This window comes from Mesorhizobium sp. LSJC280B00, from assembly GCF_000502835.1.
GTDB lineage: Bacteria > Pseudomonadota > Alphaproteobacteria > Rhizobiales > Rhizobiaceae > Mesorhizobium.
The window spans coordinates 1-55,541 of the sequence record NZ_AYVL01000022.1 but is presented as its reverse complement, the minus strand read 5'-3'; the positions used below and the strand labels follow the sequence as shown (position 1 = coordinate 55,541).

The 55,541-nt window shown below is 62.9% G+C and carries 57 protein-coding genes and 1 tRNA gene; 29 read left to right on the top strand and 29 right to left on the bottom strand.

What is annotated here, in order from left to right; translation table 11 throughout:
• Nucleotides 1–103 precede the first annotated feature (103 nt).
• The 3 genes from ligD to X773_RS65070 form a co-directional block, all read right to left on the bottom strand.
• Complete coding sequence (gene ligD, locus X773_RS65080; RefSeq protein WP_023678997.1) at nt 104–2,608, bottom strand: DNA ligase D; 2,505 nt, start codon at nt 2,606–2,608, stop codon at nt 104–106.
• Nucleotides 2,609–2,617: 9 nt separating this feature from the next.
• Nucleotides 2,618–3,469 carry a Ku protein gene (locus tag X773_RS65075; protein WP_023678996.1) on the bottom strand — a complete coding sequence of 284 codons (852 nt, stop codon included), beginning with the start codon at nt 3,467–3,469 and terminating at the stop codon, nt 2,618–2,620.
• Nucleotides 3,470–3,588: 119 nt separating this feature from the next.
• Entirely contained in the window at nt 3,589–4,095 is a 507-nt protein-coding gene (locus tag X773_RS65070) for a ferritin-like domain-containing protein (protein WP_023678995.1), read from the bottom strand.
• 407 nt (nt 4,096–4,502) lie between these two features.
• On the opposite strand from X773_RS65070, the gene X773_RS74985 reads away from it, so the two are divergent.
• The 4 genes from X773_RS74985 to X773_RS74980 all read left to right on the top strand — a co-directional run bounded on the left by X773_RS74985 (nt 4,503) and on the right by X773_RS74980 (nt 7,064).
• Nucleotides 4,503–4,649, top strand: coding sequence for a hypothetical protein (locus X773_RS74985; RefSeq protein WP_023678994.1), 147 nt, complete (start codon nt 4,503–4,505; stop codon nt 4,647–4,649).
• Nucleotides 4,650–4,906: 257 nt separating this feature from the next.
• Nucleotides 4,907–5,287: a DCC1-like thiol-disulfide oxidoreductase family protein gene (locus X773_RS65065; RefSeq protein WP_245274773.1), complete on the top strand. Its 381-nt coding sequence runs from the start codon at nt 4,907–4,909 to the stop codon at nt 5,285–5,287.
• Nucleotides 5,288–5,336: 49 nt separating this feature from the next.
• Nucleotides 5,337–6,512 carry a saccharopine dehydrogenase NADP-binding domain-containing protein gene (locus tag X773_RS65060; protein WP_084641498.1) on the top strand — a complete coding sequence of 392 codons (1,176 nt, stop codon included), beginning with the start codon at nt 5,337–5,339 and terminating at the stop codon, nt 6,510–6,512.
• A gap of 27 nt (nt 6,513–6,539) precedes the next feature.
• Entirely contained in the window at nt 6,540–7,064 is a 525-nt protein-coding gene (locus tag X773_RS74980) for a DUF4166 domain-containing protein (protein ID WP_084641495.1), read from the top strand.
• Here X773_RS74980 and X773_RS65055 read toward each other — a convergent pair.
• From X773_RS65055 to X773_RS65045, 3 genes are all read right to left on the bottom strand, one after another.
• On the bottom strand, nt 6,977–7,360 hold the full coding sequence (locus tag X773_RS65055; protein WP_023678992.1) for a DUF1850 domain-containing protein: 384 nt from the start codon (nt 7,358–7,360) through the stop codon (nt 6,977–6,979). The genes X773_RS74980 and X773_RS65055 overlap by 88 nt on opposite strands.
• The gene (locus X773_RS65050; protein WP_023678991.1) at nt 7,357–9,453 is read right to left on the bottom strand and encodes a TRAP transporter permease; all 2,097 of its coding nucleotides are present in this window, start codon (nt 9,451–9,453) and stop codon (nt 7,357–7,359) included. Before X773_RS65050 ends, X773_RS65055 begins: the two co-directional genes overlap by 4 nt.
• Before the next feature lie 161 nt (nt 9,454–9,614).
• Nucleotides 9,615–10,574: a TAXI family TRAP transporter solute-binding subunit gene (locus X773_RS65045; protein WP_023678990.1), complete on the bottom strand. Its 960-nt coding sequence runs from the start codon at nt 10,572–10,574 to the stop codon at nt 9,615–9,617.
• Between the two features lie 257 nt (nt 10,575–10,831).
• Here X773_RS65045 and X773_RS65040 point away from each other — a divergent pair, with 257 nt between their 5' ends.
• Both X773_RS65040 and X773_RS65035 read left to right on the top strand, forming a co-directional pair.
• A complete protein-coding gene (locus X773_RS65040; protein ID WP_023678989.1) occupies nt 10,832–11,200 on the top strand; it encodes a YciI family protein in 369 nt (122 codons plus the stop codon).
• Between the two features lie 7 nt (nt 11,201–11,207).
• Entirely contained in the window at nt 11,208–12,464 is a 1,257-nt protein-coding gene (locus X773_RS65035; RefSeq protein WP_023678988.1) for an RNA polymerase sigma factor, read from the top strand.
• A gap of 15 nt (nt 12,465–12,479) precedes the next feature.
• Here X773_RS65035 and X773_RS65030 read toward each other — a convergent pair whose 3' ends face one another.
• The 6 genes from X773_RS65030 to hrcA all read right to left on the bottom strand — a co-directional run bounded on the left by X773_RS65030 (nt 12,480) and on the right by hrcA (nt 17,848).
• Nucleotides 12,480–13,103, bottom strand: a complete 624-nt coding sequence (locus X773_RS65030; RefSeq protein WP_023678987.1) for a glutathione S-transferase family protein — start codon at nt 13,101–13,103, stop codon at nt 12,480–12,482.
• A gap of 175 nt (nt 13,104–13,278) precedes the next feature.
• Nucleotides 13,279–14,259: a cysteine synthase A gene (cysK, locus tag X773_RS65025; protein WP_023678986.1), complete on the bottom strand. Its 981-nt coding sequence runs from the start codon at nt 14,257–14,259 to the stop codon at nt 13,279–13,281.
• A gap of 166 nt (nt 14,260–14,425) precedes the next feature.
• A complete protein-coding gene (locus X773_RS65020; RefSeq protein ID WP_023678985.1) occupies nt 14,426–15,043 on the bottom strand; it encodes a LysE family translocator in 618 nt (205 codons plus the stop codon).
• An 87-nt stretch (nt 15,044–15,130) separates the two neighbouring features.
• A complete protein-coding gene (locus tag X773_RS65015) occupies nt 15,131–16,486 on the bottom strand; it encodes a sorbosone dehydrogenase family protein (RefSeq protein ID WP_023678984.1) in 1,356 nt (451 codons plus the stop codon).
• Between the two features lie 99 nt (nt 16,487–16,585).
• Nucleotides 16,586–16,783 carry a hypothetical protein gene (locus X773_RS65010; RefSeq protein ID WP_023678983.1) on the bottom strand — a complete coding sequence of 66 codons (198 nt, stop codon included), beginning with the start codon at nt 16,781–16,783 and terminating at the stop codon, nt 16,586–16,588.
• Between the two features lie 36 nt (nt 16,784–16,819).
• Nucleotides 16,820–17,848: a heat-inducible transcriptional repressor HrcA gene (gene hrcA / locus X773_RS65005; RefSeq protein ID WP_245274772.1), complete on the bottom strand. Its 1,029-nt coding sequence runs from the start codon at nt 17,846–17,848 to the stop codon at nt 16,820–16,822.
• A gap of 230 nt (nt 17,849–18,078) precedes the next feature.
• Here hrcA and rph point away from each other — a divergent pair, with 230 nt between their 5' ends.
• The 5 genes from rph to X773_RS64980 all read left to right on the top strand — a co-directional run bounded on the left by rph (nt 18,079) and on the right by X773_RS64980 (nt 21,463).
• Nucleotides 18,079–18,795: a ribonuclease PH gene (gene rph / locus X773_RS65000; protein WP_023678981.1), complete on the top strand. Its 717-nt coding sequence runs from the start codon at nt 18,079–18,081 to the stop codon at nt 18,793–18,795.
• 32 nt (nt 18,796–18,827) lie between these two features.
• Nucleotides 18,828–19,238 carry a VOC family protein gene (locus tag X773_RS64995; RefSeq protein WP_023678980.1) on the top strand — a complete coding sequence of 137 codons (411 nt, stop codon included), beginning with the start codon at nt 18,828–18,830 and terminating at the stop codon, nt 19,236–19,238.
• A complete protein-coding gene (rdgB, locus tag X773_RS64990) occupies nt 19,238–19,900 on the top strand; it encodes an RdgB/HAM1 family non-canonical purine NTP pyrophosphatase (RefSeq protein ID WP_023678979.1) in 663 nt (220 codons plus the stop codon). The genes X773_RS64995 and rdgB overlap by 1 nt, the downstream gene beginning before the upstream one ends.
• Nucleotides 19,897–21,135, top strand: a complete 1,239-nt coding sequence (gene hemW / locus X773_RS64985; protein WP_023678978.1) for a radical SAM family heme chaperone HemW — start codon at nt 19,897–19,899, stop codon at nt 21,133–21,135. The genes rdgB and hemW overlap by 4 nt, the downstream gene beginning before the upstream one ends.
• A 4-nt stretch (nt 21,136–21,139) precedes the next feature.
• Entirely contained in the window at nt 21,140–21,463 is a 324-nt protein-coding gene (locus tag X773_RS64980; RefSeq protein WP_023678977.1) for a low molecular weight protein tyrosine phosphatase family protein, read from the top strand.
• A 70-nt stretch (nt 21,464–21,533) separates the two neighbouring features.
• On the opposite strand, the gene X773_RS64975 is transcribed toward X773_RS64980, so the two are convergent.
• Together X773_RS64975 and X773_RS64970 are read right to left on the bottom strand one after the other, a co-directional pair.
• On the bottom strand, nt 21,534–21,719 hold the full coding sequence (locus tag X773_RS64975) for a hypothetical protein (protein WP_023678976.1): 186 nt from the start codon (nt 21,717–21,719) through the stop codon (nt 21,534–21,536).
• A 7-nt stretch (nt 21,720–21,726) separates the two neighbouring features.
• Complete coding sequence (locus X773_RS64970; protein WP_023678975.1) at nt 21,727–21,912, bottom strand: hypothetical protein; 186 nt, start codon at nt 21,910–21,912, stop codon at nt 21,727–21,729.
• 176 nt (nt 21,913–22,088) lie between these two features.
• Between X773_RS64970 and rsmI the strand changes: the two genes are divergently transcribed.
• From rsmI to X773_RS64950, 4 genes are all read left to right on the top strand, one after another.
• The gene (rsmI, locus tag X773_RS64965; protein ID WP_023678974.1) at nt 22,089–23,015 is read left to right on the top strand and encodes a 16S rRNA (cytidine(1402)-2'-O)-methyltransferase; all 927 of its coding nucleotides are present in this window, start codon (nt 22,089–22,091) and stop codon (nt 23,013–23,015) included.
• Nucleotides 23,008–23,385, top strand: a complete 378-nt coding sequence (locus X773_RS64960) for a YraN family protein (RefSeq protein ID WP_023678973.1) — start codon at nt 23,008–23,010, stop codon at nt 23,383–23,385. Before rsmI ends, X773_RS64960 begins: the two co-directional genes overlap by 8 nt.
• A 192-nt stretch (nt 23,386–23,577) precedes the next feature.
• Nucleotides 23,578–24,546, top strand: coding sequence for a complex I NDUFA9 subunit family protein (locus X773_RS64955; RefSeq protein ID WP_031212374.1), 969 nt, complete (start codon nt 23,578–23,580; stop codon nt 24,544–24,546).
• An 83-nt stretch (nt 24,547–24,629) separates the two neighbouring features.
• Nucleotides 24,630–24,866: a hypothetical protein gene (locus tag X773_RS64950; RefSeq protein ID WP_023678971.1), complete on the top strand. Its 237-nt coding sequence runs from the start codon at nt 24,630–24,632 to the stop codon at nt 24,864–24,866.
• A gap of 292 nt (nt 24,867–25,158) precedes the next feature.
• On the opposite strand, the gene X773_RS64945 is transcribed toward X773_RS64950, so the two are convergent.
• Together X773_RS64945 and X773_RS64940 are read right to left on the bottom strand one after the other, a co-directional pair.
• The gene (locus X773_RS64945; RefSeq protein ID WP_023678970.1) at nt 25,159–26,409 is read right to left on the bottom strand and encodes an NAD(P)/FAD-dependent oxidoreductase; all 1,251 of its coding nucleotides are present in this window, start codon (nt 26,407–26,409) and stop codon (nt 25,159–25,161) included.
• A 94-nt stretch (nt 26,410–26,503) separates the two neighbouring features.
• On the bottom strand, nt 26,504–27,310 hold the full coding sequence (locus X773_RS64940) for an undecaprenyl-diphosphate phosphatase (protein ID WP_023678969.1): 807 nt from the start codon (nt 27,308–27,310) through the stop codon (nt 26,504–26,506).
• 162 nt (nt 27,311–27,472) lie between these two features.
• Here X773_RS64940 and X773_RS64935 point away from each other — a divergent pair, with 162 nt between their 5' ends.
• The 9 genes from X773_RS64935 (at nt 27,473) to X773_RS64895 (ending at nt 36,170) form a co-directional block, all read left to right on the top strand.
• Nucleotides 27,473–28,165: a glutathione S-transferase family protein gene (locus X773_RS64935; RefSeq protein WP_023678968.1), complete on the top strand. Its 693-nt coding sequence runs from the start codon at nt 27,473–27,475 to the stop codon at nt 28,163–28,165.
• On the top strand, nt 28,146–29,306 hold the full coding sequence (queG, locus tag X773_RS64930) for a tRNA epoxyqueuosine(34) reductase QueG (protein WP_023678967.1): 1,161 nt from the start codon (nt 28,146–28,148) through the stop codon (nt 29,304–29,306). Before X773_RS64935 ends, queG begins: the two co-directional genes overlap by 20 nt.
• Nucleotides 29,303–30,211, top strand: a complete 909-nt coding sequence (locus X773_RS64925) for an SDR family oxidoreductase (protein WP_023678966.1) — start codon at nt 29,303–29,305, stop codon at nt 30,209–30,211. The genes queG and X773_RS64925 overlap by 4 nt, the downstream gene beginning before the upstream one ends.
• Nucleotides 30,208–31,359 carry a penicillin-insensitive murein endopeptidase gene (gene mepA, locus X773_RS64920; protein ID WP_084641501.1) on the top strand — a complete coding sequence of 384 codons (1,152 nt, stop codon included), beginning with the start codon at nt 30,208–30,210 and terminating at the stop codon, nt 31,357–31,359. The genes X773_RS64925 and mepA overlap by 4 nt, the downstream gene beginning before the upstream one ends.
• Nucleotides 31,360–31,480: 121 nt before the next feature.
• Nucleotides 31,481–32,506 (top strand): glucokinase, encoded by a 1,026-nt coding sequence (locus X773_RS64915; RefSeq protein WP_023678964.1) that lies wholly within the window; start codon nt 31,481–31,483, stop codon nt 32,504–32,506.
• A 119-nt stretch (nt 32,507–32,625) separates the two neighbouring features.
• Nucleotides 32,626–34,485 carry an ABC transporter ATP-binding protein gene (locus X773_RS64910; protein WP_023678963.1) on the top strand — a complete coding sequence of 620 codons (1,860 nt, stop codon included), beginning with the start codon at nt 32,626–32,628 and terminating at the stop codon, nt 34,483–34,485.
• A complete protein-coding gene (gene dapB / locus X773_RS64905; protein WP_023678962.1) occupies nt 34,482–35,315 on the top strand; it encodes a 4-hydroxy-tetrahydrodipicolinate reductase in 834 nt (277 codons plus the stop codon). Before X773_RS64910 ends, dapB begins: the two co-directional genes overlap by 4 nt.
• A gap of 76 nt (nt 35,316–35,391) precedes the next feature.
• The gene (locus X773_RS64900; RefSeq protein ID WP_023678961.1) at nt 35,392–36,012 is read left to right on the top strand and encodes a 2,3-bisphosphoglycerate-dependent phosphoglycerate mutase; all 621 of its coding nucleotides are present in this window, start codon (nt 35,392–35,394) and stop codon (nt 36,010–36,012) included.
• A 73-nt stretch (nt 36,013–36,085) separates the two neighbouring features.
• Nucleotides 36,086–36,170 (top strand) — tRNA-Leu (locus tag X773_RS64895).
• 130 nt (nt 36,171–36,300) lie between these two features.
• Here X773_RS64895 and X773_RS64890 read toward each other — a convergent pair.
• From X773_RS64890 to X773_RS64865, 8 genes are all read right to left on the bottom strand, one after another.
• Complete coding sequence (locus X773_RS64890) at nt 36,301–36,672, bottom strand: DUF4087 domain-containing protein (RefSeq protein ID WP_023678960.1); 372 nt, start codon at nt 36,670–36,672, stop codon at nt 36,301–36,303.
• A gap of 86 nt (nt 36,673–36,758) precedes the next feature.
• Complete coding sequence (locus tag X773_RS64885) at nt 36,759–37,259, bottom strand: hypothetical protein (protein WP_156937407.1); 501 nt, start codon at nt 37,257–37,259, stop codon at nt 36,759–36,761.
• Between the two features lie 117 nt (nt 37,260–37,376).
• Complete coding sequence (locus X773_RS64880) at nt 37,377–37,784, bottom strand: lysozyme inhibitor LprI family protein (RefSeq protein ID WP_023678958.1); 408 nt, start codon at nt 37,782–37,784, stop codon at nt 37,377–37,379.
• Between the two features lie 100 nt (nt 37,785–37,884).
• Nucleotides 37,885–39,045 (bottom strand): autotransporter-associated beta strand repeat-containing protein, encoded by a 1,161-nt coding sequence (locus tag X773_RS64875; RefSeq protein ID WP_156937406.1) that lies wholly within the window; start codon nt 39,043–39,045, stop codon nt 37,885–37,887.
• A gap of 44 nt (nt 39,046–39,089) precedes the next feature.
• Nucleotides 39,090–40,187: a lysozyme inhibitor LprI family protein gene (locus X773_RS78345; protein ID WP_023678956.1), complete on the bottom strand. Its 1,098-nt coding sequence runs from the start codon at nt 40,185–40,187 to the stop codon at nt 39,090–39,092.
• Nucleotides 40,188–40,225: 38 nt separating this feature from the next.
• Entirely contained in the window at nt 40,226–41,221 is a 996-nt protein-coding gene (locus tag X773_RS73790) for a PDZ domain-containing protein (protein ID WP_156937405.1), read from the bottom strand.
• Nucleotides 41,222–41,334: 113 nt separating this feature from the next.
• Nucleotides 41,335–41,775 carry a hypothetical protein gene (locus X773_RS64870; RefSeq protein WP_031212356.1) on the bottom strand — a complete coding sequence of 147 codons (441 nt, stop codon included), beginning with the start codon at nt 41,773–41,775 and terminating at the stop codon, nt 41,335–41,337.
• 37 nt (nt 41,776–41,812) lie between these two features.
• Nucleotides 41,813–42,163, bottom strand: a complete 351-nt coding sequence (locus tag X773_RS64865; protein ID WP_023678953.1) for a hypothetical protein — start codon at nt 42,161–42,163, stop codon at nt 41,813–41,815.
• 928 nt (nt 42,164–43,091) lie between these two features.
• Between X773_RS64865 and X773_RS64860 the strand changes: the two genes are divergently transcribed.
• The 3 genes from X773_RS64860 to X773_RS0138755 all read left to right on the top strand — a co-directional run bounded on the left by X773_RS64860 (nt 43,092) and on the right by X773_RS0138755 (nt 45,107).
• Nucleotides 43,092–44,063, top strand: coding sequence for a glycine betaine ABC transporter substrate-binding protein (locus X773_RS64860; RefSeq protein ID WP_023678951.1), 972 nt, complete (start codon nt 43,092–43,094; stop codon nt 44,061–44,063).
• On the top strand, nt 44,060–44,752 hold the full coding sequence (locus X773_RS64855) for a L,D-transpeptidase (RefSeq protein WP_023678950.1): 693 nt from the start codon (nt 44,060–44,062) through the stop codon (nt 44,750–44,752). Before X773_RS64860 ends, X773_RS64855 begins: the two co-directional genes overlap by 4 nt.
• A gap of 136 nt (nt 44,753–44,888) precedes the next feature.
• A complete protein-coding gene (locus tag X773_RS0138755) occupies nt 44,889–45,107 on the top strand; it encodes a hypothetical protein (protein WP_031212349.1) in 219 nt (72 codons plus the stop codon).
• Between the two features lie 122 nt (nt 45,108–45,229).
• Here the strand turns inward: X773_RS0138755 and X773_RS64850 are convergent, their stop codons facing one another.
• Nucleotides 45,230–47,272, bottom strand: a complete 2,043-nt coding sequence (locus tag X773_RS64850; RefSeq protein ID WP_245274771.1) for a transcriptional regulator — start codon at nt 47,270–47,272, stop codon at nt 45,230–45,232.
• Nucleotides 47,273–47,473: 201 nt separating this feature from the next.
• Here X773_RS64850 and X773_RS64845 point away from each other — a divergent pair, with 201 nt between their 5' ends.
• Nucleotides 47,474–48,559, top strand: a complete 1,086-nt coding sequence (locus tag X773_RS64845; RefSeq protein WP_023678947.1) for a pyridoxal-phosphate dependent enzyme — start codon at nt 47,474–47,476, stop codon at nt 48,557–48,559.
• A 25-nt stretch (nt 48,560–48,584) separates the two neighbouring features.
• Complete coding sequence (locus X773_RS64840; RefSeq protein ID WP_023678946.1) at nt 48,585–50,114, top strand: aspartate aminotransferase family protein; 1,530 nt, start codon at nt 48,585–48,587, stop codon at nt 50,112–50,114.
• Nucleotides 50,115–50,253: 139 nt separating this feature from the next.
• On the opposite strand, the gene X773_RS64835 is transcribed toward X773_RS64840, so the two are convergent.
• From X773_RS64835 to X773_RS64820, 4 genes are all read right to left on the bottom strand, one after another.
• Nucleotides 50,254–51,894 (bottom strand): ABC transporter substrate-binding protein, encoded by a 1,641-nt coding sequence (locus X773_RS64835; protein WP_023678945.1) that lies wholly within the window; start codon nt 51,892–51,894, stop codon nt 50,254–50,256.
• A 321-nt stretch (nt 51,895–52,215) separates the two neighbouring features.
• A complete protein-coding gene (locus X773_RS64830) occupies nt 52,216–53,208 on the bottom strand; it encodes an alpha/beta hydrolase (RefSeq protein WP_051406197.1) in 993 nt (330 codons plus the stop codon).
• 16 nt (nt 53,209–53,224) lie between these two features.
• Complete coding sequence (locus tag X773_RS64825) at nt 53,225–53,902, bottom strand: isochorismatase family protein (protein ID WP_023678943.1); 678 nt, start codon at nt 53,900–53,902, stop codon at nt 53,225–53,227.
• A 20-nt stretch (nt 53,903–53,922) separates the two neighbouring features.
• The gene (locus tag X773_RS64820; RefSeq protein WP_023678942.1) at nt 53,923–55,227 is read right to left on the bottom strand and encodes a Xaa-Pro peptidase family protein; all 1,305 of its coding nucleotides are present in this window, start codon (nt 55,225–55,227) and stop codon (nt 53,923–53,925) included.
• Between the last annotated feature and the right edge of the window lie 314 nt (nt 55,228–55,541).

Genomic DNA, 55,541 nt, shown 5'->3' with positions numbered 1-55,541 from the left:
TTCAATGCGCGTTCGGCGTTTCACGGGAACGCCGAACCACTCTATCTTTTTGTTTTGATGCAATTCCGGACGGAAAACCGTTTCACACTTTCCTGGAATTGCTCTAGCCGCGCTTGAGCGGCTTTGCCTGCTTGAAAAAATCCGCCCAGGGATCGGCTTGCCCGAGCCGCTTCAGCGTCGTCTTGTCGCCGATCGGAAAGGCGTTCGGCGGCAATCCGGCCTCGATCTCCGCCCAGGTCACCGGCATCGATACCGTGGCTCCCTTTTTGGCGCGCGACGAATAGGGCGCAACCGTGGTGGCGCCGCGGCCGTTGCGCAGATAATCGACGAAAATCTTGCCGGTGCGCGCCCTCTTCGACAGCGTCGCCGTGTAGCGGTCGGGCGCGGCCTGTTCGAGCGCTCGGGCGAACTCATGGGCGAAGCCTTTGACCTCGTCCCAATCCGCCGACGGCTTCAGCGGCACGACGACATGATAGCCCTTGCCGCCCGAGGTCTTGACGAAATTCGGCAGGGACAGTTCGTCGAGCCGGCCGCGGATATCGAGCGCCGCGGCACGCACCGCCTTCACGTCGACGCCCTCGTCCGGATCGAGATCGAAGATGATCTGGTCGGGTTTTTCCAGCTCGTTGGTGGTCGAGCCCCAGATGTGGATCTCGACGACGCCCAGTTGCACCAGCGCCGCGACGCCGTCGAAATCGCGGATGAACAGGATTTCCTCGCCGTCCGTCGGATCCTTCATCACGGCTATTTTTTCACTCATGCCCGCTGAGGCATGCTTCTGGAAAAAGCGTGGGCCGCCGACGCCGTCCGGCGCCCGCACCAAGCTGAGCGGCCGATTGACGATGAACTGCTTCATGCGCGGCCAGACCAGTGCATAATGATCGACCAGATCCTGCTTCGATACCTTCTCCTGCGGCCACAGAAGCTTGTCCGGGCGAGACAGCGTAACCGACGTTTTCGCCGTCCCGGCGGGTTTGGCGGGCTTTGCCTTGGGCTGCTCTGCCGGCGCTGAGTGTGCTTTCGGTTTCTCCTGCACGACTTCCTCCGCCGGCTTGTCCTCGCGCAGTCCCTGGAACGACGCGTGGCGTATTATACGGTCCGACGTCCAACTGCGAAACTCCACCTCGCCGACAAGTTCGGGCTTGACCCAGACCAGCCCCTTGCCCCTTGGCACCGCCCTGTCGAAGGGCGAGGACGTCGTCTTTAGCGCATCAAGCCTCTTCTTCAGCTCGTTGGTGCTTTTGGCCGTGAAGCCGGTGCCGACGCGGCCGGCATAGCGCAGCTTGCCGCCCTCGTGATAGCCGACCAGCAACGAGCGCAGGCCGCGCCCGGTCTTGTCCGACGGCATATAGCCGCCGATGACGAACTCCTGGCGCGCCGTGCATTTCGACTTCACCCACGAGGGAACACGACCGCTGCGGTAGGGCGCATCGGCGCGCTTGGAGACGACGCCTTCGAGCCCCAGCCGGCAAGCGTGCTCCAGCATGATCTTGCCGGGCTCGGCAAAGTGGTCGCTGAAGCGCACGGCCTGATCCTCGACCTGTCCGGCGAGCAAGGTGCGCAGCCTTTCCTTGCGCTCGACCAGCGGCTCGGAACGGATATCCTCACCGTTGAGACGCAACAGGTCGAAGACATAGTAGATGAAACGATCCGTACGGCCCGCCGACAGATCCTGCTGCAGCAGCGAGAATGACGAGACGCCGTTATCCGCCAGCACGACGATTTCGCCGTCGACGATAGCATCGGTGCATTTCAGGCCGCCAAGTGCCGCGACAATTGCGCCACCGAATTTGTCGGTCCAGTCGAGGCCGGCGCGTGTCAAAAGCCGCACCTCGGTGCCGGCAAGCTGCGCCTGCATGCGATAGCCGTCGAACTTCACCTCATGCAGCCAGTCCTTGCCGGGCGGCGCGTCCCGCTCCAGCGTTGCGAGCGCCGGTTCGATGAATTCCAGCCGCCTTGCCGCGACGGCCTTCGCTTTGCTGGCGGCCGGCCTGTCGGACTGCCAGACGCTTGGCTTCTTGCCGTCGGCGGTCTTGCCTTCGCCGACCTCCTCGATGGTCAGGCCGGATTTCACCGATTGCGGCGCCTCCTGCAAAATGTCCTCGCCCGGACGCGCGGCGGCATCGTCGGATTTGATCAGCAACCAGTTGTCACGCTTTTCGCCCGGACGCGGCTTCAGCCGCACCAGATGCCAGGCGCCATGCAATTTGTGGCCATGCAGTTCGAAACTGATATGGCCTTTCTTCATCGCCCTTGCCGGGTCGCCATCGGGGACCCAAGTTCCCTCATCCCAGACAATGACCGAGCCGCCGCCATATTGGTCCTTCGGGATAGTGCCTTCAAACGGCGCATAGTCGATCGGGTGGTCCTCGACATGCACGGCGAGCCGCTTTTCGTGCGGGTCGAGGCTCGGGCCTCGCGTCACCGCCCAGCTCCACAGCACGCCACCATGCTCGAGACGAAGGTCGTAGTGGAGCCTGGTGGCGGCATGCTTGTGGATGACGAAGATGCCACCCGGCACGGCTTTCTTGCCGCGCGAAACCTTGCCGGCTGGTTCGGCCGTCTTCTTGAAATTGCGCTTGGCGTGATACTGCTCGAGGCTGGCCATGGGCGGATCCTAAGCAGATTTGCGCCGGGCGGCTTTGGACTTGGCGCCTTTTGCCGGGCGTCCGGTCTTTGCCGGCGCACCGGCTTCCGACGAAAGGCTCTTCTTCAGCGCATCGAAGAGGTTGACGACGTTGGAGGGCCGTGGTTCCGCCTTGGTCTTCGGTGCCTTCTTGCCGGCCTTCTTGGCGCGGACCAGCTCGATCAGGGCGTTTTCGTATTTGTCCTCGAATTCGGAAGGATCGAACTTCGCCTGTTTGTCATCGACGATGTGTTCGGCCAGCCTGATCATCTCGACGTCGGTCTTCACCGGCTTGATGTCGCCGAACACCATCTCGGGCCTGCGAACCGTATCGCCATAGCGCAGGGTCGTCAGCAGCAGACCCTTGCCCAACGGCTCAATGACCACCGGACGTTCGCGGCGATAGAGCACAATGCGGGCTAGCCCCGCCGTCTTCTTGGCGGCCATGGCGTCGCGGATGACGGCGAAGGCCTCTTCCGAGACCTCGTCCGCAGGCGTCACATAATAGGGCGCATCGAGATAGATCTGCTGGATCGAGGATTTTTCGATGAAACCATCGAGGCTCATCGTATGCGAGGATTCGATCTGCACGGCTTCGATCTCCTCCTCCTCGATTTGGACGAAGTCGCCGTCGCCGATCTCGTAGCCCTTGATCTCGTCGCCTTCATCGAGCGGCTTGCCGCTTGCCGAATCGACATAGACGCGCTTGACGGTATTGCCGGTCTTGCGGTTGAGCACGCGGAACGAGACTTTCTCGGCCTGGGTGACGACATTGGTCAGTTCGACGGCGCAAGTGACCAGCGAAAGCTTGAGATACCCTCTCCAGGCCGGGCGCGGCGCCATGACAAACTCCCTGCGCGACAATGTTCAACCGAGAACGGGCAAAGTCCGTTCCGGTTCCGGCGGCGCAAAAGGCAAGTCCGGGCTTTCAACCCAGCCTTGCCTTGTTCTCGCTCACTGCCCTACTCGGCGGCTTGCAGGTTGACCTTGCCTTCCGCTATTTCGGTAAGCTTGCGGTCGGTTGCCTGCTCCTCCTTGAGGTTGTTGGCCAACACATTGGCGCAGTCGCTGCGGCCCAGTTGCTTGGCCCAAGCAATCAGGGTGCCGTAACGGGTCATCTCATAATGCTCGACCGCCTGGGCGGAGGCGATCAGCGCAGCGTCGAGAACCTCCTTGTCGGCGATGTCGCCGCTGACGTCGTCGGCTTCTTCGAGAATGCCATCGATGGCCGGGCAGTCGACCTGCTTGGCCTTCACGCCGTGCAGTTCGAACACCTGCTCGACACGCTGGATATGACCCTTGGTCTGAGCGAGATGTTTCTCAAAGCCGGCTTTCAGCTGCGCATCACTCGCCTTGTCGATCATCTTCGGCAGCGATTTCTCGATCTGTTTTTCAGCGTAATAGATGTCACGCAGCGTGTGCACGAAGAGGTCGTCGAGGGTTTTGATATCCTTCGAAAAGAAACCCATGGCCTTTGCCTTTCCATTGCTCTTGCAGTTTCGGATTTTTTGGCTGCGGCCCACCCGAGCACCGCAGCCTGCGGAGCCGGTTCGTCCCGGCACTGGGAAATCAACGTGCGGCTGACGGGCCGGTTCCTGGTTTTCCGGCCGCGTGCACGGAAATTTCGCGGTCCGGCAAAACCTGAAACAAAACCGCGCCTCTGCGACATTCAGGCGAAACATATGTGATGCAAAAGTCACACTGGACGAAATGCCGACGGACTGCATGGAAACACCGCGAATCAGCCGCATTCCAGCCATGAACAAAGGCATTTTCGACCAGAGATTAACATCGCGTTCACCGACTATTCACGCCTGGACGCTATGATCCCCGCAATTCGGAAGGGACATCCGAAACGGGACAGGGACCGAGTAAAATGAGCTTCTGGAATCAAATCGCCGGCTATGCCGCCGCCATCCGCGAATTCGTCGCGCCGACCTATCGGCCTGAGCGCTACTATATGCGCGGCCCAGGCCCCGCCTGCGCGCGCCGTGGCAACACGCTTGGGATCAGCGTGCGGTGATGATGAGCATGGAGAGCCGTCACGACAGCCGTATCTGCCGGCCCGACGCCGACAATCGGTCAACGACCTATCGCGCCGAGCGCCCTGCGCTGACCGACAGACGGCGTGCGACAACGCCAAGCCTCTAGCATTCCGGGCTTTGATCCAGCCGCCGGCAGGCCTAGTGTCGCCTGACACCAGCTGCCGGGCGTCACGTGATCGTCAAGCCGAACCATTCTCCTGAGCCGCCAGAATTCGAATCAAGTCGCCCGTTGATCGTGTTCGACGGTATTTGCGTGTTGTGCTCGGGCTTTGTGCGCATGGTGGTGAAGCTCGACCGCAAGGGCCGCTTCCATTTCGTAACGGCGCAGTCGCCCTTCGGCGAGATGCTGTTCAAGAAATACGGGCTGCGGACGGATCGCTACGAGACCAATCTCGTCATCGTCGATGGCGCGGCTTTCACCCGCCTGGACAGTTTCGTTGCCGTCATGGCCGAACTCGGCTGGCCGTGGCGGGCGGCGCGGATCCTGCTGCTGTTGCCGCGCCCGCTTCGCGACTGGCTCTACGACCGCATCGCAAAGAACCGCTACGCCCTGTTCGGCAAGAAGGACAATTGCGAAATCCCTTCCGCCGAGGTGAGGGCAAGATTGATCGGCTAGGTTCGTTGCCTTGGCCGGGAGCGGGAGGGGCATTTTGGGGGAACTGCGGATGAAGGTTCTTGTCGTCGGCGGCTATGGCACCTTTGGCGGTCGCACCGTCGAGCTTTTGGAGGGCGAGCCGCATCTGATCCTCTTTGTCGCCGGGCGCTCGCTCGCCAAGGCTGACGCGTATTGCAAGAAGAGCGCCCCGACAGCAGCCCAGCTGGTGCCGGCACTGTTCGACCGTGACGGCGATCTCGCCGCGCAACTCGCTGCATTTGAGCCTGATATTGTAGTCGACGCGAGCGGTCCGTTCCAGGCCTATGGCGAGGGACGCTATCGCCTGATCGAGGCCTGCATCGCCCGGCGCATCAACTATCTCGATCTAGCCGACGGCTCGGATTTCGTCGCCGGTGTCTCTGCGTTCGACGAGGCGGCGCGAAACGCCGGCGTCTTCGTGCTGTCCGGCGTCTCGAGCTTTCCGGTGCTGACGGCGGCGGTGGTGCGTCGCCTGTCTTCGGACCTGACGCGGGTCGACGGCATTCGCGGCGGCATCGCGCCTTCGCCCTTTGCCGGCGTCGGCGGGAACGTCATCCGGGCTATCGCCGGTTATGCCGGTCGGCCGGTGCGGCTTGTTCGCAATGGCCGTCCCGAACAAGGCCGTCCGTTTACCGAGCAGCTGCGCTACACTATCGCGCCGCCGGGCCGGCTGCCGCTTCGAAACGCGCTGTTTTCTCTGGTCGACGTTCCGGACCTGCGCGCCTTGGCCGCGCTTTGGCCGGAGGCGAGGACCATCTGGATGGGAGCCGGGCCGGTACCCGAGGTGCTGCACCGCGCCCTGATCGGCCTCGCCTGGCTGGTGCGAGCCGGATTGATCGGTTCGCTTTCGCCACTGGCGCCGCTGATGCATCAGGCAACGAACCGGCTGCGCTGGGGCGAGCATCGCGGCGGCATGTTCGTCGAGGTGGAGGGATCGGATCGGGCGGGCGCCATCGTCAAGCGCTCGTGGTATCTCTTGGCCGAGGGCAATGACGGGCCGCTGATCCCGTCGATGGCGGTCGAAGCACTGGCCCGCAAAGCGCTGGCCGGACATCAGCCCGCGCCGGGCGCACGGGCGGGGGTGCGCGATTTGGAGCTCCGGGATTATGAAGCCCTGTTCGCCGGGCGGACAATCTACACCGGCTTCAGGAACGGGGCGGCGGACGAGGACAAGCCGCTTTATGCCGAGCTGCTCGGTGCCGCCTGACAAGGCCTTCCCGAGGCAATTCGGTCAATGCATGACCGTACGATCACGGCCGCAGGCCGCGCGCGCGTCGAACGCGGGCGCAATGTTCTTGGCCGGCTAATGGCCTGGACGGTCGTCTTCCCCGGGGCAAGCGAGGACATCCCGGTTCATGTCCGCTTCGACACCGACAAGGACGGCGAGACCTGGACCCGGACATTCGGCAAGCACAGTTTTTCGAGCCTACAGTCCGCAGGCCGGGGTCGATCGCAGCGCTTGCTGTGCGAACGCTTCGGCCCGCTGACCTTCGCGATGGCGCTGGTTGCCGAAGACGGCCGGCTGGCGCTGGTCTTGCGCCGCTGGAGTTTTTTTGGCCTGCCGCTTCCGATGTGGCTCGGTCCACGCTCGACTTCCTACGAAACGGTGAAGGATGGCCGCTTCCGCTTCCATGTCGAGATCTCGCATCCGCTTGCCGGCATGATCGCCCGCTATCGCGGCTGGCTGGAGCCTTCCAGCCCGCACGGCTCCAGCGAGACCGCCTCGCCTGCCAGCTTGCCCAGCTCACGGCAGTCCTGAGCCGTGCACAGCGTCCAGCCTCCGCCGGTCGCACCGGACGCCGCGAGCACCAGGCGCAGCTGTGGCCCGATTTTGGGCGCATAGACCCACCAGCCGTCGCGCAGCGCCGAGCCTTGCGGCGGCTCCATCCCGGCGCCCGATCCCTTGATGCGGGCCTCGACCAGCTGCAGGCCGGACGGCAGCACCTTCCAGTCTTCCTGCCACTGGGTCTTCTCCACCGAATGCACCCAGGAGAGCGTGAAGGCAGCGACCGCGAGCGTCACCGTCTTGCCGGCCGCGACGATGCAGAGGCTCATGCTGAATTAGCCAGCGAAGCCTGCCGCGCGCGCCAGCAGTGCCAGCCGATCCAGGCAAGGGACAGCGCCCAGCCCGCCTCGTCGGTGAGCGGCAGCGCCGCAACCAGCAGCACGCCGGCGGCGAAGGCGACGAGGCGTTCCCACCACGCCATGCGCCGGGCGAGAAATCCGACGGCCGCGACGCCCCACAGGACGATACCCATGCAGGCTTTGATGACGATATAGGCGACCTCGACGGGATAGCCGAACTGGGCGGCGATCGGGCCGGGGTCCTGCAGCATCAGCGCCGGGGTATAGACCGCCATGAACGGCACAACGAAGCCGGCAATGGCAAGCTTGGTGGCCTGGATGCCGATCTTGAGGCCGCTTTCCTTGGCCATGGGCGCGGCGGCGAAGGCGGCCAGCGCCACAGGCGGGGTGAGATCGGCCATGATGCCGAAATAGAAGACGAACATATGGCTGACCACCAACGGCACGCCGAGCGACAGCAGCGCTGGCCCGGCCAGCGACGAAGTGATGATGTAGTTGGGAATTGTCGGTATGCCCATGCCGAGCACCAAGCAGGTGAGCATGGTCAAAAGCAGCGACAGGAACAGATTGTTCTCGCCGATCGAGATGATCCAGCCGATGAAGGTCGAGGCGATGCCGGTAAGCGTCAACGTGCCGATGACGATGCCGACAATGGCGCAGGCAATGCCGACCGGCAGCGCGTTCTTCGCTCCTTCGGCAAGGGAATCCACGCATATGCGCAGCGTCTCGCGCCCGCCCTTGAAGGTGAGGCAGGCGGCGACCAGCACGGCGATGACCAGGCTGAGGATGTTGACGCCGAATTTCATGAAGGAAGCCGCGGCAAGCCCGAGCGCCAGCCAGAAGACGATGCGGAAGGCGAGCGGCCCGATCGATGCTGCCAGCGGCGTGCCGAGGATAAGCACAATGGTCAACGCCAGGCCCATGGTGCCGGCGAAGACCGGCGTATAGCCGGCAAACAGCAGGTAGATCAGCGCTGCCAGCGGCAGCACCAGCGGCCAGTGTTGTTTCACCGCATCCCACGGATTGGGCAGGTCGGCCTTGGCCATGCCGTGCAGGCCGGCCTTGCCAGCTTCCAGGTGCACCTGCCAGAAACAGGCGCCGAAATAGAGCAGCGCCGGAATGATCGCCGCCTTGACCACCGCGGCATAGGGGATGTTCAGGGTCTCGGCCATGATAAAGGCAACCGCTCCCATCACCGGCGGCATGATCTGGCCGCCCATCGACGAGGTCGCCTCGACGGCGCCAGCGAAAGCCGAGCGGAAACCGAAGCGTTTCATCAGCGGGATGGTGAACTGGCCGCTGGCCACCACATTGGCGACGCCGGAGCCGGAAATGGTGCCCATCAGCGCCGAGGACAGCACGCAGACTTGCGCCGGGCCGCCGCGCCATGAGCCGACCAGGCCAAGCGCAAAATCGTTGAACAGCGCGATCATGCCGGCGCGCTCAAGAAAGGCGGCGAAAACGACGAAGATGAAGATGTAGGCGGCCGAGACATAGATCGGCGTGCCGTAGATGCCTTCGGTGCCATAGGCGAAGGTGTCGACGAGCTGGGCGAAATCATAACCGCGATGGATGAACGGCGGCGGCAGATGATTGCCGGCAAATGCGTAGGCGAGAAAGATGAAGGCAATGACGGCGAGCGGCAGCCCCATTAACCGCCGCGCCGCCTCGAAGACCAGCACGACCAGCACCGCGCCGACGATCAGGTCAGGCGTGGTGAGAAAGCCGGAGCGGCGGATGAGGTCGGCATAGAACACCCAATTGTACAGACCGGTGGCGAAACCAAGCAGGCCGAGCGTCCAGAACACTGCTTTCGCCGGGACGCTTTTGGCGCGCAGATTGGCGATTAGGGCAAAGCCGAGCAGCAGCAGGAAGCCGACATGCATGGCGCGTATGACCTGGCTCGGCAGGCTGCCATAGGCGGCGATGTAGATTTGGAAGATGGAGAAGGCGATGGCGATAAAAAAAGCCGCCTTGCCGGCGATGCCTTCGCCGAAGCCAGGCGGCAATCCTTCGACAGGAGCTTCCGCTGTGGGGGAAAGAACGGTCGGGGTTACGGTCATTAGCGGGGTTCCTGGCGGGGCGGTCCCCTCCTCGAGGGGAGGGTGCCGAGCGAAGCGAGGCGGGTGGGGTCGGTGCGGCAGTGCGCGGCCTCAACCGACCCTACCCGTCCATTCGCCTTCGGCAGCCGTTCACCTTCTCCTAAAAGGGGAGGGATGGCTCCTTACTTCACCAATCCCTTTTCCTTGTAATACCTCTCGGCGCCCGGATGCAGCGGCACCGGCATGCCGTCGAGTGCCTTGGCCGGGTCGATCGCCTTGGCGGCTGCGTGGGCAGCGGTGAGCTGGTCGAGATGCTCGAACAGCAGTTTCGTCATCTGGTAGGCGGTCTCGTCGGAGACATCGGCGCTGGTGATCAGGAAATTGCCGACGGCGGCGGTCGCAACATCCTCGGTCTGGCCCTCGTAGGTGCCCTTGGGGATGACCACGGAAAGATAGGGCGAGCCGATCTTGGCGACGTCCTCCGCCGGCACGGCAACGATGTTGACCGGCACCGAGGTGGCGAGGTCACGGATCGACGCGACCCCAAGGCCAGCCGATTGCAGCGTGGCGTCAAGTTGGCGGTTCTTGATCAGCTCCACCGATTCGGCGAAGGGCAGATATTCGATCCGCCCGAGGTCTTCGTATTTCAGCCCGGCTGCAGCGAATATCGTGCGGGCGTTGAGCTCGGTGCCCGAGGCCGGCGCGCCGACCGACAGGCTCTTGCCCTTGAGGTCGGCAAGCGTCTTGATGCCGGATTCCTTGCTGGCGACGATCTGGATGTAGTTGGGATAGATGGCGGCAATGCCGCGCAGCTTGTCGAGCTTGCCTGGGAAGCCGGCTTCGGTATTGCCTTCAGCGGCCAGCTTTACGGAATCGCCCAGCGCGAAAGCAATCTCGCCCTTGCCCTGTTGCAAGAGATTGAGATTTTCGACCGACGCCTTCGTCGCCTGTACCTGGGTGCGCGCGCCTTCGATGCCCTTGCCATAGATTTCCGACAGCGCGACGCCGAGCGGATAGTAGACGCCCGACGTGCCGCCGGTCAGCACGTTGATGAATTCCTGCGCCTTGACCGATACCGCGCCAAGGCCAAGCGACAGCGCCAGCACACCGGCCGCAATAAATTTCGTCCTGAAATTGAGCATGCGATTTCCTCCCTGAAAATTCGCCGCCGTGCCGTCCTCTGCGGCGCGAAGCGAGGCAAGTTTAGACGGCGGGCGGGAAATGCCAACCCGCAATAGCAGTGATTAGACGAACGGCTAAGCAATGCCGCAACACATCGGCGCTTGCGCGATGTCGCATCGCGGCCGAAGATTTTTCCAGCGCTTGTCGAAATCGGGCAGGGCTGCGCGACATACGTCCGGCTCGCAACGATGCGGCCTTCAAACCACGGGAGAAGACCATGCGATATATGCTTTTGATCTACGGAAACGAGGCCGGGATGGCTGCCGCGCCGGCAGACGCGGTGACACAGATGTCGAGCGCCTATGTCGCCTACACCGAAGCGCTGAAGAAATCGGGCGCCTGGCTTGGCGGTGACCGGTTGAAGCCGACGCAATCCGCTACTTCGGTACGGATGGCCAATGGCAAGACCAACGTGCTCGACGGCCCCTATGCCGACACCAAGGAGCAGCTTGCCGGCTTCTATATGATCGAAGCGGAGGACGTCGACGCCGCCATTGCCTGGGCGGCGCGCTGCCCGGGCGCCAGCACCGGCACGGTCGAGGTGCGACCGATCTGGGAAATGACGGAGTACTTATCTGAGAAATGACCATGTGATAGACGGTCGCCCGGAGATGGCGCGGGCGGCGGCGGAAGCGGCCGCCCGGCAAAGCTACGGCAAACTGGTCGCCTATCTCGCCGCGCGCACGCGCGACGTGGCCGGTGCCGAGGACGCCTTGGCCGATGCCTTTGCAGCGGCGCTCGAGCGTTGGCCACAGGCGGGCGTGCCCGACAAGCCGGAAGCCTGGCTGCTGGCGGTGGCGCGCAGGCGCCGCGTCGACGCAATCCGGCGGCGCCTGACCAGCGAGGCGGGCCGCGACCACCTCAGGCTGATCGCCGAGGAGATGGAGGCACGCATGGCCGACGAAGACCTGCCGGACGAGCGGCTCAGGCTGATGTTTGCCTGCGCCCATCCGGCTATCGAGGCCGGCGTACGAGCGCCGCTGATCCTGCAGACCGTCCTTGGCTTCGACGCAGCGACCATCGCCTCGGCTTTTCTTGTCTCGCCAGCCACGATGAGCCAGCGCCTGGTGCGCGCCAAGACCCGCATCCGCGAGACCGGCATTCCGTTCCGCGTCCCGGAGAGGGCCGAACTCGGCGAGCGGCTGGGCACCGTTCTGGAAGCGATCTACGCGGCGTTTGCCGAAGGCTGGTCCGACCCGGCCGGCACGGAAACGCTGCGCCGTAATCTCGCGACCGAAGGCATCTGGCTCGGCCGTCTGCTGGCCACGTTAATGCCAGACGAACCGGAAGCGCTCGGCCTGCTGGCGCTGATGCTGTTCGCCGAGGCGCGGCGTGCAGCGCGGCGCAACGCGGCGGGCGATTATGTACCGCTGGCCGAGCAGGATCTTGTACTGTGGGACGATACAATGATCGATGAAGCGGAGACGCTGCTCAGGCACGCCGCGGCCAAGAGCGTTGTCGGCCGCTACCAACTCGAGGCCGCCGTGCAGTCCGCCCATACGACACGACGGCTGACCGGTTGTACCGACTGGGTCGCGATCAAGGAGCTCTATGACGCGCTGTCGGTGATTGCCGGCTCGCCGGTGGTTTCGATCAACCGCGCGGTGGCCATTGCCGAGGCCGAAGGCGCTTCGGCAGGATTGAGTGCACTTGATGAGCTTGGCGACGACAAGCGGCTGTATGACTATCAACCTTACTGGGCCGCCCGCGCGGGCCTGCTGGCCAGGCTCGGCAAAGTTCCGCAAGCGAGCGAGGCCTATGACCGGGCTATCGGCCTCGAACGCGATCCGGCCGTGCGCCGGTTCCTGCAGGAACGACGGGCATGGCTCGGCCACGCGGAAAGACACTGAGACAAGGCGGAGTGCTTAGGCCGGCCACATGTCGTGGGAAGCATTCAGCCTCTTTATCACTCGATGTTCCCGCAAATTGGCCCACAGGCGTCCGATATTCGGCCAAGCGGTTGGAACCTTCGCGACCTCCGGATGCCAGGCCACCAACATGACGAGATAGATGTCGGCCAGCGAGAGTTGGTCGCCGGCCAGCCAGTCATGGCCTGCGAGGGCGGCATCGAGAATGGCGAAGCTGCGATCCATTTCCGAGACCGCCGCCCGTTTGACAGCGTCCACGCCGCGGGGATCGGTCGTGTAGCGATGAGCGTAGAAGAACCGCAGGTCAGCCGAATAGATGACGGAGGACATGAAAAACATCCAGCGCAGGAAGTCGGCACGGTCAGCCGAACTTGCTGCGGGCGCCAGTCCTGCTTCCGGGTGGCGCTCGGCCAGCAGGATGCAGATCGCCGCCGATTCGGTCATCGAGCGTCCGTCCGGCAAGATCAGGACCGGCACCTGGTTCAAGGGGCTGATATCTAAAAAGGCCTGGTCGGGTCGGCCCTTCGGAACGTCGATCTGGTCGAAAGGCACGCCCGCCAAAGCGAGCGCCGCCTCGATGACAAAGCCGCCGGTATTGGCACGCGTATAGAGCTTGTACATGAAGTCCTCCACCTGCCGGGCAGCGACGATTTGATACGGAAGGGACCCGCCGCTCAAGCGAACGACGCCCGCCACAGGTGGTTTTTCAGCGGTCCACGCCGACGCGTGATACAGAGTATTTGATGTCGGAGGGCATCGCGAAGGATCGCTACTGACCGGTCAAAAACGCTCGTGTCTAAGCGCCCAATCCCTCGAACAGGATCGTCGAGAGATAGCGCTCGGCGAAAGAGGGGATGACGACGACGAGGTTCTTGCCCTTGTTCTCGGCCCGCGAGCCGACGACGATCGCCGCTTGCAGGGCGGCACCCGACGAGATGCCGACCGGCACACCTTCGAGCCGAGCGACGAGCCGTGCATTGGCAACCGAATCCTCGTTCGAGACCTTGACGATTTCGTCATAGATCGTCGTGTCGAGGATTTTTGGCGCGAAGCCGGCGCCAATGCCCTGGATCTTGTGCGGGCCTGGCTGGCCGCCCGACAGCACCGGCGAGGCTTCCGGTTCGACGGCGACGACATGCACCGAGGGCTTACGCTTCTTCAGCACCTGGCCGACGCCGGTGATGGTGCCGCCGGTCCCGATGCCGGCAACGAAGATATCGACTTCGCCATGGGTGTCGTTCCAGATTTCCTCGGCCGTGGTGCGGCGATGGATTTCCGGATTGGCCGGGTTTTCGAATTGCTGCGGAATGACAGCGTCGGGCAGCGTTGCCGCCAGCTCGTCCGCCTTGGCGATGGCGCCCTTCATGCCTTTCGGCCCTTCGGTCAGCACCAGTTCGGCACCGAGCAGAGCCAGCATCTTGCGGCGTTCGACCGACATGGTTTCCGGCATGGTCAGGATCAGCTTGTAGCCCTTGGCAGCGGCGGCAAAGGCGAGCGCGATGCCGGTATTGCCCGAGGTCGGCTCGATCAGGGTGGTCTTGCCGGGCGTAATCCTGCCCGAAGCCTCCAATGCCTCGATCATCGACACGCCGATGCGGTCCTTGACCGAGGCGATCGGGTTGAAGAATTCGAGCTTGGCCAGCAGATTGGCGACGACGCCCTTCTCCCTGGCGAATTTATCAAGCCGCACCAGCGGCGTGTCGCCGATCGTCTCGGTGATCGAATTGTAGATGCGGCCGCGGCCGGGCACGTGTGCGGGGGTGGCGGGCTTGTTCATTGATTTCCTCCCAGAGGTCAAGCGGCAAGAGTCGGGCGGGGCCTAGGATAGAGCCATCCGCCGCGCAAGATAGGCTGTCGATCGAAAAATATCCGAGTGAAGTTCGTGCTGAGTACCCCCGCCCTTGCAAGGCGTGGCAATCCTTGGGCGGATTGGCGAAAGAGATTTATTGGCGGGCAGCAATTGCCGCCGCCGCACCGACCATGAAGCCGGCGGCGGTGCGGTTGAGTGCCCTCAGCGCCCGCGGCGACTTCAGGAACCAGCGCGCCTTGGCCGCCAGCGCCAGATAGGGCACCAGCACGACGAGCAGGACGACGATGGTGAGCGCGACAAGAATGCCGTAATCGGCCAGCGTGATCGTCTTCAGATCGACGATGGTCGGGGTGATGGCAAGATAGAAGATCATCGTCTTCGGATTGCCGAGCGTGACGGCGAGGCCGGCTATAAAGCTGGATGTCAAGCCGCCCTTGCCTTTCTTGGCCTCCACCGTCTCGGGCGTGATGCCGCTCGTCCAGAAATGCCAGCCAAGAAAGGCGAGGTAGGCGACGCCCAGCCATTTGATGGCCAGGAAGACCATGCCGAAAGTCTGTGCGACGAAAGCCAGGCCGAGCACCACGGCAGTCAAATAGGTCAGGTCGCCGAGCATCAGCCCGAACGACATGGCCAGCGACGAGCGGAAGCCGGAACCCAGCGCACGCGCGACAAGCGCGGTGACGCCTGGGCCGGGGATGGCTGCGGCGATGCCGAGGGCGGCGCTATAGGCGAGGAACCCGGTGAGTGTCATGATTGGCGCTTGTCGCACAATGTTGAAGTTGGGTGAATTCCCTCGGGCCGAATTCGATTGCGCCAGCGCAGCAGGCGACACCGCCGTTCAGGAGCGGCCGTCTTCGTAGGTAATGCGCCAGATGGTGCCGTTGCCGTCCTCGGTGACGATCAGCGAGCCGTCCTTGGCCATCGCGACACCGACCGGTCGGCCCCAGACGGCGTCGTTCGAGATGACGAAGCCGGTCATGAAGTCCTCATATTCGCCTGTCGGCTTGCCATCCCTGAATTTGAGCCTCACCACCTTGTAGCCGGTCCTGGCGCCACGGTTCCACGAACCATGCATGGCGACGAAGGCGTCACCCTGATAATCCGCCGGGAAGTTCTTGCCGTCGTAGAAGGCTATATTCATCGGCGCCGAATGCGCCTGCATCAATACATCGGGGACAGTGGCCTTGCCGGCGAGGTCTGGCCGCTCGCCCTGATGGCGCGGATCCTCGTTATTGCCGATGTAGTACCAAGGCCAACCATAGAATCCGCCGTCCTTGACCGCTGTTGCAAATTCGAACGGCACATTGTCGCCGAGTTCGTCGCGCTCATTGACGACGCACCACAATGCGCCGGTGGCGGGCTGCACGGTCATGCCCGTACAGTTGCGCAGGCCGGTGGCGACAGTTCGGGGATTTTTCCCATCCGGGTCAAAGGCGAGCACATCGGCACGGCCGTCCTCGGAGCCCCAGGCCGCCCCGAGCGGCTTTGATTTGGCCCAGGCGTCGAGGCCGCTATCCGGCTCCTTACCTATATCCTCGGCGACGTTCGAGGCGGAGCCAACCGACAAATAAAGCGTTTTGCCGTCCTGCGAGAAGGCGATGTCGCGGGTCGTGTGACCACCCGACGGGATTTGGGCGACAATGGTTTCTGGTTTGCCGGATGTCTTCAGGTCGCCATCGCGATAGGGGAAGCGGACGATGCTGTCGCTGTTCGCGACATAAACCCATTGCGGTTTGTCTCCTGGCGGATAGAAGGCGATGCCGTAGGGATAATTGAGCCCCTTGGCGAAGATCGCTTTCTCGATGGGCTTGGCGCTGCCCTCGGCGAGACGATAGACGCGTATTTGGTCGGCATGGCTGTTGGCAACAAACAGGTCGCCATTCGGAGCGACGCGCACGACACGTGGATTGACGATGCCGGATGCGATCATTTCAGCCGAAAAGCCCGACGGCAATTCTGGCTTGGCGCGTTCGGGCCGTTCCGCCACGCCGGCGCCGTTCGAAGCGGATTGGGCGGGGTCGGCTGCCGGCATGTCTCGCGGCCCAATCAGGCGTCGGACGCCAGGCCTGTCGGCGTGCCAATCGCCAAACGCGGCTTCGCCTTTGAGCACATTCTGGTCCGCCTGCTGGGCGGCTGCCGGTGTCGCAACAAGGAGGGCAGCGGCAACGGCCGCAAAGCCGCCAGATCGGATCATCAACGTCCTCCGGGATTCGCCTCGAACAGGGCAAACGGCATCAGGTATTGATCGTTCCAAGCGGCCGTCCAGCACACGAGGATTTGAAGCCGAACCCGTTCAGTTGCCAGAGGCGTAAAAGTCGTCGTCGAGGCGCTTTTCCAGCGCGACCAGATCGGCCGGCAGCGGCAGACCCATCGCCCGCATCTCTTGCAGCTTCTCGCGCAACTGCTCTTGCACCTCGTGCTGATCCTCTGGTTGGTTGATCATTTCTTCGAGCAGCAGACTGATCTGGGCCTTGAACGATTCCAGCGCCATTCTTTTCTCCTCCTTGCGGCAGGCCCGCGGCGGCTCCTAGCTCAGCATGCGCGAAATCAGCTGCGCGGTATAGTCGACCATCGGTACTATGCGCGCATAATTCAGCCGCGTCGGCCCGATGACGCCGAGCGCACCGACGACGCGCGCGTCCTTGTCGCGATAGGGTGCCACCACCAGCGAGGAGCCAGACAGCGAAAACAGCTTGTTTTCCGAACCGATGAATATGCGCACGCCTGGGCCTGCCTCGGCGAGGTCGAGAAGCTGGATCAGCCCATCCTGCGTCTCCAGATCCTCAAACAGATGCCGCAGCAATTCTATGTCGGCCTGGGCAGTGACGTTTTCCAGGAGATTGGCGCGGCCGCGCACGATAAGCCGCCCAGGCACGCCGCTTTCAGCGCCTGCCCAGACCGCCAGGCCCTTCTCGACCAGATCCTGCGACAGCGTGTCGAGGGCTGCCCTGGTCTCTTCCTTGATGCGGGCGATCTCGACCCGCGCCTCGGCCAGGGTGCGACCGCGGATATGGGCGTTGAGGAAGTTGGAGGCTTCGTGCAATTGCGAGATGGTGATGCCGGCGGGCAGATCGATGACGCGATTTTCGACGTCGCCGTTCTGCGAGACCAGCACGGCCAGCGCCTTGGTCGGCTCTAGCTGGATGAATTCGATGTGCTTAAGCGCCACCTCATTCTTGGCGGCGAGCACGAGGCCGGCGCCGCGCGACATGCCGGACAGCATCTGGCTGGCCTCGGTCAGCATATGCTCCAGCGTCGCGCCCGAGCCGGAGGCGCGCACCTGGGCCTCGATGGTGCGGCGCTCCTCGTCGGAGAGGTCACCAAGTTCCATGAAAGCATCGACGAAGAAGCGCAGGCCTGCCTGGGTCGGCAGCCGGCCAGCCGAAATGTGCGGCGCATAGATCAGGCCGAGATGCTCAAGGTCGCTCATCACGTTGCGGATGGTGGCCGGCGACAGCGACGACGGCAGGATGCGCGACAGGCTGCGCGAACCGACCGGCTCGCCATCCCTCAAATAGGAATCGACGATGCGCCGGAAGATGTCGCGCGAACGCATGTCGAGCGATTGAAGCGCGGGCGATTGCAGCGCGTGCGACGGGAGCACGTGCGACTGCAAACCGGGATCGACTGCCTTTGTCATTTCGAGCCAAAAACCTCCGCCCCGAAGATATAGACTTCCGCGGTGTCGGCGCAACCGGTCCATTTTCCTTTGCGCCTCACGCCCCGTGCGGCTACAAGCCGGCCAAGATTCCCCGGCCAAGATTCCGAAGAAAGAAAGAAGCCTGAATGCGCCCTTCCAAACGCCAATTCGACGAAATGCGCCCCATCTCCTTCGAGCGCGGCGTCTCCAAGCATGCGGAAGGCTCGTGCCTGGTGAAGTTCGGCGACACGCATGTGCTGTGTACGGCCAGCCTGGAGGAAAAGGTGCCGGGCTGGATGCGCAACTCCGGCAAGGGCTGGGTGACGGCGGAATACGGCATGCTGCCGCGTTCGACCGGCGAGCGCATGCGCCGCGAGGCTTCGGCCGGCAAACAAGGCGGCCGCACGCTGGAAATCCAGCGGCTGATCGGCCGCTCCCTGCGCGCCGTGGTCGATCTGCAGGCGCTCGGCGAGCAGCAGATCACCGTCGACTGCGACGTGATCCAGGCCGACGGCGGCACGCGCACCGCTTCGATCACCGGCGGCTGGGTGGCGCTCTACGACTGCCTGCGCTGGATGGAAACCCGCCAGATGGCGAGCCTGGGCAAGGTGCTGAAGGATCACGTTGCGGCGATCTCCTGCGGCATCCATGATGGCCAGCCGGTCATCGACCTCGACTATATCGAGGATTCCTCGGCCGGCACCGACGCCAATTTCGTCATGACCGGCAAGGGCGGCATCGTCGAGATCCAAGGCACGGCCGAGGGCGAGCCGTTCTCGGAAGAGCAGTTCGCGGCGCTGATGGGGCTCGCCAAGAAAGGTATTCAGCGCCTGGTCAGCTTGCAGCAAATGGCGGTGGCTTAGCTGCGGTCAATATTGATGAGATTGGCGATCCTGTGACCCCTTCTGCAATCCTGGAATCAGCACTCTACGTGACGGACCTTGCTGCCGCGGAACGGTTCTATTCGGGCGTGCTCGGGCTCGATCTGCTCGGCAAGGTCGATGGCAGGCATCTCTTCTTCCGCTGCGGCGACAGCGTGCTGCTTATGTTCAATGCCGAGGCGACCAAAGTGCCGCCGCCGGCCGACGCCAAGCTCAAAGTACCGCCGCATGGCGCGGTCGGCCAGGGCCATCTTTGCTTCGCCGCAAGCGCGGATGAAATCCCACGCTGGAAAGCGCATCTTGAGGCGAAGAAAATTGCCATCGAAAGCGAGTTCGAATGGCCGCAGGGCGGCCGCTCGATCTATATTCGCGACCCGTCGGGCAATTCGATCGAATTCGCCGAGCCAAGAATCTGGGGCATCTGATGCATTCGCCAACTGTCCATTCGCTTGACGGGCATAAGATCGTCGTCGCCAGCCATAATGCCGGTAAATTGCGGGAATTCGCCGATCTGATGGCGCCATTCGGCATAGAAGCGAAGTCCGCAAAGGAATACGGCTTGCCGGAGCCGGACGAGACCGGCACCACTTTCGAGCAGAACGCCCTCATAAAAGCCTTGGCCGCCGCCAAGGCCACTGGACTGCCGGCGCTGTCGGACGATTCCGGCCTGTGTGTCGATGCGCTCGACGGCGCACCCGGCGTCTACACCGCCAACTGGGCTGAGACGCCGGACGGCTCCCGCGACTTCGGCATGGCCATGCAGCGCACGGAAGTGGCCTTGCAAGAAGTTGGCGCGATCACGCCTGCCCAGCGCAAGGGCCGCTTTGTCGCGGTCATCTGCCTGGCCTTTCCCGATGGCCAGGCGGAATATTTTCGCGGTGAGGTCGAGGGCACGCTGGTATGGCCACCGCGCGGCGAGCTCGGCTTCGGCTACGATCCGGTGTTCTTGCCCAACGGGTTCGAAAAGACCTTCGGCGAGATGAGCGCGAAGGAAAAGCATGGCTGGAAGCCCGGCCAGCCAACCACATTGTCGCACCGTGCCCGCGCCTTCCAGAAATTCGCGCAAGCCCGATTGGCCGGCGTATGACCATGCTGCTCGACCGCAGGCCTGGTTTCGGCGTCTACGTCCACTGGCCGTTCTGCGCGGCCAAATGCCCGTATTGCGACTTCAACAGCCATGTCCGCCACCAGCCGGTCGACCAGGAGCGTTTTGCCCGCGCCTTCGAGACCGAGCTGGCGACGATGCGCGGCCGCACCGGACCGCGCGAGGTGACCAGCATCTTTCTTGGCGGCGGCACGCCATCGCTGATGAAGCCGCAGGCCGTGGCGGCGGTGCTGGATGCAGTGGCGAAGAACTGGACGGTGCCTGATGGCATCGAGGTGACGCTGGAGGCCAATCCTTCCTCGGTCGAGGCCGAGCGCTTTCGCGGCTATCGCGCGGCCGGCGTCAACCGGGTATCGCTTGGCGTGCAGGCGCTGCACGACAAGGATCTGCGCTTCCTCGGCCGTTTGCACAATGTCGATGAGGCCCTGCATGCGATCGGCCTGGCGCGCGAGATATTCCCACGGCTGTCGTTCGACCTGATCTACGCGCGGCCGGGCCAGACGCTTAAAGCGTGGCAGACGGAGCTCGAGCAGGCGATCGGCCACGCCGCAGACCATCTGTCGCTCTATCAGCTGACCATCGAGGAAGGCACGCCGTTCCATGCACTGCATGCGGCAAGGAAATTCATCATTCCAGACAATGAGCTTGCCGCCGATCTCTACGCGTTGACACAGGAGATCACCACCGCGCGCGGACTGCCGGCCTACGAGATTTCCAACCACGCCAGGCCCGGCGCCGAAAGCCGGCACAATCTCACCTATTGGCGTTATGGCGAATATGTCGGCGTCGGTCCCGGCGCGCATGGCCGGTTCGTCGAAAATGGCCGCCGCGTGGTGACGATCGCCGAGAAAATGCCGGAGACCTGGGCCAATCTGGTCGAGGCCAAGGGTCATGGCGTTACCGGCGGCGAGGTCCTGACGCGGTCGGAAGAGGCCGACGAGTTCCTGCTGATGGGGCTGAGGCTGGCGGAAGGCATCGACCTTTCCCGCTACGAGGCATTTTCAGNGGCCGACGAGTTCCTGCTGATGGGGCTGAGGCTGGCGGAAGGCATCGACCTTTCCCGCTACGAGGCATTTTCAGGGCGCGGCCTGTCGACGGCACGGCTGTCGGTGCTGCAGGACGAAGGCCTGGTGGCGCCGATCGGCAATGCCCGCCTGCGCGCCACGCCGGCCGGCATGATCGTGCTCGATGCGGTCGTGGCGGATTTGGCCAGATAGCACGTTGAAGAACGTTCTCTTCATCTGCAGCCAGAATCGCTTGCGCAGCCCGACGGCGGAGCAGGTGTTTTCCAAGCGGCGGGACATCGAGGTCGCTTCGGCCGGCACTAATCACGATGCCGACATACCGTTGACGCATGAACTCGTCGCCTGGGCCGACATCATCTTCGTGATGGAAAAAACGCACCGCGCCAAACTGCAGCAGAAATTCAAGACAAGCCTGAAAAAGGCTCGAGTAATCTGCCTCGATATTCCCGACGACTATGCATTCATGGACCCGGCTCTGGTGGGCCTGCTGGAGGCGCGTGTCTCGAAGTATCTGGGTTGAATGATACATCGCGGAGCATTCGCAACCGCGCTTCGAGAACTGTCTCGACCGATCGCTAAGGTTTGCGGGGTCAAGCCTCGTGCTTGTGGCGGTGTTTGGCGCGATCTTTTTCGCTGGTCTCTCCGGAACGGGCCGGCTTGATCTCGCTTTTGTCGCGTGAGGCATGGTGCTGGTCGTCTGTGGAATGTGACGCTGCGCCATCGCGGGCGCTTTTTGTTTCGAGGCGGGTGATGAAAATGTCGAAGCGATTGGGCATCGTCCGGTCAGTGCTCCATCGTGCGGTCGGTTTCGTTTGCGGGCTTGCTCTCTGCCGATCGCTGGCGTGCAAGCGGCTTCTTGGCTCTGCCATCTGCGGCTTCGGCAGGCAGGCTCTTGTCGCATGGCGCGGCGAAGCGTTTGCGGCCGGCATAGTAGGGTTCGAAAACGTCCTGTATCGTCAGGCTGTTCATCCTGCTCCTCCCGAGATCAGGGGTAAAATTCGCCGGCAACGGTTTCGTTCCCTACTGTGGCGAAGGCATGGCGGCCGGTTCACGTCGGCATCCCTTTTGGAACCAGGGCCTTTGCAACCCAGGCTTTTGCAACCAAGCGTGAGCCGTGCCAAACAGGGTCGAACGGAGTTGTGCAGGTGACCGGCGAATCGGCCAAACGCAGTTATGTGGTCGGGCAGACCGAAATCGCCGCCCGGCCGCTCGAGCCGGCGCTCTACCTGGTGGCGACGCCTATCGGCAATCTCGCCGACATCACGCTGCGCGCGCTGGAAACGCTCGCCGCCGCCGATATCGTCGCTTGCGAGGACACACGTGTCAGCCGCGTGCTGCTCGACCGCTACGGCATCCGCCGCCGCACCACCGCCTACCACGAGCACAATGCCGGCGAGGCCGGACCGAAGCTGATCGCGGCGCTGCTGGCCGGCCAAAGCGTAGCGCTGATCTCGGATGCCGGCACGCCGCTCATCTCCGACCCCGGCTACCGGCTGGTCGGTGAGGCGCTGGAACGCGGCATTCGTGTCGTGCCGATCCCCGGCCCATCAGCAGCACTTGCCGCTTTGACGGCATCCGGCCTGCCCTCGGACGCGTTTCTGTTTGCCGGCTTCCTGCCGGTGAAGACCGGGCAGCGGCTGACGCGGCTGGAAGCGCTGAAGGCGGTGCCGGCAACGTTGATCTTCTTCGAATCGCCGCGCCGGCTGGCCGAGACGCTCAGCGCCATGGTCGAGGTGCTGGGCGGTGCCCGCAAGGCGGCCATCGGCCGCGAGCTGACCAAGACCTTCGAGGAGATGCGGACCGGCACCCTGCAGTCGCTCGCCAGCCATTACGCCGCAGCTGATACGCCGAAAGGCGAAATCGTCATCTGCGTCGGCCTGGCGGATGTTGTCGCTGATGAGCCTGAAGACATCGACCGGCTGCTGCTTTCGCTCGCCGCCGAGATGCCGGCCTCCAAGGCAGCGGCGGAAGCCGCCAAGATGACGGGTGGCCAGAAGCAGACGCTCTATCGTCGGCTGCTCGACCTCAAGAATGCCGGAAGAGACGGGACCGGCGGAGACGGCGATGGCTGAACGGCCGAGCGCCAGCCGGCAAAAGGCCTACCGGCGCGGCCATCACGGCGAATGGCTGGCGGCGGCGGCGCTGATGCTGAAAGGCTACCGAATTCTGGCCCGCCGCCACCGCACCAGGTTCGGCGAGATCGACCTGATCGCGCGGCGTGGCGATCTGGTGCTGATCGTCGAGGTCAAGGCGCGCCGCACGCTGATGGAGGCAATGGAAGCCGTCGGTCGCGAATCGGAGCACCGCATCGAAGGCGCCGCCGATTTCTGGCTGTCGCGCCAATCCGACTACGGAAAATTATCGGTGCGCTTCGACATGGTGGCGGTGCTGCCGTGGCGCTGGCCGGTGCATGTCGAGAATGTGTTTTACGGGCGAAACTAGGCCATTCTCGACGTGGGGACGTTTTGCTGCGCCTGCGGTTCAGATCATGGTTTGCCGATCTGTCAAGCATCCGCCCAGCGCTGACTGGAACAAAAGCGTTCCTGCGTTGTTCCCCAATCGTCCTGATGTTCGACGGGCTGGTTCAAATGCCGGCCAGCGCAGTCCGCGTGGCAGCTATGCGAGGACAAAGGGATGGCGAGGCAAATGGATCCCGACGATCTCAACCCGGAACGGATCGTCACCGTGTTCGGCGGAACTGGCTTTCTCGGGCGCAGGATCGTGAAGCGGCTCCTGGAAAGAGGTTTCACGGTGCGCGCCGCATCTCGCCATCCGGCTCGCGTGGCCCTGGTCTTTTCCTCGATTACAAGGATGCCCGAAGCAGTCGAGGCGGATATATTGGATGCGTCCTCGATCGGGTCGGCCATTACCGGATCACAGGCGGTCGTGAATGCCGTCAGTCTTTACGTCGAGCAGGGCGTCCAGACCTTTGAACGCGTGCATGTGAAAGCCGCGGCCGATCTCGCTGCCGCGTCGCGCGACCGCGCGATCGACCAGTTCGTCCAGATTTCAGGGATCGGCTCCGATCCTCAATCGGATTCGAATTACATAAGGGCGCGTGGGCGCGGAGAAGGTGCCGTGGAAAGCGCATTTCCCGGCGCTTTCATTGTGCGTCCCGCCGTCATGACAGGACCTGACGACGCTTTCCTCACGACCATTGTGAGGATGATACGCCTCCTGCCGGTCTATCCGCTGTTCGGCGATGGTGGCACACGGCTTCAGCCGGTCTATGTGGCAGACGTCGCAGAAGCAGTGAGCCGGCTGATCGACGGGCGAACCCAGGGTTCATCCATATTCGAATTCGGTGGCCCGCGCATCTATACCTATAAGGAACTGCTTCGGGAGATCGCCCGACAGCTCGATACGCACGTCAAGCTGATGCCGGTGCCGTTTGCGGTATGGAACGCCTTGGCTGGCGTCGCGGAACTCCTCCCGGCTGCCCCCATAACGCGCAACCAGATCGATCTTATGCGTCAGGACAATGTGGCAGCAATCGACGCGCCTGGCCTGAAGGAACTCGACATCGAGCCGCGGGATATCGACGAGGTGATCCGTGCGATCGAACAGCGCCGTCGCGTAGGCTCGCTCTCGTCTCCGGCTTAGGACGGCCCCCTGATCCTGGCGGGAACCTATCGCCGCGCGACAGGTTGGTCGAGCTTGAAGCCAGTGAAAGAAGGAAAAGAACTATGGCCAGATGCGATCAATGCGGGAATGACTACGACAAGGCTTTCAACGTGACGATGGCCGAGGAGACCTACACGTTCGACAGCTTCGAATGCGCGGTCCAGAAACTTGCTCCGACGTGTCCGCATTGCGGATGCCGGATCATCGGACATGGCGTCGAACAGGATGACATCATCTACTGCTGCGCACATTGCGCCGCGGAGGAAGGCGCGAGCGCGCTGACCGATCGTGCGCCTTGACGCACCAGGTCGACCATTCCGAACGACTGCGCCGGCTCATCCCATATGGCCAGTGCTGTCAGCACGACGACGACCAGCCGAGGTCAAGGCCGCCGCACGCTGATGGAGGCAATGGATGCAGTCGGCCGCGAATCGGAGCGCCGTATCGAAGGTGCCCGCGATTTCTGGCTGTCGCACCAATGGACTACGGAAAATTGTCGGTGCGCTTCGACAAAAGGCAGCGTGCGTCGTCTTGATCGCGCCAGAGCTGTCATGTTCTTGCACGTTCAAGAACCCGCGTTCGACGGTTCGTTTAGACGCCGTTCCGTGGCAAGTCGGCTCCCGCTTGGACAAGTCGCTCCACGACGGCGGCCGCCTCCTCTGGAATGGCCGGTATGGTGCCCGACTTCCGCGTCGATCCGAAATCGAGGCCGGCGAAAAAGAGACCTGGAACAGCGCCGACGCCATCCTCGTGGACGGGCTGGCCGGCTGCATCGAGCGCGCCGGGAAGCCGAACCCATGAGAAATCGCCGGTGAAGCCGGTGCACCAGATCACTGATCTGATGCCGCTCGCCGTCCAGTCGAGGGAGCGGATCGGAGGATCGGGCAAGCGCGGTTCAATCGTCTCGGCTGGATCATCCTCGGCCAGTGGCGCATCGAGGCCGGCGCGCTCGATGTACTCGTCAACCAGGCGCTTGGCATTCGCGGAGACTTCGTCGGCAAATCGCATATGGTCGTCGAGCTCGTCGCCGAAGACGAGGTTGCCGTTCTCCACACCCCTGAAGCGGCCGAGCAGCACCACGCCCTGCGCGCTCAGCGATTGCAGGCTGATCGTATGGGTCGCGCCGACCAGCGCGCGGGCCTGCAGCTTGCCGGAGGGGAGGACGAGTTCCTTGCGCGGAACGTCGAGAAAACCGGACAGCGTCAGCCATTTAAGTATGTTGCCCCTGCGGTAGCGCCGCACCCAACGGCCGTTGCGGCTGGTCGCCAAAAAGACCACACGTCCTGCCAACGCCAGATCCTCGGCGATCTGGCCGCCCGACTGGCCGCTGCCGACCACTAGCACCGCGCCACTCTCGAACTCGGCCGGGTTGCGATAAGCCGAGGAATCGACTTGGCGAATTGCGGTTGGCAAATCCGCCGACCCTGCTGGCCGGACCTGCCGGTTCTGGTCGCCGGTGGCGATCACCACATTGCGCGCCAGAAATGCCCCGTCCGTCGTGGTGATGCGAAAGATCCCGTCGTCTCTCGTCAGCTCTTGCACTGGAGTTTGGGTGCTTACCGGCAGACGGTGCCGCTCGGCATAGCCTTCGAGATACGCGACAAATTCGTGGTGGCTTATCGCGCCCCACGGCTCGGGCCCCTTATAGGAATCACCGGGTAAGATGGAGCGAATGGTCGGCGAATTCAGTCGAAACGAGTTCCACCGCTGCGTTCGCCACGTCTCGCCGATCCGGCCTCGATCGAGCACACGGTGGTCGCGGTCCTGCCGTTTCAAGAAGTAACTGACGCCGAGTCCCGCCGGACCGGCGCCAATAACGAGGGCGTCAAGAACTTCGCTCATGCATTCCCCCTGCCAACCATACGTTCACAAGATCGTATGGCTCGGCTTCGGGCAAGAATAGAGTTCCGGCTGGGATTGCGCTATCCGCGCCGGCTCACCCCCAGATTGCCAGCCCCGCCAGCCCGACGATGCCGACGACCAGCCGCCACCAGCCGAACAGCGCGTAGCCATGGCGCGAGACGTAGTCGAGCAGGAAGCGCACGACGATTAGCGCGGTGACGAAGGCGGCAACGAAGCCGACCGCGATGATGGGCAAGTCGGCGCTGCTTAGCACATTGCGGTTCTTGAACAGGTCGAAGGCGAAGGCGCCGACCATCGTCGGGATGGCAAGGAAGAAAGAGAATTCCGCCGCCGCCCGTTTGTCGACGCCGAGCAGCAGCGCGCCGACGATGGTCGAGCCCGAGCGCGACGTGCCGGGGATTAGCGACAAGCACTGAAACAGCCCGATCTGCAGATAAAGCCTGGTCGGAAACCGCTCGACATCGTGGTAATACGGCTTCGGCTTCATGCGATCGACCAGCAGCAGGATGACACCGCCGATGATCAGCATGATGCAGATCAGCCGCGGCGATTCGAACAGCACCGTCTTGATGAAGTCATGCGCCAGTGCGCCGATAATGGCCGCCGGCAGGAATGCGATGAGAATGCCAAGGACGAAATGCCGCGTCAGCCGATCGTAGGGCAGCTCGAGCAGCATCTTCCAGAGACGGCGGAAATAGACGCTGAGAATCGCCAATATGGCGCCGAGCTGGATCAGGATCTCGAAGGCCTTTCCGGTCGAATGAAAACCGAGGAAATGGCCGGCGAGCAGGATATGACCGGTCGAAGACACCGGAATAAACTCGGTCAGGCCCTCGAGCAGGCCGAGCAGCAGCGCTTCGACGACGGTCTGGCTTTCCATGGCAACCTCGGCGTTGGAGTGAGGGCTTGAGAAAAGGGCTTGCTTGTCATGGCGCGGAACTCCCCCTATAGGTCGCAGCACCCTGACAGCCCGCTGAATCGGGCGGCCAAGACTTACCGGCGCAGCCGGCGATTTGCCAGTGCGCTTTATTATCGCGGGACCATGCTGACGCTTTTCCACCATCCGATGTTCGCCAGCTGCCGCTTCGTCCGCCTCGCCTTTGGCGAGTATGGCGAGGAACTGGCGCTGATCGAAGAGAAGCCGTGGACGCGGCGCAAGGAGTTCCTGGCGCTGAACCCGGCCGGCACGCTGCCGATCCTGCTCGCCGAAGGCGACGTGCCGATCGTCGGCGCAGTGGTCATTGCCGAATATCTCGACGAGACGCGCGGCGTACTCAAGCGCGACAAGCGGCTATTCGCCGAGGATCCGATGGAGCGCGCCGAAATCCGCCGGCTGACCGACTGGTACCTCAACAAGGCGGAAAGCGAGGTTACCCGGCATCTGGTTCGCGAGCGCGTTCTGAAGCCGGTCATGCCGGAAACGGCAGGCGGCGGCTCGCCCGATTCGGCGGCGATCCGCGCCGCCCGCGCCAATATCCGCCAGCACATGAAATACACCAACTGGCTGGCCGGCACCCGTCACTGGCTGGCCGGCAACAAGGTCACCTATGCCGATCTCGCGGCGGCGGCAGCACTGTCGGTGCTCGATTATCTCGGCGAGATCGACTGGCGCGAACACAGCGCCGCGCGCGAATGGTATACAAGGGTGAAATCACGGCCTTCGTTCCGGCCGCTTCTGTCCGACCGGGTGCGCGGCCTGTCGCCGGTGTCACATTATGCGGACCTCGATTTCTGATACGGCAAAGCTGCGCGCGCTGATCGACCGCGAGGCGCGGAACGCCGGCTTCGACGCCGTTGCCGTCACCACGCCCGATGCGATTCCGCAGGCGCCGGAACGGCTGGCCGAATTCGTTGCCGACGGTTTTCACGGCTCGATGGGCTGGATTGCCGAAACGCTCGAGCGGCGAGGCAAACCGACGACGCTTTGGCCAGAGGTCCGCTCGATCATCGTGCTGGCGATGAATTACGGCCCCGACCACGACCCACGCGACATCCTGGCAAAGCGCGACCGCGGCGCGATCTCGGCCTATGCGCAGAACCGCGACTATCATGACGTGATGAAAGGCCGGCTGAAGGAGATCGCCGGCAAGATCGTGGCACGCGCCGGCGGGGACGTGAAAGTGTTTGTCGACACCGCGCCGGTGATGGAAAAGCCGCTGGCCGAGGCGGCCGGCCTCGGCTGGCAAGGCAAGCACACCAACCTGGTCAGCCGAACGCATGGCTCCTGGCTGTTCCTCGGCACCATCTTCACGACGGCCGAACTGGTGCCGGACGCGCCTGAGGACGACCATTGCGGCTCCTGCCGGGCCTGCCTCGACGTTTGCCCGACGGATGCCTTTCCGGCGCCTTACCGGCTCGATGCGCGGCGCTGCATTTCATACCTCACCATCGAGAACAAAGGACCGATCCCGCATGAGTTCCGGGAAAAGATCGGCAATCGTATCTATGGCTGCGACGACTGCCTGGCCGCCTGCCCGTGGAACAAGTTCGCCCAAGCCGCTTCGGAGGCAAAGCTTGCCGCCCGCGCGGACTTGCGCGAACCGCCGATCGCCGAGCTGCTGCGCCTCGACGACGCTGCCTTCCGCGTGCTTTTTTCGGGCTCGCCGGTCAAGCGTATCGGCCGCGCCCGTTTTATCCGCAACGTGCTGATAGCGGCCGGCAATTCCCAGGACTTGTCGCTGGCCGGCGCCGTTCGCGCGCTGCTCGACGACGCCTCGCCCCTGGTTCGCGGACCTGCGGTATGGGCGCTGTCGCGGCTGGTGCCGGGTCGGGAATTTGCCGAACGTGCCGCAGCCGCTTTGCAAGCAGAAGATGACGAGGCGGTGAGAGGCGAATGGCTTCTGGCCCTGCCAAAGCCGATCGAGGCGCATACATGACAAAAAAGCAGATTTTCATCTTCGGCGCCGGTTATTCGGGCAAGGCCTTCGCCCGCGCCAACAGGGATGCCGACATAGCGATCTTCGGTACAACACGGTTGCTGGAAAAATTCGCGGCGCTGCGGCAAGCCGGTATCGTGCCGCTGCGTTTCGATGGCACGCTGACCTCCGAAATCGGCGATGCGCTTGGGAAGACAACCCATCTCGTCGTCTCGGTCGCGCCGGACGAGGCCGGCGACCCGGTGCTGGGCGCGGCACGCGAGGAGATCGCGGCCAACATGCCGGAGCTCGAATGGATCGCCTATCTCTCCACCGTCGGCGTCTATGGCGACCATGGCGGCAATTGGGTGGACGAGGCCGCCGAATGCCGGCCAGTATCGAAGCGATCAGCGATGAGGGTTGCCGCCGAGCAGGATTGGCTGAAACTGGGCCACGACGTCGGCCGGCCGGCGGCGATCCTGCGGCTTTCCGGCATTTATGGGCCAGGCCGCAACGCCTTGGTCAATCTGGAAAACGGCACCGCCCGGCGGTTGGTCAAGCCTGGCCAGGTGTTCAACCGCATCCATTGCGACGACATTGCCGGCGCGCTCTGGCATCTGGCCGAAGGCAATCGCGGCGGCATCTTCAACGTCACCGACGACCTGCCGGCGCCGCCGCAGGACGTCGTCGCCTATGCCGCCCAATTGATGGGCATCGAGCCGCCGCCCGAAATTCCGTTCGAGACCGCCCAACTTTCGCCCATGGCGCGGTCCTTCTACGGCGAGAACAAGCGTGTCGCCAACGCGGCGATCAAGGCGGCCGGCTATGGGTTTCGCTTCCCCGACTATCGCTCGGCGCTCGATGCCATGTGGGCGAGCGGCGACTGGCGCGACGGCGAGGCGCGCAGCCCGATGAAACGGTCATGATCGATACGCTGCGCGGGGCGTGGTATGATGCGGTTCAAATCGCGGAGGGGTCCAGCTTGGGAAAGACGTTAAAGCGAGCCTTGCCGGGCAAAACACTGCTGCTGACGGCAGCTCTGGCCGTCGCCGGCCTGACGCTTGCAGCGCAGACGGCGAGCGCCGAGCAACGGGCAAAAGACCTGTTTGGCGCCAAAGAGCTGCCGGCAATCGCAACAGCGCAATCGATCGGCTTTTATTCCAAAGGCTGTTTTTCCGGCGGCGTCGCCCTGCCCATGGACGGCCGGCACTGGGAGGTGATGCGACCGTCGCGCAATCGCCGCTGGGGCCATCCGGCAATGATCGCGCTGATCGAGAAACTGTCGCGCGACGCCGCTGCCGACGGCTGGCCGGGCCTGTTGATCGGCGACATTTCGCAGCCGCGCGGCGGGCCGATGCTGACCGGCCATGCCTCGCACCAGATCGGCCTCGACGCCGACATCTGGCTGACGCCGATGCCCGACCGCAAGCTCTCGGCCGAAGAGCGCGAAAACATCAGCGCTACCTTGATGGTCGATGAAAAAACCCATCTGGTGAAGGACGGCCTGTGGACGCCGATGCACACGCGGCTGTTGAAGCGCGCCGCGAGCTATCCCGAAGTCGAGCGCATCCTGGTCAATCCAGGGATCAAGAAGAAGCTCTGCGACACGGTCAAAGGCGACCGCAGCTGGTTGCGCAAGGTCAGGCCGTTCTGGGGCCACGACTACCACTTCCACATTCGCATCGGCTGCCAGGCTGGATCACCCGACTGCAAGGCGCAGGAAGCGACGGCGCCGGGCGATGGCTGCGACCAGGCGCTGGCCTGGTGGTTCACCGAGGGGCCGTGGCGCCCCAACAAGAACCCGGACAAGCCGAAGGCACGCGACGTGATGACGATGGCGAACCTGCCCAGGCAATGCCAGTTCGTGCTCGACGCGCCGGCTCCGGCCACGGCCGAAGCAGTCACCTACTATGGCGACGGCGTACCGATCGCGGCAGAACCCGCTCTCGCGGCAGAACCTTCGCCGCCGCCGACGGTCGCAGCCGGCGCGGCAGCGCTTCCGGCCTCGGCGAACGCCTTTGTGGCGACCCCCGAGATCGGCATTCCGCTGCCGCGGCCACGACCGGGGCACTGATGCGGGCAGCGTGTTTGCTGTCTGCATCCGTGCATCTCCACTTCGAAAACCGATTTCCCTTTTTGCGGTCATGCGCTAGTCAACGAGAGAACGGCGATACGCGTCGGGAACGGACGAGAGCATGCCAGGCGTAAGCGACGACGACACTCTGTTGCGATTTCCGATCCTGATCGGTGACATAGGCGGCACCAATGCGCGCTTCTCGATTGTGCTCGACGCGAATTCCGAGGCCGGCGAGCCGACGATCGTCCAGACCGCCAACTTCAATACGATAGACGAGGCGATCCAGGCGGCCGTGCTCGACCGCTCGTCGGTCCGGCCGAATTCAGCTGTGCTGGCGGTAGCAGGCCCTGTCGAGAGCGACGAGATCCCGCTTACCAATTGCCCATGGATCGTCAAGCCGAGACAGATGTTCGCCAGTCTCGGTCTCAGCGACGTCGTGGTGCTCAACGACTTCGAGGCACAGGCGCTGGCTGTCGTCGCGCTCGGCGAAGAGCATATGGAAAAGATCGGCGGCGACGAGCCGGAACCGAATTCCGGGCGGGTGGTGCTCGGCCCGGGAACCGGGCTCGGCGTCGCCGGACTGGTCTATGCGCTGCATCACTGGATACCGGTGCCCGGCGAGGGCGGCCATATGGATATCGGGCCGCGCTCGCCGCGCGATTTCCAGGTGTTTCCGCATATCGAGAAGCTCGAGGGCCGCATCTCCGGCGAACAGATCCTGTCCGGGCGCGGCCTGGTCAATGCCTACCGGGCGGTAGCCAAGGCGGACGGCAAGCCGTCGCCCTTCACCACGCCGGCCGAGGTCACCGCCGCGGCGCTGGCAAAGAACGATCCGGTGGCCGAAGAGGCGCTGTCGATCTTCGTCACCTGCCTGGGACGCACCGCCGGCGACCTCGCTCTGGTGTTCATGAGCCGCGGCGGTGTTTTCCTCACCGGCGGCATCGCGCAAAAAATCCTGCCGGCGCTGCGCATCGGCAATTTCCGCGCCGCCTTCGAGGACAAGGCGCCGCACAGCGCCCTGATGCGCAGCATGCCGGTCTATGTCATCACCCATCCGCTGGCGGCGCTTTTAGGGCTGGCCGCCTATGCCAGAAATCCGTCGCTGTTCGGCGTGCAGACGGCGGGGCGGCGCTGGCGGGTCTAGAATACAAGCTGCGCCGCGACGAAGTTTCGCCGTCCTCGGCCATAGGCAAGCCGCCATTGGAGCGTTAAGAGGTTGCCGAATTGCAGCCCGGCCGGACCGAAACCACAAAGCGCTCCAACTTGACACTTCCAGGACCAACTAAAGGGAAAGTCCGTCCCAGCGAGATCGTGGCGGTGATTCGCCGCATCGTCGCCGAGAACAGCCGCGATTATCGCTGGTACTATGCTCTTGCCGTGCTTTGCCTGGTGACGATCGCGGCGACAACCGCCTTCACAGCCTGGATCATGAAGGATGTCATCGATCAGATCTTCTACCAACAGCGCGGCGATCTTATCGCGCTGATCAGCGTGTCGATCCTGGCCGCCTTCATGCTGCGCGGGCTGGCCAGCTACGGCCAGGCAGTGACGCTGGCCAAAATCGGCAACAATCTGGTGGCGCGCTATCAACGCCGCATCTTCGACCACCTGATGAAGCTCGGCGTCAGCTTCTTCAACGACACCCGCTCGGGCCGGCTCGCCGCGCAGATCAACGAGAACGTCAACGGCATCCGCGATCTCCTGTCGATGACGCTGACATCGCTGGCGCGCGATGCCGTATCGCTTGTCGCGCTGGTTGGCGTCATGATCTGGCAGGACCCGATGCTCTCGGCGATGTCGCTGCTGGTCGGGCCGCCCTTGATCTACAGTGTCACCTATCTGATGCGCCGGGTGCGTTGCATCACCCGTGAATCGGTGCAGATCAACTCGCGGCTGATCGGCGCCATGCAGGAAGCGACGCAAGGCATCGCTATCGTCAAGGCCTTCACCCTGGAAGACGAGCTGTCGCGCCGCATCGGCGGCCTCGTCGCGGGCGCCGAGCAGCGGGCAAACAAGATCGCCCGCGTCTCGGAACGGCTGACGCCGATCTCCGAAATGCTGGCCGGCTTCGCCGTCGCCGGTGTCATCGCCTATTCCGGCTACCGGGCGACCGTCGGCGGCCAGCCGCCGGGCGCGGTGTTTGCCTTCATCACCGCCCTGCTGCTTGCCTATGACCCGGCCAGGCGGCTGGCGCGTATGCAGGTCGGCATGGAAAAGTCGCTGGTCAATGCGCGCATGATCTACGAGCTTCTCGACCTCGAGCCGCAGCAGGGTGACGTGCCGGGAGCCGCCGAGGCGAAATTCACCTCTGGCGAAGTGCGCTTCAACAACGTGTCCTTCCGCTATGTCGAAGAGGCGCCGGTCCTGCAGGACCTGAGCTTTGTCGCCGCCGCCGGCAAGGTGACCGCCATCGTCGGCGCCTCGGGCGCCGGCAAGACGACGCTGGTTGCGCTGCTGCAGCGCTTCCACGACGTCGAGTCGGGCAGCATCGAAATCGACCGCCAGGACATTTCAAAGGTCACCAAGCATTCGCTGCGCGGCTCGATCGCCTATGTATCGCAGCAGCCCTATCTGTTCGAAGGCACCATCCGCGACAACATCCGGTACGGCAGGCTGAGCGCCACCGACGCAGAGATTGAACGCGCCGCCCAACAGGCCGCGGCACACGATTTCATCCGCCAGCAGCCGCAAGGCTACGACACGCCGGTCGGCGAGAACGGCGTGACGCTGTCGGGCGGCCAGCGCCAGCGTGTATCGATTGCACGCGCTATCGTTCGGCAGGCGCCGATCCTGCTGCTCGATGAAGCCACCTCGGCGCTCGACAACGAGGCCGAGGCCCGCGTCCAGGAAGCGCTGACCCATGTCATGGAAGGGCGCACCACCATTGTCATCGCGCACCGGCTGTCGACGGTGGTCAATGCCGATCATATCATCGTGCTGGAGCAGGGCCGGCTGGTCGAACAGGGCACGCATGCCTCGCTGATGGCCGACCCGCACAGCGTCTATGCCCGGTTCCACCGGGTGCAAGGCAGGAAAGGGCTGGGGCTTGTCGATGACGGCGAGCCAATCCAGAGTGCGGCGGAAAATGGTCGCGCGAAAAAGGCGGCCGGGAGACATTCATGAGTGACACGCCGACCGTTAGTGAAATGGGCCTGGTGGTGGTGGGCGCGGCCGGCCGGATGGGCCAGGCGCTGATCCGCGCCATCCACACGATACCGGGCGCCCGTGTCGCCGGCGCCATCGAGCGGGCCGGTTCGCCCCATATCGGCAAGGATGCCGGCGAGCTGGCCGGCGTCGGCAGGCTCGAGGTGGCGATCGGCGACGATCCGCTGCCGGCCTTCGCCAAGGCCGACGGCGTGCTCGATTTCACCACGCCGGCGGCGACCGTCGAATTCGCCGGCTACGCGGCGCAGGCGCGCATCGCCCATATCATCGGCACCACCGGCTGCTCGGCTGAAGACAATGCCAGGATCGCGGCGGCGGCGCGGCACGCGACGGTGGTCAAGTCAGGCAATATGAGCCTCGGCGTCAATCTGCTGGCGGTGCTGGTTGAGCAGGCGGCGCGCGCGCTCGATGCCGACGATTTCGACATCGAGATCCTGGAAATGCACCACCGGCACAAGGTCGATGCGCCGTCGGGCACGGCGCTGCTGCTCGGCGAGGCCGCCGCTGCCGGGCGCGGCGTAGCACTTGCCGGCAACGATGTTCGCGTGCGCGACGGCCATACCGGCGTGCGCAAGGCAGGCTCGATCGGTTTCGCCAGCTTGCGTGGCGGCTCGGTGGTCGGCGACCACAGTGTGGTGCTGGCCGGTACCGGCGAGCGCATCACGCTTGCCCATCATGCCGAGGACCGGGCGATCTTTGCCCGTGGCGCGGTCAAGGCAGCCCTGTGGGCGCGCGGCCGCAAGCCGGGCCTCTATTCGATGCGGGACGTGCTCGGCCTGACAAGCTGATCCACAGACTTGGCTGATCCACAGACTTGGCTGATCCACAAGATTTGGCTGATTCACAAAATTTGAAGGAGCAAATATGTCGAGAACTCTCGTGCTCGTGCGCCATGGCCAGAGCGAATGGAACCTGAAGAACCTATTTACCGGCTGGCGCGACGTCGACCTGACCGAACTGGGCCATGCCGAAGCCAAGGCGGCCGGCGCCAAGCTCAGGGCGCGCGGCATGAAGTTCGACATCGCCTTCACGTCGTCGCTGATCCGGGCGCAGAAGACCTGCCAGCATATTCTCGACGCCGTTGGCCAGAGCGATCTCGAGACCGTTCGCGACCAGGCGCTGAACGAGCGCGACTATGGCGATCTCTCCGGCCTCAACAAGGATGATGCGCGCAAGAAATGGGGCGAGGAGCAGGTGCATATATGGCGCCGCTCCTATGACGTGCCGCCGCCCGGCGGTGAAAGCCTGAAGGACACCGGCGCGCGCGTCTGGCCCTATTACCTGCACGATCTGCAACCGCATGTGCTGCGCGGCGGCACCGTGCTGGTGGCGGCGCACGGCAATTCGCTGCGCGCGCTGATCATGGCGCTGGACGGCAAATCGGGCGAGGAGATCGTCAAGCTCGAGCTCGGCACCGGTGTGCCGATCATCTACACGCTCAACGCCGATTCCACGGTGGCGTCGAAAGAAGTGCTGGAGCATTGAGCCGGAGAAGGAACGCGGCTTTCAAAAAAGCGCGTTGACACTCATCCCTCGCCCGCTTAATGAGCGCGCACCAGCCCAGATGGCGGAATTGGTAGACGCGCACGGTTCAGGTCCGTGTTCCGCAAGGAGTGGAGGTTCGAGTCCTCTTCTGGGCACCAAATTCCCGTTTCGAACCGATTGATGCGGTTTCAGAGACCCAAGAAAAAGCCCGGTTTGCCGGGCTTTTTCTTGATCCAATGCTCTAGGCTGCCCTACCGTCAGCCATGGCATCCACAAGATATCTAATAACTATCCGTCCGGGTTAGGCAGCAATCTGTCGTTGCGACAGCGCAGCAGCGGAAGGATTTGGCCCGAGATCACTCTGGTGATCTTCTGTTGCTTGGCGTTGGTTACGACGTTCATGCACGCACATCCGTAGCCGTGACCCGAACCAGGCACATTGGTCTCGACGAATTGCCGCTCGTCAAAGGCCGGCACATTGTCGATGCCTTTGGGATCCGGTCGTCCCTGCATCTGGATCCACCAATCCCCGTCACTGTCGGTCAGGACGAGGTTGCCGGGTGTCGGGCTGGAGTACCAACCACAACGGCGCTCGGCATGGGCGGTCGCAGGCAAGGACATGATGACCAGGCCGAAACAGATAGCGAACAGCGGGCGCATGAGAATCTTTGTCTCCCTGAAGTAAGCAGGTCATGCCGCGAGTAATGTACGTTGGCGCCGGTGGCGAGGCGCATGATTTGTAAGCCTTATGGCTTCAACTTCGTGTCCACATGTTCTTCGATCAATCCGCAATGAAGCGTCACAGTCTTCCTTTGGGCATCGCCTAGTGGACCGTCGATGAAGTCGCAGCTGAGCAGATTGTCCGGACTGCTCTTGCGCGCCGACGCAACGTTGACGTTGACCTCGGGAGGGCCGGCAAGCCAATCGAGACGCTTCGTGTCGACCTTTGTGCCGCTGATGTGAGCGTGGCCCGCTGTACCCGGTATCTCCACCTCTTCGTCCTGCGGCGTGAGATCGATCTGGCCGATTTCGTTTACACGCTTCTCGGCGCTCCTCTTCGGGTCGCCGTAATAGGAGGCGAAGACAACGATCCGCTCCTTTTCAGCCGCGAGCTTGGCGGCTGCCTTTTTGGAAAGCGTGACGTTGATGTCGAAGCTCATGTCAGTCTGGGCTGTTGCCGGCACGACACATGCCAACAGTACAGATGCCGCAATTGTCAATGCGAGCGACGATCCATAGCGTTTCATAATCCACCTCCCTCAAGTCCCTCACGCAATGATGATGCCCCTCGCATCCTTTCATGTCTGGCGGCGACATCACGCTCGCCGCCGACATCATCGTGATCAGATCAGCTGTGGCACGTGTCAGTTCGCGGCCGGAACAGGGCAGCTCATGTCGCCTTCCTGGCATTTCAGATAGCCTTCGAAACCTTTGACACGGGATTGCGTCAGGCCGTCCATGCACTGCGCGATGAGCATTGGCATCATGCTTCCTCCGGCCGCGCCTGCGGTCTGGAAACTGCACTCCGCGTCGCGAAACTTGCCCCAATCCCGCTGTGCCTGAACAAGAAGCTTCTTGGTATCCGCATCGTCCTTCAGGCGGGCTTCGATCTGCTTGTAAAGCTCATTGAGCTTCTTGTCGGATTTTTGGAACTCGGCACCGAAGCACTGGTTCATGGTGGCCTGATCCTTGGCATCGGCGCACTTGTCCTTGGCAAGGGCGAATGTCGGCGCAGCCAGAACCACGGCAGCAGTCAGTATCGCGATTTTCATCGATTTCCCTTTCCGGTTGCAGTCAAGCTCTTAAGTTGCTCAGCCCCGCCCTATGTTCTCGTCAGCTGTCCGTTATTGCCACGATCGGCCCATGGCCTGATTATCTGGTTTTCATTGGATCAGCTTTGCCACCTTCGGCGACCGTGACGTTGCCGACCTTTCCTGAGCCGGTCAGCGTGCCGCCCTCCTTGACCATGACTTCGCCGGAGACCTCTCCGTCAACGACAAGCAGTCCCGAGACGGAAACGTCACCGGTCAAAGAGCCGGTCACGTGCAACTCCGCTCCCGCCGCCACTTCCGTCATGCCCGAATATTTGTTCTTGCCGCTCAGCGTCAGCTTGCCACCGGCGACCACGAGGCCGCCGCTGTCGCCGGCGTCATCATAGTTCGCGATGGTTCCATCAAATTGCCCGTCGGCTTCTGTCAGGATCAGTCTGCCCGCACCCAGATAGACCTCGCCTTTACCGCTAAGGGTGCGAATGGCCGTACCGTTCATGGAGTGCGCCACTCCCCAGGGCTTCAGGTAGTTTCCTTTCTGATCAATGTTGAGCACACCGTCGACCATGACGCGCGAGGAATGCTCGATGCTGCCCGGCCCGGCCAGAGTAAGATACCCATCGGCCGCGATATGGGTTGTGCCGGTGTAGGTATTGGCCCCGGTCATACGCACGTCCGCATCCTTCTCGATCGTGAAGTCGCCGGCGCCGGAGATGATGCCGGCCAGTCCGAGCCATCCTTTGCTTCCAGCATCGCTGGTCGCGCGATTCAGCTGCACTTGATCCTCGGCAGCCGCGTCTGTGGTAAAGTTAGCAGCGCTGACAAAATAGGGTGAATATGCGGTCGTCTTGTTCTCCAGATCATACATTACGGAATTTGACTGGAAGAAGGGTAGCCCGACAACAACTCCATTGCCCCCCTCCTCATCGCTTTGTCGATCCATAACGACATCGCTGTATTCCTTGTTGTTGAAACTATCTTCAAATCCCAAAATCTTAAAATCGACTACCGTATAATCATATTCATCAAGCTTAAATCCTTTCGAGCGAAGCTTATTAAAAAAGCCTTCTGTGGTGATACCGAGAAAGGTCGACGATCCAGTATCCAATAAAACAGGTCCACTGAAATCAACCGACTGCTTCTTTCCCTTATAGTCAAAAGAAATTGTATAATGGTAAGACCCTTCGTAGTGATTGGATGCGTTCGCGCCTGATCGCGGGAATCGTCTCTGGCGGAATTCATAATCCAGTTCGCCCCAGGGCATCAGGGCCGTAAACTGGGATCTCAGACTGGGGGACAAATTCAGCGTCAGGCAGGGAGCGCAGCCCCGTGTCGTCTTCTTTCCAAGATTTGCATTGGCCGAGACCACATAGCCGCTTTGTGTCTGACTGGCGGGAGCGGCGGCCTCGTCCCCTCATCGAGAAAATCGCCGGCTCCAAAGACACCGTAAAACGTCGTCGAACCACCGGGTTCGCCATTCTGCATGCTCTTGCGCGCATTAAGATCCGCATAGACCGGCGTATCGCCGCGGTGGCCAACGGGCTTTTGCGTCAATTTCATATCCTTGAGATAGCCGAAACCCTTGGTGAAGACGTAATCCACCACCCGACCGGCGCCATAGCCACCGTCGAAGGTTACGACAGGCTGCGAGGGATCATCCGGATCGTAATAGGACAGGCTGTCGAACCGGACCTGCTGTACCCAATCTCCATAGGTGCCGTCTCCATAGGCGTACATTTCGGGCTTGCTGCCGTGCACCGGCTCTACGCCAGGGACACTCGAATCGATCTCGGCGTTGAACTCATCCGACCCCGTGTCGAATTCGAACAGACGAGGCTTGGCACCATTGATGCCCAACGCAATCCCGAGATTGTGATAAACGACGTCAGCGCTTCCGTGGCCCCTAACATGTTGCAATGGAATAGTTATCGGGTCGGCAGCCTGGGCAAGGCCGGCCTGGCCGTTCTCATCGGCCACGGCAGGTACGGCATGTGATGTGTTCGCTGCCGGAACGGGGCAACTCGCATCGCCTTCCCTGCATTTCAGGTAACCCTCGAAATCTTTGACACGGGATTGCGTCAGGCTGTCCATGCACTCCGCGATGAGCATTGGCATCACGCTTCCTCCAGCCGCTCCCGCGGTCTGGAAACTGCACTCGGCGTCGCGAAATTTGACCCAATCCCGCTGTGCTTGAACGAGAAGCGTCCTGGTATCCGCGTCGTCGTTCAGGCGGGTTTCGATCTGCTGGTAAAGCTCGTTGAGCTTCTTGTCGGATTTCTTGGACGCGGCATCGGCGCACTCGTTCGGGCCGGCCTGATCCTTGGCGGCGTCGTTGCACTTGTCCTGGGCAAATGCGAAAGCCGGCATGGCCAGAACGATGGCAGCGGTCAGCATCGCGGTTTTCATCGATTGTCCTCGGTCTAGAACTGCCGGCATGGTCGCCGCTAGTTGGCATCGTCATCGTCCGATCCGTCAGCGTCGTTACTGTCATCCGACGCATCGTCATTACTGTCGGTGCTGTTTTCGTCTTCACCATCTGCCGACGGGTCGTCATCGTCATTCTGATCGCTGGAATCGTCCTGATCGTCGGAATCATTGTTGTCAGTGCTGTCATCCGACGCATCGTCATCCGTGCTATCGTCGTCGGTGTCGGTGCTGTTCTTGTCATCATCACCGTCCGTTGAGTTTTCATCGTCGTTCTGATCGCTCGAATCGTCCTGATCGGAACTGTTGTCGTCGGTACTGTCGGCCGGGCTATTGTCGTCAGTATCGGTGCTGGTATCGTCGTCGTCAGCATCGGGAGAAGACACATTTGCGTCCGGATTGGCGTCGCCAGGCTGCGAGTCGTCCTCGCGATAGCTCGTATCATTGAGGCCCGTCTCCATCTCGTCGTCATACTCATCGACGATCTGCGTCCACTCCTCTCGATTGTCGACGCTCGTCCATTGCGAAATATTGTCGACCGAGATGTTGGTGTTGAAGTTGTTGACGGTGATGTTGGTGTTGACCTCGACGACATCTGCGACTTCTGTCCCGCGGTTCACGCCAAACAGGAAACTGGTGGCACTCACGGCAAGGGCGGCCCAAACGAGTCTGTCGACATCAACCGGCGTCGAAATCGGTTGATGCCGCACTGTGGCAAGCACGTCACCCGGTCGGATACCTTGCCGCGCGGCAATGCCATGGGGTGCAACAGCCAGGACATACACCCCGCGAAGTTTTGGCGGGATCTGGTAGCGGTGCCGAGAGGCGTGATTGATCGGTATCAGAACCGCATCAAGAGCCCGGGAGACGTAGGGTTTCGGCAGATCATACTTGCTGGCATGCGCAATATTGATCGTTTGCGGGACGGTTACGCTTACGACGGCCGTCATTTTCACTGACGTTGCCAATGCACGGGCGAACTGCACGATCAGTCTGGATTTTCGAAGACTTTGCATTTTGCACATCCTGCAGCTGATGATTGGAGTCGATCTCAGAGCCCCGGCGCCCCGGAGCGCTCACCAATCATTCTCCCCCTGCACCAACGGTCAGCGGCAATTTCCAGCGATCATCACCGTCGTTCCGTAACTTCCTCGGCAAAACACTTTGCCAGGTCTTGCGGCGCTCCGAGCTTCTTCGCCCAGGATACCAGTTCAGGTTTTTCCGACGGCTCGGCATAGCCGCCCCACACGTCGCGAAACTGCTTCTTTCCGTCGACTGTCTGGAAGAACATCACGCCGTCGTCGCTCACCGGCGTGGAGACGTAGGCGGCGCTCCAGCTGCCGCTCTCCATGATCGAGAAGAACTTTGCCTGAGCGGGCTTGAACTTATTGGTCATCGCCGAGACGACGAGAGGGGCATATTCCTGCTTGCGCGCCTTCGTCACTTCGACCTTTATACCGTCACAGGCGTTATTCGCAGCGAAAGCGGACGTCAGCGCCATTCCCAACCCCGCAAGGCCGACCATGACGATTTTGACACGTCGACGGATGAGACCGTTCAATTCAGACATGAGTGGCTATCCTCTTCGTTGTTCGCTGCAGGGGCCATTAATCGGAATCGTCGTCGTCTGATGAATTGTCATCGTCCGGTGTATCGACCTCGCAGCCGATGCCGCGGCAGCCTTGGTAGTTGCCTTGCGTATCGAAGTTCGGATTGCCTTCTTTGTCGTACTGCGGTCTGTCGTCGATGCTTTGATCCCCGTCATCAGGATCGTCGACTTTACATCCGAGCCCATGGCAGCCGATGTAACGGCCCCTGGTATCGAAGTTGGGATTGCCGTTCCTCTCGAACTGCGGCCGGTCGTCTATCTTCCGGCTCCCTTTATGGGACCGATCAACCAGGCAGCCCTTTCCGCGACAACCATCGTAGTCGTCGGTGGTACAACCGACGATCGCCATCAAAGCAGTGGCCAAGGCCGCACAGATTACGAGTTTCCATGATTCATTCCTCCGACTGGCTGGCGGCGGACATCGTCCATATCGGAAGGCCATTGCAGGCGGCGATCCTCGCTTTTGCCGCGAAGGCTGGCGCCAATCGGAGGAGGGCAAAGCTTCGCCGGCCATCAAACGAGAGCCAGGCTGTGGTCGATGCATTCGACGACTTAGCCGACGGTTGCCGTAATCTCTTACGTGGGAGGGAACGCTCCCAGCGGGGGCCGCCGCATTAGCGAGTGTCAATATTCCTCTCCATGCTTAGTGCCCCGTCCGCCCAAGCATGTTTCAACGATCCGCTGACGCGGCTGTGCTTCCAAGAAATGCATCCGAGTCAGCCTATGACAAGGACAAATCCCAATATCGCAGGATTGAATTTTGCAAATGCTTAATAATTCGGAATCAGCACGGGCTATCTTAGCAGATACTGAAATGTGACCGGTAGCAAGATTCCGGAATGCTTCCTTAGTTTTGTTCTCATTAAGCCGAGTTAGTACAAGTAATATTCTATGTTGTTGTGAATTTTGCGCCAGCTCTACAAAAACGGCGCGACGATACCACATCTTATACGATCGCCCTAATCGCGATCTATTGTGGTATTTTTTCGAACCCAGCCAACCATTGCGAGGGCCGAAAGAAACGCGCCCCTTTGCCCGACTTTTCAACGCTGCGGCGTGCCAAATAGGGGCGCAGCGGGGGCGCCGCGGCCGCGTTGTGAGCATCTTCCCAGTCGGATTGTCATCGGGTAGCGTGCAGGGGCGGCACGTGAAGGCGCTCTCTTTGGCGAATGCACTGCTGCAGCTTCAGCAGTTGCCCGTCAGAAGATGGGTCCGGTGCTTGCCGCGACAGATTGTTCCCGTCCCGGTTCATTTCAGCACCGAAGCGAGGGGAAGAGATGCACAACCGATTTCGGCAGTGCCTGCGGAAAGTGTCGCTGGCGGCATTGACGATGCTGGCGCTAAACATCCCGGTCCACGCGGCTGATCTCGTCATTGCAATGCCGAACTGGCCGTCGGGCCAGGCGACGGCAAACATCCTCAAGGTCAGCCTGAAAGAAAATTTCGGGCTCGATGCCGATGTGCGCGAGATGGGGACGCTGATTGCCTTTGCCGGTCTCAATTCGGGTGAGGTGGATATTCATCCCGAAATCTGGCTGCCCAATCTGGACAATCTGGTGAAGAAGTATGTGGACGGGGCCGGCACGGTGGCCATCAGCCCCATTGGAGTGCCGGCCTGGCAAGGCATTTGCGCGACGCGTGAGGCAGCCGACAAATTTGGAATTCACGACGTTTCCGACCTCAGCGATACGAAGAAAACCGCCGCGTTGGATACTGACGGCGACGGACGTGGCGAACTCTGGATCGGCGCTGAGGGTTGGTCCTCGACCGCTATCGAGCGCGTCCGCGCCAACAGCTATGGTTATGCCAAGACAATGACCTTGCTGGAGACGCCCGAGGATGCCGGAATGGCGGCTGTCGATGCCGCGGTCGCCACGGATCATCCAATGGTGTTTGCCTGCTACGCGCCGCACTATGTATTTGAGCTGCACGACATTGTCCGGCTTACCGAGCCGCCCTTTGATCCGGCAAAGTGGAAGATCGTACTGCCGTCAGAGGACCCGCTCTGGGTCTCGAAGTCCAGCGCGCCGGTATCATGGGATACCGCACATTTCCATATCGCCTACGCCACCTCGCTGCGCAAAAAATATCCGAAGGTGGTGGCGTTCCTGGAACGGTTCGAGCTGAAGCCCGAGGAAATCACCAAGATGAGTTATGCGCTCCAGGTAGAGCGTCAGGATCCTTACGAATACGCCAAACAATGGGTTGCCGCACAAGGCGCACGGGTGCACGGGTGGGCAAATCCATGAGCGGAAATCCTATGTTCGCGGAACGCGGCACCGTCCGGCGGCGCTCCCTCACGGCAATCGTCGCCGCGGCGTTCGGTCTTGTCGCGGTGGCGGCGCTGGCTGCGGGAACACAGGTTTTCGACCCGAAAAGCCACAAATGGGTGGACTACGATCGCACCAAGGCGCGCAAATACTACGCCGCGCATAATGAGGTGCCCGAGGCATTTCGTCCGCAGATGGTCAAATTCCGCACCGCGGAAGTGCCAGGCACGATCATCATCGATGGCAATCAGCACTTTCTCTATCTTGTGCAGCCGGGTCAGCGGGCCATGCGCTACGGCATCGGCGTGGGCCGGGAAGGGTTTGGATGGGCCGGCATCGTGCGCGTCGGCCGCATGGCGGAGTGGCCGACCTGGACACCTCCGGCCGAAATGGTCGCTCGCGATCCGAAGGCGGTGAAATACGCTGGAGGCATGGAGGGAGGGCCCGACAACCCGCTCGGCGCAAGGGCGCTCTATCTCTATGAGCGCGACCAGGACACGATCTACCGGATCCACGGTACCCCGGAGCCTTGGACGATCGGGCTCGACGTGTCATCGGGGTGCATCCGTATGAGGAACGACGACATCGTCGATCTCGCATCCCGCGTCAAGGTTGGGGCCAAGGTCATCGTTCTCATGCAGGGGGCCGCCCTCTACAAAGGTGTATGAAGCGGCATTCGGAGAGGGACAAGCAATGTCGGGAAAAAATGCAGTGAGAACTTCGATCCGGGGGACAGCAATCGGATTCCTGGCTGGAGCCGTTAGCGCTTGTGTCAGCACGCCACCGCCGCCGCCTCAGGACCAGATGTCCAGGACCAAGGTCGAGACGGCCCCGGCGGACCTTCAACTGCTTTGCGCCAATGCGGTCGCCAAGGCGAGCGGTGTCGACAGCACGAAGATACTTCCGGTTTCATCGAGCAAGCTCGATTCCAAGACCTATCAGGTCGAACTCGATGCCAGTGGCAAGAAGACAAGCTGCCTCGTGGATACCGACGGCAACGTCAAATCGGTTGAGCCCGTCTGATCCGCTCTGGTTGACGAATTCGCAACCAACCTGACGATGCGCCCTGGCTGCAGACATGACGATGTTTGGGGCGGCCAGCCGCGATGAGCGGTTTGGAGAGCCTGGCAAACCGCGCGCCTGCCTCACCCCAGCCCGATCCGCTTGGCGCCTTGCCGGAACAGCGCCTCGGCGTCCGGCTCGAAGCGGAACGTGCCGATGAAATCGTCGGCGCAGTAGTTCGGCAGCATCTTGCGCAGCGCAGCGGCGAAACTTCGTGCCTCGTCCAGCCGCCCCGCCAGCGCAAGGCAATGCGCGGCAATCGCGAGGATGATGGCGTGGGCGTTGGGACGCGCGGCTGCTTTCAGCGCCCATTCGGCGGCTTCGTCGAACTGGCCGAGCCGGACATGCGACATCGCCCTGGCGCCCAGCATACCGAACAGCAGCGGATCGAAGGGGCTCAGATGCCTGGAATGGTCGGATGAGCCGATCGCAGCCTGCGGGTCGCCGGACTGCGAATGGACGAAAGATAGCGCATAGTGGCCGAGCGCGAAATTCGGGCTGAGGTCTACGGCGCGTTCCAGCTCGATGAGGGAGCCGTCCTGCTCGCCGCGCAGCCACAGCGCCCGCCCCATGGCCCAGTGAGCGGCCGGATTGTGATCGTCGACGAGCAGGCTCTGGCCGGCTGCCTCGAAGGCCAGGGCGCTTTCGTGGTCGCGGTCGCCCCAGCGCTGGAAGGCATTTTGCCAATGGGTGAAGGAGAGGCCGGCATAGGCGCGGGCGAACGTCGGATCGAGCTTCAAGGCTATGTCGAAGAAATGCCGGGCCTGCTCGTTTTCCGCGCGGGTGAAGCGATACATGTGCCAGAGACCGCGGTGGTAGGCTTCCCAGGCGTTGAGCGAATTGGGCGCCTTCAACATGGCGCGGTTGCGCTCGACCGTCTCGATCTCGGCCGAGATCGACGAGACGATGCTGTTGCCGATGTCGTCGAGCACGGCAAAGATGTCGTTCGGCTTGCGCTCGAACGTCTCGGCCCAGACGATCCTGGCCGTGCGCACTTCGACCAGCTCGACCGCGACGGTGACGCGGCCGGCCTGGCTGCGTACCGTGCCGGTGGCGACATAATCGACATTGAGCCGACGGCCGGCATCCTCCGGCCCAATGTTTTTTTCGGCGAGCGCAAACACCGAACCGCGCGCGATGACGAAGAAATCCCTGAGCTTGGCCAGGCGGGTGATGATATCGTGGGTCAGGCCATCGGCGATGCCTCCGCGTGGGCCGCCGTCAGCCGTCTCTTCGGCAAACGGCATCACCGCAAGCGAAGCCTTCTGCGATGCAGCAGTGTCGGAATTGGGAAGCACAATTGACGCGTGAGGGGCCGCGGGTACGAGTGACGGTCGCGCCCAGAGCGTAGCGGCAGGTCGTTCGTTGCGGATCGTGCGCCATGCCTCACGAACGGGTCCGAAATCCAGATCCTCCGAAGCAAACAGCTGCGCTGCGGAAGCGAGATGTTCCTCGCAGGCGTCAAACTGGCCGCGCTGCGCCAGCCCTTTCAGAAGAGCCACATGCGCGCGCCCGTCGAACGGAGCGAGTTCCAGCCATTTGTCCAGATGCGAAGACAATCTGTCGGCATCCACCGGAAGCTTGTTGACGAGATGTTCCAGGATTGCGGCGTGCCAAGAGCCGAAGCGGCGGCGCTGGGCGATCAGCCAGCTGTTGAAATGCGGGCTGCGGTCGATCTCCAGCCCATCGAGAAAGTCGCCGGCGAACATTCCGGAAAGAGCCTGCAGCCGCTCTAGACCGAGCGTCTCAACGCCCTTGGCGGCGGCCGAGGCTATGTCGACAGCGTCGACGGAAGCACCTCTCAGATCAAGCGCGATCGTGTCGCCTGGTGTCTCGACCCTGCGATGATGCGGTTCATCGAGGATGCCTCTAAGCTTGCTCAGGCACCAGCGAAGCTCGCCGCGCGGGTCGTTCGGCACATCCCACAAAAGCTCGCAGAGGCGGCTGCGGCCGACCGGATGCGGCGCCAGCGCCAGATAGGCGAGCAGCGCACACAGCTTGCGCGATTTTGGGAGCTGGATGATGATGCCGTTGCGTGCGATCGTCAGCGGTCCGAGCAGACGCACGGAAAAGCCGGCCACCTCGCCGTGGAGGCTCGATCGGGCGGATTCCACGAGCGTTTCCACGCCTGCTCCCACGCTGGCCAGTCGGCCTTTGTTTTATCACCAAACGCGACACGGTGCATCCGGCAACGAATTCCCGCTCCGGATGCTGGCATTGCCGGAGGCAAATGTAGCGCGGCAAGGTCTCGAAACCTCGCCGCCCAAGCCACCGGTCTGTAACCGGCCCGTGACGACAAGAGACAACGACAAGGCGAGGAGATCGACATGTTGCATCAACAGAAAATCAGAACCACCGCCGGGCGCGGCCGTCTGTTCGACAGCATTCTCGACACGGTCGGCGATACGCCGGTGATCCGCATCAATAATCTCGGACCGGACCATGCCACGATCTATGTGAAGGCCGAGTTCTTCAATCCCGCCGCCTCGGTGAAGGACCGGCTGGCGCTCAACATCATCGAGGAAGGCGAGCTCAGCGGCGCTCTAAAGCCTGGCCAGACCGTGGTCGAGGCGACCAGCGGCAACACCGGCATCGGCCTTGCCATGGTCTGCGCCCAGAAGGGCTATCCGCTGGTGGTGACGATGGCCGACAGTTTTTCCATCGAACGCCGCAAGCTGATGCGCATGCTGGGCGCCAAGGTGGTGCTGACGCCGCGCGCCCAGAAGGGTTTCGGCATGTACAAGAAGGCGGTGGAGCTCGCCGAAGCCAATGGCTGGTTCCTGGCCCGCCAGTTCGAAACCAAGGCCAACGCCGCCATTCACGAAGCGACGACGGCGCGCGAGATCATCAACGATTTCGCCGGCTCGCGGCTCGACTGCTTCGTCACCGGCTACGGCACGGGCGGCACCGTCGCCGGCGTCGGACGCGTGCTGCGCCGCGAGCGGCCGGAGACCCGGATCGTGCTCGCCGAACCGGCCAATGCGCAGCTTATCGGCAGCGGCAAGCCGCAGCAGCGCGGCACCGGCGGCGCGCCTGCCGCCAGCCATCCGGCGTTCGAGCCGCATCCGATCCAGGGCTGGACGCCCGACTTCATTCCGGACGTGCTGCAGGAGGCGATAGACGCAAGCCTCTATGACGAGGTGGTGCCGATTGCCGGGCCCGAGGGCATGAAATGGGCCAAGGCGCTGGCGCAGAAGGAAGGGATTTTCACCGGCATCTCCGGCGGAGCGACCTTCGCGGTGGCGCGGCAGATCGCGGAAAAGGCGGCGCCCGGCTCGGTGATCCTGTGCATGCTGCCCGATACTGGCGAACGCTACATGACGACACCGCTGTTCGACGGCATCGAGGCGGAGATGGACGCCGAGGAGACTGCGCTTTCGCAGTCGACGCCCGGCTGCCAGTTTCCGGCGTGACGGCGGCATATCGGGAGCGACCTGCATGGACACGCCGTCTGGATTGCCCGCCACGACCGCCGAGGAAACGCTTGACCCCTCGGACTGGGGAGATGTGCAGGTCCTGTCGCATCGGGTCGTCGACGATGCCGTCGCCTACCTGCGCGATGTCAGAGAGCGGCCGGTGTGGCAGGAGATGCCTGGAGATGTGAGGGAGTTCTTCACCGCGTCCCTGCCGCAATCGCCAACGCCGCTGGCCGATGTCTATGGCGACGTTGTCAAGAAGCTGATGGCCTATCCAATGGGCAATATCCATCCGCGCTTCTGGGCCTGGTACATGGGGTCGAGCAATTTCACCGGGGCGCTCGGTGATTTCCTGGCGGCGATCCAGGGCTCCAACCTCGGCGGCGGCAACCACGCCGCCGCCTTGATGGACGGCCAGGTCGTCGATTGGCTGAAGCAGATGCTGGGCTTTCCGCAATCGGCCAGCGGCACGCTGGTCAGCGGCGGCTCGATGGCCAACATCATCGGGCTGACCGTGGCGCGCAACGCCAAGGCCGGCATCGACATACGCGAGCACGGCGTTGCCGGCATCGACAAGCCGCTGCGTTTCTACGGCTCCGACCAGCTTCACTCCTGTCACCGCAAGGCGATGGAAGTGCTCGGCCTCGGCAACCGGGCGCTGCGTCGCATCCCGAGCGATGCCGGGCTGCGGATCGACATCGCTGCGTTGCGGGCGGCGATCGCCGAGGACCGCGACGCCGGCTTCAAGCCGGCCTGCGTAATCGGTACGGCCGGCACGGTGAACACCGGCGCAATCGACGATCTGCAAGCGCTGGCTGACCTGGCGGCAAAAGAGGATCTGTGGTTTCACGTCGATGGCTGCATCGGCGCCTTGCTTGCGATTGCGCCAGACAATTCGCATCGCGTTGCCGGCATCGAGCACGCCCACTCGATCGCGCTCGATCCGCATAAATGGCTGCACGCGCCATTCGAGGTCGGCTGCGCGCTGATCCGGGATGCCTCCGTGCATCGCGGCACGTTCGCGGTGACGCCGGAATATCTGGAATCGACGCCGCGCGGCTTGGCCTCCGGCCAATGGCTGCACGATTACGGCCTGCAGACGACGCGCGGCTTTCGCGCTCTGAAGGTGTGGATGGCGTTGCGAGAGCACGGCATCGAAAAGTTCGGCCGGCTGATCGACCAGAACATCGCGCAAGGGCATTATCTCGGCGCGCTGATCGCGGCCGAACCGGCACTCGAACTGGTAGCGCCGGTGAGCATCAACATCGTCTGCTTTCGCTACCGCGCGGACGGACTGGGCGGGGAGCGCCTGAAAGCGCTCAATACCGAGATCATGCTGAGGCTGCAGGAAGAAGGCATCGCCGCCATTTCCGACACGACGGTGCATGGCCAGCATAGCCTCAGGGTGGCGATCAACAACCACCGCACCCGGCGCGACGATCTGGACCTGCTGGTGCGGGAGACCGTGCGGCTTGGACTGGAGATTTCAAGGCCTGGCGTGGCTCTTCCTTCTCGCCTTGTGGGAGAAGGTGGACGCGAAGCGGCCGGATGAGGGGTGTTCCAGCTTGATACTGACGGCACTCCGTCCGCACCCCTCAACCGTCTTGGCGCTGCGCGCCAATCCACCTTCTCCCACAAGGGGAGAAGGTGGAAGGAGCGGCGCTGGCCCCGACAATTGGTCGTCTGCAAGGCTACGCCTCGAGCCAAACCTTCTCGAAATGCTGCTCGAGCGACTGGTGCTGCTCGCAGCCATGCACGCCCTTGCGGTAGGTGCGGTAGACCGAGCGCCAGTAGGGCTGGATGATGACGCCGGAATCGCGCAGATTCTGTTCGATCTTGGCCATGAGCTCCTTGCGGGCGCCGGGATCGGGCATCGCCAGCGCCTTGTCGAGCAGACTGTCGAATTCCGGATCGGCGTAGGCGCTCTCGTTCCACGCGGCGCCAGACTTATAAGCGAGCGCCAGCACCTGGACGCCGAGCGGCCGGCCGAGCCATTCCGTGCAGGAGAAAGGATATTTGCTCCAGTCGTTCCAGAAGGTCGCGGCCGGCAGCACGGTGCGCTTGATCTTCAGCCCGGCCTCGCGCATCTGCGCGGCGATGGCGTCGCCGGTGCTCTTCTGCCAGTCGACGTCGACCGAGATGAGTTCGTATTCGTGGTCGGCCTTGCTGGCCTCGGCGAGCAGGGCCTTGGCTTGATCAATGTTGCGGACGGCCGGGCCGATATCGGCATATTCGGGATGCATCGGCCCGACATGATGGTTCTCGGCAGGCTTGCCGCGGTTGTCCATGCCGATCTTCAGCACGGCGGCATTGTCGACGGCAAGTTGGGCGGCGCGCCGCACCTTGATGTCGTCATAGGGCGGGTTGCCGACGTTGAAACGCGCCACGATGGTCGAACCGGTGGCGATCTCGGAATTGCTCAGGCCCATGGACTCGGTCTGCGCAACCGTATCGGAGGCGGTTTCGTGGTCGGTGTCGATCTCGCCCGATTCGAAGGCCGACAGCATGGCGTTGGGGTCGGAGCCGTAGTCGACCCATTTGATGCCGTCGAGGTAGAACTCGCCCTTCCACCATGGCTTGTCCTTGCGGCGGACTTCGGCGCCGACCTCGGCGTCCCATGCCACGAGTTCGCAAGGCCCGGTGGTGATCGCCAATGCCTTCAGCGGATCGCCGTCGCCTTCATAGCTGCGGTGCATGATCAGCGCCGGATAGTCGGCCATGCCGGCGATCAGCGAAATGTCGGGCTTGGGCAAATTGAGCCGGACGGTGAAATCGTCGACGCGCTCGATGCCGCCGTCGACGGCCTTCTTGGTATCGGCGTTGACCAGTGCGCCCATGCGCGCGGCCACCGAATTGCCGGCGACGGACGCATCGCACCAGCGCGTCAGATTGTGGATCACGTCGTCGGCGTTGAAGGTGTCGCCGTTCGACCAGGTGATGCCCTTGCGGACATGCAGCGTCAGCACGCGGGCGTCGTCGCTGGTTTCCCAGCTCTCGAGCAGCCATGGCTCGAAGGTGAAGTCGCGCTTCCAGCGCACCAAATATTCGTTGCACTGGCGGGCGACGTTGGACATCTCGACGCCGTCGAAGGTGCGCGGATCCTTCCAGCCCTTGACGTTCATGGCGACGCGCAAGATGCCGCCGCGCTTCGGCTCCTCGGCCCTGGCCGGTGACGGCGCAAGCCCGCCGAGCGCCAGCGCGCCGGTAGCGCTGACGCCGAGCGCAGCCATGGTGGCGAGATATTCGCGCCGGTTCATCTGGCCTTTCTTGAAGCCATCGGCGACGGGCTCGGCCTGCGGATGCAGTTTTCGATCGGTCAGCATGAACTTCATTGTCGTCATTCCCCTGTTGTTGGGCACCTCTGCCGATCGCCAAACGCGGGGGACGGATGCGATCGCCGGAGCGCCATTGCCTCGGGGATGATAGGGCGAGCTCCCGTGGGGGAGTGTTCGGACTTCCGCAGTTCTTGTGCGCTGTTCCGCAAACGGAAGGTCCCCCTCACCCGGATTGCCAACCGAATTGCGAAGGGCAATTCGGGGCAATCCGACCTCTCCCCCGGGGGGAGACGAGGTCGCCAGCGTTGATGCCAGCCTCTTCTCCCCAGCGGGGAGAAGGTGGACGCGAAGCGGCCGGATGAGGGGGCCTTCGCAACCTCAGTAAGGCCAGTCGCCTTTGCCGAGCGCGGCGATGGCCGCAATGATGCGCCCGAAGGCTTCGCCGGCTCGCGGCACGGTCTTGCGGGCGCGTAGAAAGCTATGCACGAGGCGCGGCTCCTCATGCCACCAGGCGCGACCGGCGGCGGCGAGGATGCGGTCGCGATAGGCCTCGCCTTCCGAGGACAGCGGGTCGCATTGCGCGGTGACGATGACCGTCGGCGGCAGCCCGGAGAAGTCGGTGTCGCTGAGCGGCGAAAAGGTCGGGTCGTCCTGCGACTGTCCCTTCGCCGACCGGATCTGGCGATAGAACTCGATGTCGCGCAACGTCAGCAGCGGCGCTTCGGCGTGCTCGACACAGGACCCGGCGCTCTCTTTGCCAACTGGTTCCGGGCCGCCGAGCTCGGGATAGATCAGCACCTGGCCGATCGCATGGCGAGGATGGCGGCGTGTCGCCTGTGCCACCGCAGCGGCCAGATTGCCGCCGGCGCTTTCGCCGCAGAGCACTATCGGCAGGCCGGCCGTCGCCGTCGCCCATTCGAATACGGCCAGCGCATCGTCGAAGGCGGCCGGATGCAGATGCTCGGGCGCCAGCCGGTAATCGGCGGACAGCACGGCAAAGCCGGTGCCGGCGCATATCTCGGCGCAGATGTCGTCATGGCTGTCGAGCCCGCCAAGGACGAAGCCGCCGCCGTGATAATAGACAACCATCGCTTGCGGCGCCGTGCCCGCCATCTGGTAACGCCGGACCGAGATCGCACGGTCGCCGGCAGGAACCGCGCTGTCGCTGGCCTTGACGCCGGGTGGATAGGGCTCGCGAAACGCCCGGCACGTGGCATCATAGACCGCCCGCTGCCTGTCGATCGGCATGTAGACGATTTCGGGCGGATACCACTCGTTGACCCGATCGATATAGGCCCACAGCTCCGGATCGAGCAGCGTTTGGTATTTTCCGCGCCCTCTCGTTCCGGGTCGCTCGGCCTCGGTGATCATCGCTGCGCGATCCCGCTCAGAGCTCGGCGTAGAGCCGGGCAGCATTTTCATAGCTGAAGCGCAGCGGCACCGAGCCCTCGACCTGCCAGGCTTCGACCGTCTCGCCTGCCAGCAGCCGGCAGGCGCCGTCGGTGGTGGTGACGGCACCGCCATAGAGCCGGTTGGCAAGGTTGAGGATGGCCGTCTGGTGCATCGCCGTGCTGCCGCTGCCGCAGGCATCCTTGACCAGCAGCACTCGAAACCCAAGCGCCACCGCATCCTTGACGGTGGCATCGATGCAGGCCTCGGTCCAGACGCCGGCAACGACCAGCCACTCGATGCCGTCGGCCTTCAGCCGCTCGGCGGCAGGCCCCGCGCGGAAGGCGCTGGCATCGGTCTTGACCAGCATCATCTCGCCTGTCGCCGGGCCCACTTCCGCGCAGATCGCAGTCAGCGGATCGTCCTTGTCGGAAAACGCCGACTTGCCGCTGGCCTCGACCGGGTGGAACGGCCGCGCCGTGGCGAGATCGACGATATAGGCCCAGTGGTAAAGGGGCACATTGTTGGCCCGCGCCGCCTCCTGCAGCCGCTGGACGTTGGCGAGGATGTCGCCATAGCCTTCGACCAGATAGCGCTTGTCCCGCCGATGCTCCTCCTGGAGATCGATGAACACCGCCGCCACCTTGCCGCGCTTGATCGAGATCGGGCTTTTCATGCAAAACTGCCTGTCAACACTCAAACATGCCTGTCAAGGAAATCATCCTCATAGGGGAAGCGCGACAGGAGCTCGGTGCCGGTCTCGGTGATCAGGATCTCGTCTTCCAGCTTGACGCCCTCGCGGCCGCCCTTCTCGCCGATATAGCTTTCGACGCTGACCACCATGCCGGGCACGATGTCACCGTCGCGGCCATAGGTCTCGTAGTCCATGGCGTGCGCTATGAACGGCGTTTCGCCATGCATGCCGACGCCGTGCATGACCGAGGTATAACGCTGGTCGACGAAGCGGTCCGGTATCTTCCAGGCCCTTTCGGCAATCGCGCGAAACGCCATGCCCGGCTTGACGACCCCGATATTGTGCTGAACCTGGTCGTGCGCCATGCGGTAGAGCGACTTCTGATAGTCCGTCGGCTTGCCCGGTCCGCAACGGAAGGTGCGCGAAAAGTCCGAATAATAGCCGTAGCAGCCGATCGTATCGGTATCGAGCGCCAAGAGTTCGCCCGGCCTGATCTTGCGGCCGCTCGCCTCGTTGAACCACGGATTGGTGCGCTGGCCCGAGGTCAGCAGCCGGGTCTCGATGAACTCGCCGCCTTGCCGGATCACCTCACCATACATGATGGCGAACAGCTCGTTTTCGGAAACGCCAGGCTTGATCGCCTCGCGCACCGCATAGACCGCAGCCTCGGCACCAGCCATCGACACCTGCAGGCATTTTACTTCCTCGGGCGTCTTGACCGCGCGCACCGCCAAAATCTCGCCCTGGCAATCCCGCACCTCGCAGCCGCGCTTTTCCAGCGCCAGTGCCTGCAGATGGCTGCAGCGGTCAAGGCCGAGCTTCATCGAGCCGCCGCCATGCGCCTTGAGCAATTCGGCGATCTCATCGGCGAACGGGCCGGCGGTCTCGTCGTCGCGGCCTGACACCGATGACCAGACCAGCTTGGACGGACGCGCCTCGTCGATCGTGTCGAGCACCATCGAGACATGGTAGCTCTGCGGATATTCGAACAACACGATCGGCCCTTCGGTGGGGATGAAGAAGTAGCGCGTCGAGTTGCGCAGGAAATAGCCGAACATGTTGCGCGAGCCGGTGGCGTAGCGCTGGTTGTTGGGGTCGAACAAAACGACGCCGCCATAGCCGGCCTCGCGCATCCAGGCGCGCAGCCTGGCCAGCCGGCCCTTGCGCAGCGCGTCGGCGTCGATGAAGGACGGCTCGGTGTCCGACAGCCACATGCCGCCGGCCGGATCCGCCGCCGCCGGATGGCGCATGCGGTCCTTGAAGTCGACATCCTCGGTGCTGTCGGGGTCAAAAACGACGATGCTCATGGGTGCCTCCTGGAAGCGGCGAGGATGGGCTATGCGCCGCGTAGAGGCTGTGCGAGATGCCGCATATGTTGTGCCGGATGCCGCAGCCCCGACGCGCCGGCGATCCTTCGCGCCCCTCTCTGTCCTGCCGGACATCTCCCCCCACGAGGGGGGAGATCGGCAGCTTCGCCGATGGCGCTACTCTCGCGATGTTGGCAATTGGCGAAAGCGGAGGCGACGGCCAATCTCCCCCCTTTGTGGCTAGGGCATATACACATCTCGCAGAGCCCATCCATCGGCACAGGCACGGAAGTAGGCCAGGCCGTTGTAGAAGG

What these genes read in the sequence shown, in the direction of transcription:
- X773_RS65010 (WP_023678983.1), bottom strand. Translation starts at nt 16,783, where the DNA reads ATGGCGCTGGAATCGTTCAAGGCCCAGATCAGTCTGCTGCTCGAAGAA.
- queG (WP_023678967.1), top strand. Translation starts at nt 28,146, where the DNA reads ATGCGGACCTCGATTTCTGATACGGCAAAGCTGCGCGCGCTGATCGAC.
- X773_RS64970 (WP_023678975.1), bottom strand. Translation starts at nt 21,912, where the DNA reads ATGAACAGCCTGACGATACAGGACGTTTTCGAACCCTACTATGCCGGC.
- X773_RS64925 (WP_023678966.1), top strand. Translation starts at nt 29,303, where the DNA reads ATGACAAAAAAGCAGATTTTCATCTTCGGCGCCGGTTATTCGGGCAAG.
- X773_RS78345 (WP_023678956.1), bottom strand. Translation starts at nt 40,187, where the DNA reads ATGAAAACCGCGATGCTGACCGCTGCCATCGTTCTGGCCATGCCGGCT.
- X773_RS65020 (WP_023678985.1), bottom strand. Translation starts at nt 15,043, where the DNA reads ATGACACTCACCGGGTTCCTCGCCTATAGCGCCGCCCTCGGCATCGCC.
- mepA (WP_084641501.1), top strand. Translation starts at nt 30,208, where the DNA reads ATGATCGATACGCTGCGCGGGGCGTGGTATGATGCGGTTCAAATCGCG.
- X773_RS64875 (WP_156937406.1), bottom strand. Translation starts at nt 39,045, where the DNA reads ATGCCCTGGGGCGAACTGGATTATGAATTCCGCCAGAGACGATTCCCG.
- hrcA (WP_245274772.1), bottom strand. Translation starts at nt 17,848, where the DNA reads ATGCGTTCGCGCGACATCTTCCGGCGCATCGTCGATTCCTATTTGAGG.
- X773_RS64830 (WP_051406197.1), bottom strand. Translation starts at nt 53,208, where the DNA reads ATGATCACCGAGGCCGAGCGACCCGGAACGAGAGGGCGCGGAAAATAC.
- X773_RS65055 (WP_023678992.1), bottom strand. Translation starts at nt 7,360, where the DNA reads ATGAGCCTCTGCATCGTCGCGGCCGGCAAGACGGTGACGCTCGCGGTC.
- X773_RS65045 (WP_023678990.1), bottom strand. Translation starts at nt 10,574, where the DNA reads ATGCTCAATTTCAGGACGAAATTTATTGCGGCCGGTGTGCTGGCGCTG.
- X773_RS64860 (WP_023678951.1), top strand. Translation starts at nt 43,092, where the DNA reads ATGCACAACCGATTTCGGCAGTGCCTGCGGAAAGTGTCGCTGGCGGCA.
- X773_RS64835 (WP_023678945.1), bottom strand. Translation starts at nt 51,894, where the DNA reads ATGAAGTTCATGCTGACCGATCGAAAACTGCATCCGCAGGCCGAGCCC.
- rph (WP_023678981.1), top strand. Translation starts at nt 18,079, where the DNA reads ATGCGCCCTTCCAAACGCCAATTCGACGAAATGCGCCCCATCTCCTTC.
- X773_RS64825 (WP_023678943.1), bottom strand. Translation starts at nt 53,902, where the DNA reads ATGAAAAGCCCGATCTCGATCAAGCGCGGCAAGGTGGCGGCGGTGTTC.
- X773_RS64935 (WP_023678968.1), top strand. Translation starts at nt 27,473, where the DNA reads ATGCTGACGCTTTTCCACCATCCGATGTTCGCCAGCTGCCGCTTCGTC.
- X773_RS64975 (WP_023678976.1), bottom strand. Translation starts at nt 21,719, where the DNA reads ATGCCCAATCGCTTCGACATTTTCATCACCCGCCTCGAAACAAAAAGC.
- X773_RS64915 (WP_023678964.1), top strand. Translation starts at nt 31,481, where the DNA reads ATGCCAGGCGTAAGCGACGACGACACTCTGTTGCGATTTCCGATCCTG.
- X773_RS64870 (WP_031212356.1), bottom strand. Translation starts at nt 41,775, where the DNA reads ATGTCTGAATTGAACGGTCTCATCCGTCGACGTGTCAAAATCGTCATG.
- X773_RS64845 (WP_023678947.1), top strand. Translation starts at nt 47,474, where the DNA reads ATGTTGCATCAACAGAAAATCAGAACCACCGCCGGGCGCGGCCGTCTG.
- X773_RS64885 (WP_156937407.1), bottom strand. Translation starts at nt 37,259, where the DNA reads ATGAAACGCTATGGATCGTCGCTCGCATTGACAATTGCGGCATCTGTA.
- X773_RS74985 (WP_023678994.1), top strand. Translation starts at nt 4,503, where the DNA reads ATGAGCTTCTGGAATCAAATCGCCGGCTATGCCGCCGCCATCCGCGAA.
- X773_RS74980 (WP_084641495.1), top strand. Translation starts at nt 6,540, where the DNA reads ATGCATGACCGTACGATCACGGCCGCAGGCCGCGCGCGCGTCGAACGC.
- X773_RS64960 (WP_023678973.1), top strand. Translation starts at nt 23,008, where the DNA reads ATGGCTGAACGGCCGAGCGCCAGCCGGCAAAAGGCCTACCGGCGCGGC.
- X773_RS64900 (WP_023678961.1), top strand. Translation starts at nt 35,392, where the DNA reads ATGTCGAGAACTCTCGTGCTCGTGCGCCATGGCCAGAGCGAATGGAAC.
- X773_RS64880 (WP_023678958.1), bottom strand. Translation starts at nt 37,784, where the DNA reads ATGAAAATCGCGATACTGACTGCTGCCGTGGTTCTGGCTGCGCCGACA.
- X773_RS65060 (WP_084641498.1), top strand. Translation starts at nt 5,337, where the DNA reads ATGAAGGTTCTTGTCGTCGGCGGCTATGGCACCTTTGGCGGTCGCACC.
- X773_RS64955 (WP_031212374.1), top strand. Translation starts at nt 23,578, where the DNA reads ATGGCGAGGCAAATGGATCCCGACGATCTCAACCCGGAACGGATCGTC.
- ligD (WP_023678997.1), bottom strand. Translation starts at nt 2,608, where the DNA reads ATGGCCAGCCTCGAGCAGTATCACGCCAAGCGCAATTTCAAGAAGACG.
- X773_RS65040 (WP_023678989.1), top strand. Translation starts at nt 10,832, where the DNA reads ATGCGATATATGCTTTTGATCTACGGAAACGAGGCCGGGATGGCTGCC.
- X773_RS64855 (WP_023678950.1), top strand. Translation starts at nt 44,060, where the DNA reads ATGAGCGGAAATCCTATGTTCGCGGAACGCGGCACCGTCCGGCGGCGC.
- X773_RS65030 (WP_023678987.1), bottom strand. Translation starts at nt 13,103, where the DNA reads ATGTACAAGCTCTATACGCGTGCCAATACCGGCGGCTTTGTCATCGAG.
- X773_RS65015 (WP_023678984.1), bottom strand. Translation starts at nt 16,486, where the DNA reads ATGATCCGATCTGGCGGCTTTGCGGCCGTTGCCGCTGCCCTCCTTGTT.
- cysK (WP_023678986.1), bottom strand. Translation starts at nt 14,259, where the DNA reads ATGAACAAGCCCGCCACCCCCGCACACGTGCCCGGCCGCGGCCGCATC.
- X773_RS64950 (WP_023678971.1), top strand. Translation starts at nt 24,630, where the DNA reads ATGGCCAGATGCGATCAATGCGGGAATGACTACGACAAGGCTTTCAAC.
- X773_RS0138755 (WP_031212349.1), top strand. Translation starts at nt 44,889, where the DNA reads ATGTCCAGGACCAAGGTCGAGACGGCCCCGGCGGACCTTCAACTGCTT.
- X773_RS65070 (WP_023678995.1), bottom strand. Translation starts at nt 4,095, where the DNA reads ATGGGTTTCTTTTCGAAGGATATCAAAACCCTCGACGACCTCTTCGTG.
- rdgB (WP_023678979.1), top strand. Translation starts at nt 19,238, where the DNA reads ATGCATTCGCCAACTGTCCATTCGCTTGACGGGCATAAGATCGTCGTC.
- X773_RS64890 (WP_023678960.1), bottom strand. Translation starts at nt 36,672, where the DNA reads ATGCGCCCGCTGTTCGCTATCTGTTTCGGCCTGGTCATCATGTCCTTG.
- X773_RS64840 (WP_023678946.1), top strand. Translation starts at nt 48,585, where the DNA reads ATGGACACGCCGTCTGGATTGCCCGCCACGACCGCCGAGGAAACGCTT.
- X773_RS65075 (WP_023678996.1), bottom strand. Translation starts at nt 3,469, where the DNA reads ATGGCGCCGCGCCCGGCCTGGAGAGGGTATCTCAAGCTTTCGCTGGTC.
- X773_RS65050 (WP_023678991.1), bottom strand. Translation starts at nt 9,453, where the DNA reads ATGACCGTAACCCCGACCGTTCTTTCCCCCACAGCGGAAGCTCCTGTC.
- X773_RS64945 (WP_023678970.1), bottom strand. Translation starts at nt 26,409, where the DNA reads ATGAGCGAAGTTCTTGACGCCCTCGTTATTGGCGCCGGTCCGGCGGGA.
- X773_RS64865 (WP_023678953.1), bottom strand. Translation starts at nt 42,163, where the DNA reads ATGGCGATCGTCGGTTGTACCACCGACGACTACGATGGTTGTCGCGGA.
- X773_RS64820 (WP_023678942.1), bottom strand. Translation starts at nt 55,227, where the DNA reads ATGAGCATCGTCGTTTTTGACCCCGACAGCACCGAGGATGTCGACTTC.
- X773_RS64940 (WP_023678969.1), bottom strand. Translation starts at nt 27,310, where the DNA reads ATGGAAAGCCAGACCGTCGTCGAAGCGCTGCTGCTCGGCCTGCTCGAG.
- X773_RS73790 (WP_156937405.1), bottom strand. Translation starts at nt 41,221, where the DNA reads ATGCAAAGTCTTCGAAAATCCAGACTGATCGTGCAGTTCGCCCGTGCA.
- dapB (WP_023678962.1), top strand. Translation starts at nt 34,482, where the DNA reads ATGAGTGACACGCCGACCGTTAGTGAAATGGGCCTGGTGGTGGTGGGC.